General features: G+C 64.2%; 42 protein-coding genes and 1 tRNA gene (1 of these 43 running past the window's edge). 20 read left to right on the forward strand and 23 right to left on the reverse strand.

The features are described 5' to 3' along the window. The 3 genes from GTW58_RS05645 to GTW58_RS05655 all read left to right on the forward strand — a co-directional run. A protein-coding gene (locus tag GTW58_RS05645) for a sugar transferase (protein WP_232817897.1) crosses the window boundary here: on the forward strand, positions 1 to 1,113 show its 3' portion. It extends 657 nt beyond the left edge of the window; the window shows 1,113 of its 1,770 coding nt (coding positions 658-1,770); the start codon falls outside the window, past its left edge; it ends in the stop codon at positions 1,111 to 1,113. 111 nt (positions 1,114 to 1,224) lie between these two features. Beyond that, positions 1,225 to 2,961, forward strand: coding sequence for a GH25 family lysozyme (locus tag GTW58_RS14560; protein ID WP_052209531.1), 1,737 nt, complete (start codon positions 1,225 to 1,227; stop codon positions 2,959 to 2,961). Positions 2,962 to 3,146: 185 nt separating this feature from the next. Then, the gene (locus tag GTW58_RS05655) at positions 3,147 to 4,316 is read left to right on the forward strand and encodes a CAP and S-layer homology domain-containing protein (protein WP_119932062.1); all 1,170 of its coding nucleotides are present in this window, start codon (positions 3,147 to 3,149) and stop codon (positions 4,314 to 4,316) included. Between the two features lie 117 nt (positions 4,317 to 4,433). Here the strand turns inward: GTW58_RS05655 and GTW58_RS05660 are convergent, their stop codons facing one another. The 3 genes from GTW58_RS05660 to GTW58_RS05670 all read right to left on the reverse strand — a co-directional run bounded on the left by GTW58_RS05660 (position 4,434) and on the right by GTW58_RS05670 (position 7,146). After that, entirely contained in the window at positions 4,434 to 5,414 is a 981-nt protein-coding gene (locus GTW58_RS05660; RefSeq protein WP_119932063.1) for a ribose-phosphate diphosphokinase, read from the reverse strand. A gap of 67 nt (positions 5,415 to 5,481) precedes the next feature. Then, a complete protein-coding gene (gene glmU / locus GTW58_RS05665) occupies positions 5,482 to 6,882 on the reverse strand; it encodes a bifunctional UDP-N-acetylglucosamine diphosphorylase/glucosamine-1-phosphate N-acetyltransferase GlmU (protein ID WP_232817906.1) in 1,401 nt (466 codons plus the stop codon). A 192-nt stretch (positions 6,883 to 7,074) separates the two neighbouring features. Next, positions 7,075 to 7,146 (reverse strand) — tRNA-Gln (locus tag GTW58_RS05670). Between the two features lie 225 nt (positions 7,147 to 7,371). Here GTW58_RS05670 and GTW58_RS05675 point away from each other — a divergent pair. Then, complete coding sequence (locus GTW58_RS05675) at positions 7,372 to 9,234, forward strand: ABC-F family ATP-binding cassette domain-containing protein (RefSeq protein ID WP_119932065.1); 1,863 nt, start codon at positions 7,372 to 7,374, stop codon at positions 9,232 to 9,234. A gap of 289 nt (positions 9,235 to 9,523) precedes the next feature. Here the strand turns inward: GTW58_RS05675 and GTW58_RS05680 are convergent, their stop codons facing one another. Both GTW58_RS05680 and pdxH read right to left on the reverse strand, forming a co-directional pair. Continuing rightward, positions 9,524 to 10,984, reverse strand: coding sequence for an APC family permease (locus tag GTW58_RS05680; RefSeq protein ID WP_047688298.1), 1,461 nt, complete (start codon positions 10,982 to 10,984; stop codon positions 9,524 to 9,526). 208 nt (positions 10,985 to 11,192) lie between these two features. Next, positions 11,193 to 11,867 carry a pyridoxamine 5'-phosphate oxidase gene (pdxH, locus tag GTW58_RS05685; RefSeq protein ID WP_157980404.1) on the reverse strand — a complete coding sequence of 225 codons (675 nt, stop codon included), beginning with the start codon at positions 11,865 to 11,867 and terminating at the stop codon, positions 11,193 to 11,195. Between the two features lie 95 nt (positions 11,868 to 11,962). On the opposite strand from pdxH, the gene GTW58_RS05690 reads away from it, so the two are divergent. Further along, positions 11,963 to 13,276, forward strand: a complete 1,314-nt coding sequence (locus GTW58_RS05690; protein ID WP_119932067.1) for a phosphotransferase — start codon at positions 11,963 to 11,965, stop codon at positions 13,274 to 13,276. Positions 13,277 to 13,319: 43 nt separating this feature from the next. Here the strand turns inward: GTW58_RS05690 and GTW58_RS05695 are convergent, their stop codons facing one another. From GTW58_RS05695 to rsmI, 6 genes are all read right to left on the reverse strand, one after another. After that, positions 13,320 to 14,342, reverse strand: coding sequence for a glycosyltransferase (locus tag GTW58_RS05695; protein WP_119932068.1), 1,023 nt, complete (start codon positions 14,340 to 14,342; stop codon positions 13,320 to 13,322). Between the two features lie 278 nt (positions 14,343 to 14,620). Further along, positions 14,621 to 15,646 carry an acyltransferase family protein gene (locus GTW58_RS05705; RefSeq protein WP_119932069.1) on the reverse strand — a complete coding sequence of 342 codons (1,026 nt, stop codon included), beginning with the start codon at positions 15,644 to 15,646 and terminating at the stop codon, positions 14,621 to 14,623. Positions 15,647 to 15,975: 329 nt separating this feature from the next. Further along, the gene (locus GTW58_RS05710) at positions 15,976 to 16,941 is read right to left on the reverse strand and encodes a GHMP family kinase ATP-binding protein (protein ID WP_231559345.1); all 966 of its coding nucleotides are present in this window, start codon (positions 16,939 to 16,941) and stop codon (positions 15,976 to 15,978) included. Beyond that, positions 16,938 to 17,891 carry a 16S rRNA (adenine(1518)-N(6)/adenine(1519)-N(6))-dimethyltransferase RsmA gene (gene rsmA, locus GTW58_RS05715; RefSeq protein ID WP_232817899.1) on the reverse strand — a complete coding sequence of 318 codons (954 nt, stop codon included), beginning with the start codon at positions 17,889 to 17,891 and terminating at the stop codon, positions 16,938 to 16,940. The genes GTW58_RS05710 and rsmA overlap by 4 nt, the downstream gene beginning before the upstream one ends. A gap of 37 nt (positions 17,892 to 17,928) precedes the next feature. Continuing rightward, positions 17,929 to 18,930, reverse strand: coding sequence for a TatD family hydrolase (locus GTW58_RS05720; RefSeq protein ID WP_119932070.1), 1,002 nt, complete (start codon positions 18,928 to 18,930; stop codon positions 17,929 to 17,931). A gap of 13 nt (positions 18,931 to 18,943) precedes the next feature. Then, positions 18,944 to 19,852 (reverse strand): 16S rRNA (cytidine(1402)-2'-O)-methyltransferase, encoded by a 909-nt coding sequence (rsmI, locus tag GTW58_RS05725; RefSeq protein WP_370448252.1) that lies wholly within the window; start codon positions 19,850 to 19,852, stop codon positions 18,944 to 18,946. Between the two features lie 73 nt (positions 19,853 to 19,925). On the opposite strand from rsmI, the gene GTW58_RS05730 reads away from it, so the two are divergent. After that, positions 19,926 to 21,614: a dolichyl-phosphate-mannose--protein mannosyltransferase gene (locus GTW58_RS05730; RefSeq protein ID WP_232817900.1), complete on the forward strand. Its 1,689-nt coding sequence runs from the start codon at positions 19,926 to 19,928 to the stop codon at positions 21,612 to 21,614. A 9-nt stretch (positions 21,615 to 21,623) separates the two neighbouring features. On the opposite strand, the gene GTW58_RS05735 is transcribed toward GTW58_RS05730, so the two are convergent. From GTW58_RS05735 to GTW58_RS14565, 3 genes are all read right to left on the reverse strand, one after another. Further along, a complete protein-coding gene (locus GTW58_RS05735) occupies positions 21,624 to 22,616 on the reverse strand; it encodes a lipoprotein intramolecular transacylase Lit (RefSeq protein WP_232817901.1) in 993 nt (330 codons plus the stop codon). Positions 22,617 to 22,973: 357 nt separating this feature from the next. Further along, on the reverse strand, positions 22,974 to 23,582 hold the full coding sequence (locus GTW58_RS05740) for a DUF3499 family protein (RefSeq protein WP_342453294.1): 609 nt from the start codon (positions 23,580 to 23,582) through the stop codon (positions 22,974 to 22,976). Positions 23,583 to 23,600: 18 nt separating this feature from the next. Next, on the reverse strand, positions 23,601 to 24,068 hold the full coding sequence (locus tag GTW58_RS14565) for a WhiB family transcriptional regulator (protein WP_119932074.1): 468 nt from the start codon (positions 24,066 to 24,068) through the stop codon (positions 23,601 to 23,603). A gap of 376 nt (positions 24,069 to 24,444) precedes the next feature. Here GTW58_RS14565 and GTW58_RS05750 point away from each other — a divergent pair, with 376 nt between their 5' ends. Beyond that, positions 24,445 to 25,200 (forward strand): TIGR03089 family protein, encoded by a 756-nt coding sequence (locus GTW58_RS05750; protein WP_209436381.1) that lies wholly within the window; start codon positions 24,445 to 24,447, stop codon positions 25,198 to 25,200. On the opposite strand, the gene GTW58_RS05755 is transcribed toward GTW58_RS05750, so the two are convergent. Next, positions 25,187 to 25,810, reverse strand: a complete 624-nt coding sequence (locus GTW58_RS05755) for a GtrA family protein (protein WP_081993526.1) — start codon at positions 25,808 to 25,810, stop codon at positions 25,187 to 25,189. The genes GTW58_RS05750 and GTW58_RS05755 overlap by 14 nt on opposite strands. A gap of 184 nt (positions 25,811 to 25,994) precedes the next feature. Between GTW58_RS05755 and GTW58_RS05760 the strand changes: the two genes are divergently transcribed. The 4 genes from GTW58_RS05760 to GTW58_RS05775 all read left to right on the forward strand — a co-directional run bounded on the left by GTW58_RS05760 (position 25,995) and on the right by GTW58_RS05775 (position 30,666). Beyond that, positions 25,995 to 27,170, forward strand: coding sequence for a 5-(carboxyamino)imidazole ribonucleotide synthase (locus tag GTW58_RS05760; RefSeq protein ID WP_119932111.1), 1,176 nt, complete (start codon positions 25,995 to 25,997; stop codon positions 27,168 to 27,170). Positions 27,171 to 27,326: 156 nt separating this feature from the next. After that, positions 27,327 to 27,845 (forward strand): 5-(carboxyamino)imidazole ribonucleotide mutase, encoded by a 519-nt coding sequence (gene purE, locus GTW58_RS05765; RefSeq protein WP_047688285.1) that lies wholly within the window; start codon positions 27,327 to 27,329, stop codon positions 27,843 to 27,845. Positions 27,846 to 27,910: 65 nt separating this feature from the next. Next, positions 27,911 to 29,545, forward strand: coding sequence for an LCP family protein (locus GTW58_RS05770; RefSeq protein WP_232817902.1), 1,635 nt, complete (start codon positions 27,911 to 27,913; stop codon positions 29,543 to 29,545). 89 nt (positions 29,546 to 29,634) lie between these two features. After that, positions 29,635 to 30,666, forward strand: a complete 1,032-nt coding sequence (locus GTW58_RS05775; protein WP_119932077.1) for a lipid II:glycine glycyltransferase FemX — start codon at positions 29,635 to 29,637, stop codon at positions 30,664 to 30,666. Positions 30,667 to 30,741: 75 nt separating this feature from the next. On the opposite strand, the gene GTW58_RS05780 is transcribed toward GTW58_RS05775, so the two are convergent. Together GTW58_RS05780 and glpX are read right to left on the reverse strand one after the other, a co-directional pair. Next, positions 30,742 to 32,913 carry a hypothetical protein gene (locus GTW58_RS05780; protein WP_119932078.1) on the reverse strand — a complete coding sequence of 724 codons (2,172 nt, stop codon included), beginning with the start codon at positions 32,911 to 32,913 and terminating at the stop codon, positions 30,742 to 30,744. A gap of 123 nt (positions 32,914 to 33,036) precedes the next feature. After that, positions 33,037 to 33,984, reverse strand: a complete 948-nt coding sequence (gene glpX, locus GTW58_RS05785) for a class II fructose-bisphosphatase (RefSeq protein WP_081994372.1) — start codon at positions 33,982 to 33,984, stop codon at positions 33,037 to 33,039. A gap of 197 nt (positions 33,985 to 34,181) precedes the next feature. Here glpX and GTW58_RS05790 point away from each other — a divergent pair, with 197 nt between their 5' ends. The 4 genes from GTW58_RS05790 to GTW58_RS05805 all read left to right on the forward strand — a co-directional run bounded on the left by GTW58_RS05790 (position 34,182) and on the right by GTW58_RS05805 (position 39,194). Further along, on the forward strand, positions 34,182 to 34,853 hold the full coding sequence (locus GTW58_RS05790) for a DUF4245 domain-containing protein (RefSeq protein WP_157980405.1): 672 nt from the start codon (positions 34,182 to 34,184) through the stop codon (positions 34,851 to 34,853). 162 nt (positions 34,854 to 35,015) lie between these two features. Further along, complete coding sequence (locus tag GTW58_RS05795; RefSeq protein ID WP_280842280.1) at positions 35,016 to 35,654, forward strand: carbonic anhydrase; 639 nt, start codon at positions 35,016 to 35,018, stop codon at positions 35,652 to 35,654. A 158-nt stretch (positions 35,655 to 35,812) separates the two neighbouring features. Next, the gene (locus GTW58_RS05800) at positions 35,813 to 37,225 is read left to right on the forward strand and encodes a class II fumarate hydratase (RefSeq protein WP_047692291.1); all 1,413 of its coding nucleotides are present in this window, start codon (positions 35,813 to 35,815) and stop codon (positions 37,223 to 37,225) included. Positions 37,226 to 37,448: 223 nt separating this feature from the next. Further along, a complete protein-coding gene (locus GTW58_RS05805) occupies positions 37,449 to 39,194 on the forward strand; it encodes a pyruvate dehydrogenase (protein WP_119932080.1) in 1,746 nt (581 codons plus the stop codon). 169 nt (positions 39,195 to 39,363) lie between these two features. Here GTW58_RS05805 and GTW58_RS05810 read toward each other — a convergent pair whose 3' ends face one another. Next, complete coding sequence (locus GTW58_RS05810; protein WP_119932081.1) at positions 39,364 to 39,855, reverse strand: NUDIX hydrolase; 492 nt, start codon at positions 39,853 to 39,855, stop codon at positions 39,364 to 39,366. Positions 39,856 to 39,904: 49 nt separating this feature from the next. Then, positions 39,905 to 40,420, reverse strand: coding sequence for a prepilin peptidase (locus GTW58_RS05815; protein WP_157980406.1), 516 nt, complete (start codon positions 40,418 to 40,420; stop codon positions 39,905 to 39,907). A gap of 115 nt (positions 40,421 to 40,535) precedes the next feature. On the opposite strand from GTW58_RS05815, the gene GTW58_RS05820 reads away from it, so the two are divergent. Both GTW58_RS05820 and GTW58_RS05825 read left to right on the forward strand, forming a co-directional pair. Next, a complete protein-coding gene (locus tag GTW58_RS05820; protein WP_189587240.1) occupies positions 40,536 to 41,378 on the forward strand; it encodes a hypothetical protein in 843 nt (280 codons plus the stop codon). Positions 41,379 to 41,492: 114 nt separating this feature from the next. Continuing rightward, a complete protein-coding gene (locus tag GTW58_RS05825; protein WP_119932083.1) occupies positions 41,493 to 42,791 on the forward strand; it encodes a glycosyltransferase 87 family protein in 1,299 nt (432 codons plus the stop codon). Here the strand turns inward: GTW58_RS05825 and phoH2 are convergent. Both phoH2 and GTW58_RS05835 read right to left on the reverse strand, forming a co-directional pair. Further along, positions 42,760 to 44,175 carry an RNA 5'-3' helicase PhoH2 gene (phoH2, locus tag GTW58_RS05830; RefSeq protein WP_119932084.1) on the reverse strand — a complete coding sequence of 472 codons (1,416 nt, stop codon included), beginning with the start codon at positions 44,173 to 44,175 and terminating at the stop codon, positions 42,760 to 42,762. The genes GTW58_RS05825 and phoH2 overlap by 32 nt on opposite strands. 156 nt (positions 44,176 to 44,331) lie before the next feature. Then, complete coding sequence (locus tag GTW58_RS05835; protein WP_047692316.1) at positions 44,332 to 45,093, reverse strand: isoprenyl transferase; 762 nt, start codon at positions 45,091 to 45,093, stop codon at positions 44,332 to 44,334. A gap of 155 nt (positions 45,094 to 45,248) precedes the next feature. Between GTW58_RS05835 and trhA the strand changes: the two genes are divergently transcribed. Continuing rightward, positions 45,249 to 46,010, forward strand: coding sequence for a PAQR family membrane homeostasis protein TrhA (gene trhA, locus GTW58_RS05840; protein ID WP_231559518.1), 762 nt, complete (start codon positions 45,249 to 45,251; stop codon positions 46,008 to 46,010). 78 nt (positions 46,011 to 46,088) lie between these two features. Here trhA and GTW58_RS05845 read toward each other — a convergent pair whose 3' ends face one another. Together GTW58_RS05845 and mca are read right to left on the reverse strand one after the other, a co-directional pair. Next, a complete protein-coding gene (locus GTW58_RS05845) occupies positions 46,089 to 46,433 on the reverse strand; it encodes a hypothetical protein (RefSeq protein WP_047692315.1) in 345 nt (114 codons plus the stop codon). A 60-nt stretch (positions 46,434 to 46,493) separates the two neighbouring features. Beyond that, positions 46,494 to 47,441 (reverse strand): mycothiol conjugate amidase Mca, encoded by a 948-nt coding sequence (gene mca, locus GTW58_RS05850; protein WP_047692314.1) that lies wholly within the window; start codon positions 47,439 to 47,441, stop codon positions 46,494 to 46,496. Positions 47,442 to 47,576: 135 nt separating this feature from the next. Between mca and GTW58_RS05855 the strand changes: the two genes are divergently transcribed. Next, a complete protein-coding gene (locus GTW58_RS05855; RefSeq protein WP_052209833.1) occupies positions 47,577 to 48,086 on the forward strand; it encodes a DUF4307 domain-containing protein in 510 nt (169 codons plus the stop codon). Between the two features lie 214 nt (positions 48,087 to 48,300). Further along, a complete protein-coding gene (gene greA, locus GTW58_RS05860) occupies positions 48,301 to 48,807 on the forward strand; it encodes a transcription elongation factor GreA (RefSeq protein ID WP_047692322.1) in 507 nt (168 codons plus the stop codon). The last annotated feature ends 238 nt before the right edge of the window (positions 48,808 to 49,045 follow it).

A 49,045-nucleotide genomic window follows, 5' to 3' on the forward strand; every position in this document is an offset into this window, starting at 1 on the left:
ATCGCCTTGCCCGCAGGCCTGGTGCTGCTCATCCTGGGGCGCTGGTGCCTGCGGACCTACTTGCTCCACGGGCGGCGCCGCCGGCGCTCCGGAATGTCACGCACCATGGTGGTGGGGCGCCAACGCGGCGCGCTGGAAACCGTGCAGTCCCTCCAAGACCACGTCGAGGCCGGCCTGGCACCGGTGGTGGCCTACTACCCCGTCGGCAAGCAGCCCATCCCGGAAAAGTTGGCCACCGTGGACGTGCGCAACGCACTGTCCCAGGGAGAACGCCCCACCGTGGCCGGAATCCTGGAGGCGGCTCACCGCAACCGCGTCCAGGCGCTGGTGCTGACCAACAACTCTCCACTGAGCTCGGCGGAGATTCGCCACCTCAGCTGGTACCTGGCGGATGCGCGCATTCGTCTGATCCTCAACACCGGCCTGACCGATGTGGCAGGTCCGCGCATCCACACCCAGCAGCTGGCCGGGCTGCCCCTGATCCATGTGTCCACTCCGCGGATGTCCTGGTCCCGGCGCCTGCTCAAGCGCGGCATGGACGTGGCGGGTGCGCTGGCAGCTCTGCTGATCCTCTCCCCGGTCATGCTGGTGGTGGCGGCCATGGTCAAGGCCCATGACCGTGGCCCGGTGTTCTTCGGCCAGGAACGTGTGGGCCTGGACGGTAGCCGGTTCAAGATGCTGAAGTTCCGCTCCATGTACACGGATGCCGAGGAACGCAAAGCCGCTCTTCTGGCCGCCAACGAATCCCAAGGGGATGTCCTGTTCAAGATGAAGGACGATCCCCGTGTGACCAAGCCTGGCAAGGTGCTGCGCCGTTACAGCCTGGATGAGCTGCCGCAGTTCGTGAACGTGCTCAAGGGAGAGATGTCCCTGGTGGGTCCCCGTCCGCCGCTTGAATCCGAGGTGGACAAGTACGAGGACTACGTTCACCGCCGCCTTCGTGTGAAGCCGGGCATCACCGGGCTGTGGCAGGTTTCCGGCCGCTCGGATCTGGACTGGGACCAGTCCGTCCGCCTGGACCTCTACTACGTGGAGAACTGGTCCGTTCTGGAGGACGTGCTGATCCTGCTGCGCACCGTCAAGGCGGTCTTTGCACCGTCCGGCGCCTACTGACCAGCCATGACCTTGGCTCTATAACAAAACGGTCACGTTATACTCTCTTCGGTTCGGCCTGCGCTTCCCCTCCCCCATGGGCCGGATGTCCCCCCGACGATAGGCAACAGCGTGAACCTGTCCCGCACCAAGCCGCGCATTCCCCGTGCCGCGGCCACCGCAACACTGTCCCTGACCGCATCTCTGTCACTGATCGTCACCGGTTTGGCGGCGGTCTCCCCCACGTGGGCCGCCGAAAAACCGGTGCCCTCCGTGGTCAATGAACACACCACCCAGGAAGGCACTCCCCAGGGCGAATTGACGCTCACCGACGGGGACGTGGTTTCCTACGACGCCGACGCCGTGGCCTCCTACGATGCCCCGCACCTGCCGGATCAGGCTCCCACCACCGGCGACGACACACCCGGAGCAACCATGGGCATGTATCAGAAGAGCGTGGATGCAGCCGCTCATCTGTCCCCGGACTCTGAGCGATCCATGAAGGAGATCGAGCAGAGCACCGGTGGCGCATCTGAGACGCCCGGATCCTCCGCGCAGCCCGGTGCCACGCGGGAGGATGGCGCGGCGTCGTTCTCCAGCGCCATGAGTCCCGCCGGTGCCATGTCCCTGGTTCAGGTCAACGGCGCCTGGCAGCCTGCCGGGATCCAAGGCATGGACGTCTCCGGTTGGCAGCCTGCTGTGAACTGGAGCAGCGAGTACGCCATGGGTGCCCGGTTCGCCTACATCAAGGCCACGGAAGGCACCAGTTACCGCTCCCCCACCTTCAACAGCCAGTACATCGGCTCCTATCAGGTGGGAATGATCCGCGGCGCTTATCACTTTGCGATTCCCACCAGGACCTCCTCCGGCGCTGCCCAGGCCGATTATTTTGTGAACAACGGTGGTGGCTGGTCCGCTGACGGGCGGACGCTGCCCGGGCTGCTGGACATCGAGTACAACCCGTACCCGGCCTACGGGAACATCTGCTACAACCTGACCCAGGCAGAAATGCGCAGCTGGATCAAGGATTTCTCCGACCGCTACAAGCAGCGCACCGGTCGCGTGCCCGCCATCTACACCACCACGGACTGGTGGATCCAGTGCACCGGCAACACGCAGGTGTTCAACGATCACCCGTTGCACATTGCTCGATGGACCACCTCCCCGGGGCGGATGCCCAACGGGTGGAACACCTACGACATCTGGCAGTACTCGGAGACGGGCCCGTTCTCCGGTGACTCCAATGTGTTCGGTGGTTCCTGGGCCCAGCTGCAGGACCTGGCCACCAACGCCAACTACAAGCCCCTGGGTGGGCGCACGCCGGCAACCGCGGCTGGCCCGTTCAGCGACGTCGCAGCCACCAACCAGTTCGCCCGGGAAATCACCTGGGCCCGCGACCGCGGCCTGCTCAACGGGTGGCCCGATGCAACGTTCCGGCCCACCCAGCCCATTGACCGCGATGCCATGGCTGCTGTTGCCTACCGCATGGCAGGTTCCCCGGCCTACACGCCGCCCGCTCGATCTCCCTACACGGATGTTTCCACCTCCCACCCCTTCTACAAGGAGATCACCTGGGCCCGTTCCCGCGGCCTGCTCACGGGCTGGAACGACGGCTCATTCAGACCCAATGCCAACATCACCCGAGATGCCACGGCAGCACTGCTCTACCGGATGGCCGGTCGCCCGGCCTACACCGCGCCTGCGGCGTCCCGGTTCCGGGATGTGCAGCCCGGGCAACAGTTCTACCGAGAGATCCATTGGCTTGCTGATCGCGGTGTCACCACCGGCTGGGCGGACGGCACCTACCGTCCCGTGACCACCACCAACCGTGACGCCATGGCTGCCTTCCTCTACCGGTATTCCCGATAGGAGCCCTGCCCCACAACCGCTGAGACCCATTCACCCCAACCCGGTGGTGCCTGCCGAAACCCATGGGCAGGCACCACCGCAGTCACACCCCATTCACAACATCTTTCCGGTTGCAGCCCAGGACGCCACAGCGGCCTTCCCCTCCAGGGTTGAGTCCAACCTGTGCCTGAAAGGACCCATGCCTCATGCGTAAAACCCGACATCTTCTGGCCGGAGCCGCTCTGGCCGCGGCTGCCGTCACGGCAGTTCCCATGGCTCTGACCACCCCCGCTCACGCGGCCCAGCAGGACATTGTCAACGCTTCCCAGTCCACCCTGGACGGGCATCGGCAGACCATCCTGAATGAAATCAACAAGTACCGCAGCTCCCGCGGGTTGGCGCCGGTCAAGTACTCACCCACGCTCACCGGGATCTCCCAGGACGAATCCAACCGGGCGGTACGGGAGGAGAACTACAACCACTCCAACAACTTCCTGCGCGATTCCCGATTCCGTGGGGCCACCACCATGCGGGAAATCACCGCCCTGGAATACAGCGTGAACCCGGTGGCCCTGGTGACCTGGTGGAAGAACTCTCCGTCGCACAACGCCGTGCTTCTGGACCCCAAGGTGACCGTGGTGGGCATTGGAGTGACTCTTGCCGACGGCAGCCTGACCAACACCCGCCAGCCCTGGCGAATCGTCTCCGTGGTCAACGGCGGCGGCTACGCCAACGGTGGTCAGCCCTCCGACACCCGCACTTCCGTGACCGGCACCCCGGCACCGGCGGCAGCACCCGCCGCCGCACCGAGCCCCCAGCAGACGGCCGTGACGCCGCAGGCAGTGGCCGGTCCTTTCGCTGACGTGGCCGGCAACCAGCAGCACGCATCAGCGATCAGCTGGGTCAAGTCCAAGGGGCTGCTCACCGGCTGGCCGGATGGCACGTTCCGCCCGCACCAGGCCATCGATCGTGACGCCATGGCGGCCGTGGCCTACCGCATGGCAGGTTCACCCGCCTTCACCGCTCCGGCACAGTCCCCGTACTCGGACGTGGCCGTGAACCACCCTTTCTACAAGGAGATCACCTGGGCCAACTCCCGGGGTCTGCTCACGGGTTGGTCGGATGGAACGTTCCGACCCAACGCTGACATCACGCGAGATGCCACGGCGGCCTTGTTCTACCGCATGGCAGGATCGCCCGCCGTGGGTTCGGCGTCGTCGTTCGCGGATGTGAGCGCAGATCAACCGCACGCCCAGGCCATCACCTGGATGGAAACAACCGGTGTGGCCAAAGGCTGGTCTGACGGCACCTACCGCCCCACCCAGACCACCAACCGAGACGCCACGGCGGCCTTCATCCAGCGCTACTCCAGCTGATTGCTGCCCCGCCAGAAACGTGTGCGGCCCGTGTCCCTTGACGGGGCACGGGCCGCACACGTTGTGGTCAGTCACCGCTGAAGCCGAGGCTCCGGGTTTGCTGCACAGTTCATGCGGTCAGGAGTGACCGTTGAACAAGCTGGTGACCGAACCGTCCTCGAACACTTCCTGGATGGCGCGTGCCAACAGAGGCGCGATGGAGAGCACGTGAAGGTCCTCGAACCGGTGCTCCTCCGACACGGGCAAAGTGTCCGTGACCACCACGGCGCGGGCACCGCAGTTGGACAGACGCTCCACGGCGGGGTCGGAGAACACCGCGTGGGTGGCGGCGATGATGACGTCCTTGGCGCCGTGTTCCCGCAAGACCTTCACAGCTCCCGCGATGGTCCCGGCGGTGTCGATCATGTCGTCGATCAGCACGCAGGTACGGCCCTTGACCTGGCCCACCACTTCCTTGGACTCAGCCTGGTTGGGGCGGGTGATGTCACGGGTCTTGTGCACGAAGGCCAGAGGGGTGTGGCCCAGCAGCTCTGCCCACATCTCAGCCACACGCACACGGCCGGTGTCCGGGGAAACCACGGTGACGGCGTCGTCGCCCACCAGGCTCTGGACGTGCTCGGCCAGGATCGGGATGGCCATCAGGTGATCCACGGGCCCGTCAAAGAAACCCTGGATCTGGGCGGTGTGCAGGTCCACGGACATCAAACGGTCGGCACCAGCGGTCTTGTAGAGATCAGCCATCAGGCGGGCCGAAATCGGCTCACGGCCACGGTGCTTCTTGTCCTGACGGGCGTAGGGGTAGAACGGAGACACCACGGTGATGGACTGGGCGGAGGCCCGCTTGAGAGCATCCAGCATCAGCAGCTGCTCCATCATCCACTGGTTGATGGGGGCCGGGTGGGACTGGATCAGGAAGGCGTCTGCGCCACGAACGGACTCACCAAAGCGAACGTAGGTCTCACCGTTGGCAAAATCGTACGCATCCGTGGGCACCAGTTCCGTGCCCAGCTCAGCGGCCACGTCTTCGGCCAGCTGCAGGTGGGCCCGCCCTGAGAGCAACACCAATCGATTGGCACCTGAGTTGAGGATCCCGGTCATCGTGACTCGCTTTCTGAAGCGTTCCTAATCGGTGGTTACTGCTGGTGGGTCTGATGAAGTTGTGGGTTCAGTCCGTGTGGTGCGTGTCCGCCTGGGTGCCGGCTGCCTGCGCTGCTTCAGCGGCGGCAGTTCCTGGCCGGTTGTCCACCACCCAGTTCTCCACGATCACCTGGCGCCCCTCCGTCAAGGCCAAGGCCCCTGCGGGAACGTCCTTGCGGACCGTGGTGGAAGCCCCTGAATAAGCGCCGTCTCCCACGGTCACCGGTGCCACGTACATGTTGTCCGAACCCATGCGTACGTGGTTTCCAATGGTAGTCGGGTGCTTGTTCACGCCGTCGTAGTTGACGAACACGCTGGCGGCACCAATGTTGGAGTGCTCACCGATGGTGGCATCCCCCACGTAGGACAGGTGCGGGATCTTGGAACCGGTACCGATCTGGGCGTTCTTGGTTTCAACATAGGCACCGATCTTGCCCTTGGCGCCCAGTTCCGTCCCCGGACGCAGGTAGGCGAACGGGCCCACGGAGGCGCCCTCCCCAATGCTTGATTGCAAACCGTGGGTGCGCACCACCGTGGCGCCGGGACCCACGCGAACATCCGTGAGCGTGGTGTCCGGTCCCACGACGGCGTCCTCACCGATCGAGGTCACGCCGTGCAGCTGGGTGTTGGGGTGGATCACGGCATCCCGTGCAATGGCAACATCCGTGCCGATCCACGTGGTGGCAGGGTCCACAATGGTCACGCCGTTGCGCATGTGCATCTCAGCGGTGCGCTGACGCAAGTAGGCGCCGAGCTCGGAGAGCTGGACGCGGTCATTGGCGCCTTCCACCTCCATGTGGTCATCCATGACCAAGGCATCCACGGTGCCACCCTGGGCACGGGCCAACTTGGGCACGTCCGTCAGGTACATCTCCCCCTGGGCGTTGTTGGTGTCCACCTGGGCCAGGGCATCGCGCAGCACGCCTGCGTCAAAGGCAAAGATTCCGGAGTTGATCTCCGTGACGGCACGTTCTTCCTCCGTGGCGTCCTTGAACTCTCGGATGTCCAGGAAGTTCCCGGCGTCGTCGCGCAGGATGCGGCCGTACTTCTCCGGTGCCGGGTGCAGGGCCGTCAACACCGTCACGGCGTTGTCATGGGAATCGTGGTGGGTGACCAGCTTGCGCAGAGTCTCAGCGGTCAACAGCGGGACATCGCCGTAGGTGACCACCACGGTGCCCTCCAGGGGCGCCTTCTCATCCAACTTCTGCAGGCCGGCCAGCACTGCCGAACCGGTCCCGGGAAGATCCGACTGGTCAGCGATCAGGGCTTGAGGGTCAAAATCCAGAACGTGCTGGGCAACACGGTCGCGGTCATGGCGGACCACCACCACCAGACGTTGTGGCTCCAGGGTGCGGGAGGCGGCCAAGGAGTGGCCCACCATGGAACGTCCACCGATGTCATGCATGATCTTGGGCAACTTGGACTTCATGCGAGTGCCCTGACCTGCAGCCAGGACAATCACTGCGGCCGGTTCGGTTGCTGCAAAGGTGGTCTCGGAAGTGCTCACAGTGCCAAAACTCCTGGGATGGACCGGCCCTCGCGGTGTCTGCGGCGTTCACTTGTTGGACGTCACGGGCACAGTGCGTTGATCGAGTGGAGGGCATCGACTGGTGTCGATGAGTTCCGCCTCTAGGATTCGAACCTAGACTCCACGGCTCCAAAGGCCGGGGTGCTGCCGTTACACCAAGGCGGAGCGCCGTGACCTGGAGTCATCCACCCGGATCAACCTTGGATCCACCGGAAGAGCACCTGGATTTCCACGGCGGTGCACCACGTGCACGGTGAGCAACCCTATCATTTGGCCACCACCCCGCTCCCTCCTGCCGCAGGTGTGATCTTGGGTCTCCGGGAGGCCCCCGAAACGGCAGAACTCACCCGCCCGGGCGCAGGAAGACTGCCGAGTCCGTAGGCTGGTGCGGTGGCTCATTTGTTGAACGGCGAAAACCTCTCCCTGTCCTTCCCCACCCGCACCGTGCTGGAGGGCGTGACCGTGGGGATCGACGGCGGTGACCGCATAGGAATTGTGGGCCGCAACGGTGACGGCAAATCCACGCTCATGAAAATCCTTGCAGGGCGCCTACAACCTGACTCCGGACGGGTGACCTCCCGCTCCGGAACCCGCATCGGCATGCTGGACCAGGCCGACGTCCTGGATCCGGCGCTGACGGTCGGGCAGGCCGTCGTCGGGAATCGGGAAGAACACGAGTGGGCCGGGGACGCCAAGGTCCGCGACGTCATTGGCGGGCTGGTGGCCGATCTGGACTGGAACGCGCGCGTGGGTGAACTCTCCGGCGGTCAGCGCCGCCGTACCGCGCTGGCCGGGCTGCTGACCCAGGACTGGGACGTGTTGTTCCTGGACGAACCCACCAACCACCTGGATGTTGAGGGCATCGCCTGGCTGGCCCAGCACCTGAACAACAGGTGGCCGCGCAATCAGGGCGGTTTGCTGGTGGTCACCCACGACCGTTGGTTCCTGGACGAAATCTCCACCTCCACGTGGGAGGTCCACGACCGCATCGTGGAGCCATTCGAAGGCGGATACGCGGCATACGTGCTGCAGCGGGTGGAACGTGACCGGCAGGCCGCTGTGGCCGAGGCCAAGCGTCAGAACCTGATGAAGAAGGAGCTGGCCTGGCTGCGCAGGGGCGCGCCGGCCCGGACCTCCAAGCCCAAGTTCCGCATTGACGCCGCCAATGAGCTCATTGCGGACGTCCCTCCCCCGCGTGACACCGTGGAACTGTCCCGCATGGCGGTCTCCCGCCTGGGCAAGCGGGTGGTGGACCTGGAGGACGTGGGAGTGACCTACGACGGCGCTGCCGCTGGGTTTTCCGCCGACGACGAATCTGTGGCCTCGACCGAACCACGCGAAGTCCTGCGGAAGATCACCTGGCGGATCGGCCCGGGTGAACGCACCGGGATCCTGGGCCGCAACGGGGCCGGCAAGTCCACATTGCTGCACCTTGTCACCGGCGAGTTGGAGCCCACCACCGGGCGAGTGGTGCGTGGCAAGACCGTCAAGGTGGCCGTGTTGACCCAGCAGTTGCGGGAACTGGATGAGGTTGCAGATGACCGCGTTTCTGATGTGATCGGGCGCAAGAAGACCTCCTACGTGGCCGATGGCAAGGAGATGACGCCAGGTCAGCTGCTGGAACGCCTGGGCTTCACCAGCGCCCAGTTGTCCACGCCGGTGCGGGAACTCTCCGGCGGTCAGAAGCGCCGCCTGCAGCTGCTGCTGATCCTGCTGGATGAACCCAACGTGCTGGTCCTGGACGAGCCTACCAACGATCTGGACACGGACATGCTGGCCGCCATGGAAGACCTGCTGGACACCTGGCCCGGCACTTTGTTGGTGGTTTCCCACGACCGTTATCTGTTGGAGCGCATCACGGACCAGCAGTACGCCGTACTCAACGGAGGATTCCGGCATCTGCCAGGCGGTGTGGACGAGTACCTGAAATTGGCTGCCGCAGCCGATACCGGTGCTGCGGCGTCCAACCCGTTGTCAGCTGACGCCTCCTCGCCCACTGAGGCTGCTTCCACTGCCGACGACGGCCCGCGATTGAGTGGGGCGCAAGCCCGTGCCGCTCAGAAGGAAGTCGGGGCCGTGGAACGCCGGATGGAGAAGCTCTCTGGGCTGATCCAGGACAAACATCAGGAGATGGCAGACCACGACCAGTCGGACTTTGAAGGCCTGGGTGCCCTGACGGCCGAGTTGCACGCACTGGAGCGGGAGAACACCGAGCTCGAGGAACGCTGGTTGGAGCTCTCCGAACAATTGTGAGACGCAACCTTATGCATGCGTGGAGACAGGCCTCATATGGCGCTGTCTCCACGCATACATAAGGTTGCGTCGGCCAAGGGGGTAGAAACAGCACCTCCCACCCGGCTGCGACTTGGGGTTGGATGATCACGGAAACATCCGCTCGTTGAAGGAGTCTGCCGTGCGCGGAGTCATCATGGAAAAGCCTGGCGTCATCACGGTGGTGGACCGGGAGGACCCCACCATTGTTGAGCCCAACGATGCGGTCATCTCATCACCCACCGGTGATCTCATATGGGAAGTTCACACCTCAGAAGCGGGAGATCTCCTCCACCTCTTCCTTCTCCGGCGAGCGCAGCAGGTTGGCCACCCAGGCCACCACCCACAGCAGGATGCCGATGGCCAGCAGGGCCCCTGCGATCTCGTACTGCAGCCATTCCGCACGGGAACGTGCCCAGGGCCCCACCAGGAACAGGGAGAACAGGGCGCCCAGGATGGGCAGGACAGTGGGTGTGCGGAAGCCGTCTTCCGGGGTGGGATCACGGCGCAGAATCAGCACGGCCACGTTGACCACGGCAAACACGCACAGCAACAGCAAAGCGGTGGTGCTGCCCAGGGCGGCCACAATCCCGCTTTCAGAGTTCTGGTTGACGTAGGCGATCAACCCCAACGCCAGCAGGGTGCTGAACAGGATGGCCACCCACGGGGAGCGGCGCTTGGGCAGAACATGGCCCAGTGCCTTGGGCAGCACGCCCTGCTTGGCCATGCCGTAGAGCAGGCGGCTTGCCATGAGCATGTTGATCAGTGCGGTGTTGACCACGGCAAACACGGTCAGGAACGGGAAGATCGCATCCACCGGAATACCCGGGGCACCAATGCGCACCACGTCCAGGAGGATGCCGGCGTCGGGGTTCTTGGGGTTGGCGATGTCTCCTGCGGGGACCACCATGATCACCGTGGCCGCCACCAGCATGTAGATGATGGCGCACAGGCCAAGTCCGGTCAGCATGATCTTGGGGAAGATCTTCTGCGGGTTCTTGGTCTCCTCCACCAGGTTCACGGAGTCTTCGAATCCCACCATGGCAAAAAACGCGATGGCGGTTGCCATGGTCACGGCGGTGAAGATGCTGCGGTCCTGCGGGGTTTCAAACACCACCAGGCGGCTGGCATCGCCTTGTCCGTTGGCGATCGCCATGGCACCGATGGCGATGATCACGGCCATGACTGCCAAGGTGACCACGGTGAGGACCACGTTGAACTTCACGCTCTCCCCCACGCCACGCAGGTTGATCAGCGCCAGGATCACCACAATCACCATGGCCGCGAACATGGAGGCGTTGGGACCTGATGGCACACCCTCCCAGAACTGGCCGATCCCGATCAGTAGGTTCTTGCCCACCAGGGTTGAGGAGGTGGCCGCACTGGTGATGCCCGAACAGGCCACGGTGAACGCCACAATGAAGGTGATGAAGTGAATTCCGAAAGCCTTGTGCGCATACAATGCAGCGCCTGCGGCAAACGGATACTTGGTCACCAGTTCCAGGTAGGAAAACGCCGTGAGGGTGGCAATCACAAAGGCCAGCAGGAACGGCAGCCAGGCCACGCCTCCCACCTGACCGGCCACCCGGCCTGTGATGGCAAAAATGCCGGCGCCGATGATGTCGCCCATGATCAGCAGCAACAACAACTTGGGTCCGATGACCCGTTTGAGGTCCCCGCCTTCGTGTCCACCCTCAATGGTGGCAACAGCCGTGGTGTCGAGCTTGGCCATGAACCAACCCCTTTCTGAAATGCCCGGCGTTGAGCCGGTGCGCTGGAGAGTGCCCGCAGACTACTCCCGCGCTGTTTCAGTTCGAACATCCAGCAGCGTGCAGCCGAAATATTTCACCGGCGAGATCACCGTTTACTGCCGAGATGACACGCAACGGGGTGTCATCTCAGCCGTAAACGGTGATGTCACGATCAACAGTAGCCCCAGATCACGGCTGCAGTCGCTGCACGCTCCATCCGTGGTTGGAATCCATGGGCAGCGGCCGATCCGCGCTCCACTGGACACGGTCATGGAGGCGCGCCGGCATCCCCACCCAGAACTCGACCTCAACGGGACGCAACCGGTACCCGCCCCACGTGGTCGGCAACGGCACCTCACCGTCCGGGTGGGCACGTTCAACCTTTTGGAAATTCTGAGCCACCTGTTCCCTCGATTCCACGGGCTGTGACTGATGGGAGGAGCTGGAGCCGATCTGGGACTCGCGGGGGCGTGTTTGCCAGTAGGCAAGGTCCTCATCGCGTGAGGTCTGCTCCACCGGCCCACGGAATCTGACCTGGCGGAACATGGGATGCCACAGCATGGTGATGGATGCCGCCGGTGTTGTTTCCAACTGCTGGCCTTTTGCCGATGCCCGGTTGGTGAAGAACCGCAATCCTTGAGCGTCAAAATCCTTGATCAACAACACTCGGCTGTCCGGCAGGCCAGTCCCGACGTCGAACGTGGCCAACGTGGCCGCCGCCGGTTCCGTCACCCGCGGATCCGCCACCGCGGCTTCCCACCATTGCTCCAGCAACGTCAGCGGTGTGGGTCCGGGCTCTGTGCCACCTGCAGCCTCCAGTCCGGTGCCGGTGTAGACGATCCGTTGGTAGTCGTTGCTGTGCACGGTTGCTCCATGTCCGTCTGACCGGGGTGCCGGGATCGGCGCCCCACCTCCATTGTGCGTCCGGGAAGAGTAGGGGCGGGTGCCATGATGTGGTCATGTCGCCCCAATCGGAACAGGCGGAAGCCCTAGCGGTGCAGTTGATCTCCGGCCCCGGTGCTGACCGTGCGCTGGCCGCTGTCACCCGCGCTGCGCAGTTGTGTGTTCCTGGTGCCTCGGCCTCCGCCCTGCCGACCGGCTCCTGGCGGCTGGTTCAGCTCAACCACCGCCCTGGTGCCGGTGTGACCGGTTGTTTCGCGGTGATGGTGGACCGCCGTCCGTCGTCGTTACCGCGGCACCGGGGGTTGCGTCCGGGTGAGGTCATGGTGTGTCTGTCCACGGCCCCCATGCCCCGTGATGCTCAAGTGACCACCATCCAGTGGAAGGGTTTGAGGTTCTTCGCCTGGTTGTGGCCCCAAGATCCCTGGCTGCCGGGTTTGCACTCCGCCGCTGCCCCCACCGCCGATCTTGTGGGGGACGGCCCCGTTCGCAGTGTTCCCGTGGGCTATCGCCCCACACGCCGGGCCGTGTTCCGGGTGTTCTCCGGGCCGCCAGCACAGGCCAATTCACGGGCCATCACCACACGTCACCACGACGACGACCAGCACCTGGCCTACATCAAAGTTGTCCGCCCGTCCAGGCAAGCCGAGTTGCTACACAGGCACAACCTTCTGACGCTGGCAAACGTTCCTGTGCCCAGGCCCCTGGCAACCAGGGGTGACGGCGCGGTGGCCCTGAGCCACGTGGCCGGGCCCACGGTGGCGCAGGTCTTCTGTGGACGCGATACGGAGATCCCCGATCCCGAACAACTGATGGCTGTTCTGGACAGGTTTCCACCAGAGGTGATGAACCTGTCGGGCCGCCCGTCCTGGGCGGACCGCGTGCTGGACCACGCGCGTTCGGCGATTGGCGCACTACCGGATGAACAACGCCGCGTACATTCCCTGGCCGAACGAGTGCACACCGCATGTGTCTCACCGGCGGATTCAGACCTGGTCCCCACGCACGGCGATTTCCACCCGGGCAACGTGATCCTGGGGCCTCACCCGGTGGATCCGGCCCTTGGGCCCATCACGGGAGTTCTGGATCTGGACAACGTGGGACCAGGGCGGCTCAGTGACGATCTGGCGTGCTATCTGGCACATCTGTGCGCACTGGCCGACGACAACCCTGCCCGGTCACATCTAACGATCCTGCAGCGCCACACCCGGATCTTTGACGAACTGGTGGAACCCGCTGAATTGCGCGCCCGGACTGCAGGTGTGTTGATCTCCTTGATCGGTGTCTCGGCCCGGCGTCACGGCGCTGAGGCCGCCAAAGATCGCCTGCGCCGGGCCGAGACATTGATGCGGGAGTACGAGCGTTTGTCCTGACCACCGATCATGCGCATCGCGCTGCTGGCATCACAGCACATGATCAGGAGAGAGAGACAGAAAACTCCACCAGCTCTGCCGCCCGATCGGCACCGCCAGCTGCCTCCATCTCCCGTTGAACCACACACACTATGTTGTGCAAACCGTCGTCAGCCAGCATGGACCGGACCGTTGCCCCGATCCGGCCGATTGTTGCCTTGCGCTGATGGATGCGCCGGCCCACCCCGGCGCGCGCCACGGTGGCCGCCACCATCGGCTTGTCCTGAGCACCTGGCACCACCAAGACAGGCACACCGTGACCCAGAGCGGCCAAAACCGCCCCATATCCACCGTTGGAAACGAACAGATCGGCGCGCTCAAACATCAGGTCTTGGTCCACCCAGTTCACATATTGCACCGATCCACCACCTGCGCTGGGGGCTGCGGATGGTTTCCCCTCACCACCGTCCTTGAGCCCGCTGACCACAATCCTGCAATCGGAATCTGCCAAAGCCTGGACCACCCGCTGACCCAAAGGAAAATCGTCACGTCCCAACGTGCCCTGACTGACATGGATCAGCGGGGAATTGTTGGCCGGAAGTCCTCCGGAATCCGGATCGGCGTGAGTAGGCCCGAAACTTCTTGCACCCCGGGCCGCATCTCCGATGAAATGAAGGACCTGACCCTGGCCAGATTCCAGACCTTCCAGTGTGGGCACTCCTTGGGCCAACACCAATTGGTTGGACCACGTACCTTCCAGGCCCAGTTGCCGCGTTGGAGGCAGCCCCACCTCCGCCCGGGCTGTGTTGTGGAAATGCCGGAAGGCCCTGTTGACGGTGAGATCTGCTGCCGTGGTGCAAAGGCGCCCCATGCCTAGACCTGTGGGCGATGCCGTAAATGATGCATAGGGAATTCCAGCGAGCTCTGACACCAGACCAGGTCCGATGCACGTCGCATCCGCCACCATCGCATCCACCGGATGGGTGCTGTTCAACACCATGATGTCCTGGGTCTGACCGGCAGCGCTGCCAAAAAAGATGTGCTCAAAACTGCTCAGCATTGCCAGCAGACCATCACCTGAACGCATCTTGGCAACGCCGGGTCAGGATCCTTTTGATCAAAGTCCGGGGCATGGTTGAACGGTAACCAGGTGCCACCGGCAGATTTCACGTGAGTCTGAAATGCGGCACCAGTGTAGAAAGTGACCGAATGACCACGGTTCACCAGCGCGTGGGCCACGCCCAATAACGGGAGAACGTGGCCTGAAAACGGCATGGCGGCTATCAGAATGTGCATCGGTGGTACTCCCTACGCTCGCCGTGACGCACACGATACGCGGCTTTGCTGACCTCACAGGGCCTCACATCACAAGTGGCGTCCTCTGCTGGGGGCCGGTGGGGTCTTGGGTGCAGGCAGGCCCCACATGTACGGCACGTTGGCGGTTGCCCGCTGGATGCCCAGGCACAGCATCACGGCCAGGACTGTGAACACGGGCGGACCAGCCCAGTGGAGCCAGGGCCACACGGCGCTGTCCGTCGGGTTGGCCACCACCCAGGTCAATGCCACCACTGCCAACTGCATCAGCGGCGGGTGGAGCACGTAGACAGCCAGGCTGCGCGGCCCAACACGCCGCGCCCACCGCAGTCCGGGTTTGCCGTCCAGACGGGAGAGCAGGAAAAGCCCCGCGGGGATGGCCAGTAGAGGCGGGAGGACTCCACCGAAGTTCTCCAGGACGGGGATGTCCCGTGTGGGCATCCAGACCAGGATCGCGGCCATGAACGCCAGGCACCAGAGGATGCCCTGCCATGTGGGCACACCTGCCACCCAGGTGCGGATGCCCTGGGACCACCATGCACCCACCAGGAAGAAGACCCAGTTGGTGAAGAGTTCATTGGTCCCCCAGCTGACGTCTGCCACCAGGCCCGGGACGAACACCAGGAAGAGCAGACCGGCCAGGGCCACCACCCATTTGTTGGGGGTGACTCCCAACAAGCCCTGGAGCGCGTAATAGATCGCAAGGGCCAGCAGGAACCAGAGATACGAGTGAAAGGTGACGGTGTGCCAGACGATCTCGGAGAACGTGGCCCCGGCCGTGCGATCGCGGTCCACCGCCCCGATCACCGGGTAAACCACCCAGTAGACGGCGGTCCAGAACAGGAACAACCACGCCATGTTGACGGGGCGCAGCCGCCAGAAGCGCGTGCCATACTTGGTCATGGAGCGGGTGACAAAAAACCCTGCCACCAGCATGAACACGGGCATTCGCCACTGCCCGATCACAATGTTGAGCTGGTTCAAGAGGTTGGCCACCTCCCATCCTTCACCGCCCAGGATCTTGATGCTGTGACCGAACACCACCAAGGTGATGGCCACACCCTTGACGGTGTCCATCCATTCTTCGCGGGCGGGCTTCCCCGGACCCGCCCCGGGGCTCTGCTGATGAGCCAAGGTGCTTCCCCCAATGGTCGCGTTTGGTGCACGGACATGGCTCAGCAACGCTGAATGTTCTGCCTGTCCCCTGTGATGCCGGGGCGCGCACAGATTCCCCAAGAGTGCGCGCGCATCAGACGTTCTGCGTGATCCAACTTAACCGCGACACGGACGGCAAGCGACCTCAGAAGGCTATGACGTTTCCCACTCGCCCAGACCCATGAATATTGCTGTGACTTGCACAAACAAACCTTGACGACGACGCCGGCGCCCCGGCATCGCACGCTGACTCACCCCAACTGCGTGGGTACCGCGTGAGCACCAACATCACGCAATTGTTGTGCCAGACGGGTTGCAGCATCCTGGTCTACGGTCAGGGCGATCATGGTGGGCCCCGATCCGGAGACCATGGGCACAGCACCTGCCAGCCGCAGTTCCTGGAGCCGCGGCCCCAGGTGCGCGGCGAGCTCCACAGCTGGTGCTTGCAGGTCGTTGCGCAGGCATCCGAACACCTGCGCCAACGTGACGGGTTGACCGGCCAGGGCATCCAGCAGGTCCTCGGGCACAGCCAGGGAATCAGGCTCCGGGGTGGTCAACCTCCCCTGGGCTCGCAACTCATCCAGCGTGGCAAACACGGCGGGTGTGGACAGTGCGCCGTCGTCGGCAATCAGGACCGCTGACCAGGGCTCGCCCACGGCAACGGGCACCAGATCCGCCCCCGTCCCGGTGCCGATGGCAGCTCCCCCGGTCATGGCAAAGGGCACGTCTGCGCCCAACCCACGGGCGATCTCCAGGGCGTCACTGACCATGGTCTCCCGCCCGGTCACGGCCGAGACCAGTTCCACGGTGGCCCGGATGGCGGCAGCAGCATCAGCAGATCCACCACCCATGCCACCGGCCACAGGTACGGACTTTTCAATGTGCAGGCGCACCCCACCGGGCAGTCCACCGGCGCCCTCGATCACGGCCTGTGCCGCTCGAACGGCCAGGTTTCCGGCATCCACGGGCACCTGTGCCAGGTCAAAGCTGCCGCAGTGTTGTTGTTGGTCCACCAGGGAGTCGGGAACCACGTCCACCGTGCACATGATCTGCCCGGCGGTCAGGTCAGGGTCATAGGTGGCGGTGACGGCTTCACAAACGTCTGTGGCCACGTAGAGGCTGGCCACATCGTGGTACCCGTCCGCACGAACCGGTCCCACGGCAAAGAACAGGTTGACCTTGCCGGGTGCTTCCATCCGAACCGAGGTGGTGTTCACGCGCGGTACTGCCCTTCCACCGGATACACGTTGTGGTTCACACCTGCCGCTGCGATCGCTGCGAACTGGTGAACGTCCAGCTTTTCCCCGCGTTCGGTGGGCTGGATGCCGGCAGCGATCAGGATTTCTTCTGCCGCAGCCCCCGAACCGGCCCATCCGCTCAGGGCCGCCCGCAGGGTTTTGCGCCGCTGGGCAAAGGCGGCATCCACCACGGTGAACACGGCTTCACGGTCCGCGGCATCTGCCCGGTTCCCGGTGAGACCCTGGGCCGTACCGGCACCGATCTGCGCCACGGGCTCGGATCGCCGGACCAGGCGCACCAGCCCGGAACTGATTCTGGGTGCGGGCCAAAACACCTGGGTTCCGATCACCCCGGCCTTGGACACTTCCGCAATCCACGAGGCTTTCACGGACGGCACCCCGTAGACCTTGGAGCCAGGTCCTGCTGCCAAGCGATCGGCCACCTCGTCCTGGACCATGACCAGACCATGACGAATGGAGGGGAAGCTGCCCATCAGATGCAGCAACACGGGCACGGCCACGTTGTACGGGAGATTGGCCACCAGCGCATCCGGTGTCTGGGGCAAATCGGTGACTGCCAGGGCATCCGATTCAACGACGTCGATCCCCTCCACCCGCTCCGGGCGGAACCTGGCAACGGTTTTGGGCAGCTGGCGGGCCAGTGGAGGATCAATTTCCACCGCCACCACGTGCCGGGCCACATCCAACAGACCCAAGGTCAACGACCCCAGACCGGGGCCCACCTCCAGGACCGTCTCCGCTGCGGGTTCAAGATCGGCAGCCGCCACGATGCGCCGAATGGTGTTGGGGTCGATCACAAAGTTCTGCCCCAGAGTCTTGGTGGGACGGATCCCCAGAAGCTCCGCAAGCTCTCGGATCTCGGCAGGACCCAACAGAGGTGCAGGCGTGGTGCGGGGGGAATCAATCACGGCTGGATTCTACCGGTCCTTAAGATCCACAGCCGCTTCAGTGATCCCCGTAGACGGAACGAACCGTGGCATCCACCTGCGTGCAGAACTGCTCCAGAGGGATCTGCCGATGCTCGGCAATCCACCGGGCGGTCTGCACCACCATGTACGGCGCATTGGGCCGGCCGCGGTAAGGGTGGGGGGTCAAAAACGGTGCGTCTGTCTCCACCATGATCAGCTCCGGGCGGGCCACCCGCAGGGCTTCTTGGAGATCTGTGGAGTTCTTGAAGGTCACGGTGCCTGAAAAGGACATGTACCAGCCGTTGTCATTGCAGATCCGCGCCAGCTCGGCATCCCCGGAGAAACAATGGAACACGGTGCGTTCCGGTGCCCCCTCGTCCTGGAGAATCCGCACAATGTCCTGGTGGGCGTCACGGTCGTGGATCTGCAGCGCCTTGCCCACGGACTTGGCCAGCCGGATGTGCTCCCGGAAGGCGTCATGCTGGTGGTGCCTACGGGTCTTGCGGGTACGGAAGTAGTCCAGCCCGGCCTCCCCGATCGCTCGCACGCGATCATGGGCGGCCAGTGCGGTGATCACCTGAAGCGCATCCTCAAGCTCACCGGCCTCGGCCAGTGCAGGAGTCTCATTGGGGTGCAGTGCCACAGCCGCCAGAACACGGTCATCGGCCTCAGCCGCTTCTACGGCCCACCGGGCGGATTCGACGTCGCACCCCACCTGGATCACCCCGCGCACCCCAAGATCGGCGGCGGTGTCCAGGATGTCGGTCAGCCCGATCCGCACCCGGCCGTCCTGGGTGTCCATGTGGGTGTGGTTGTCCACGATCGGCACGGGCAACGGCGCCGGTGCCTCCGGGAACCGCAGATCTCGGGTGTGCCCGGACTCGGCCTTGTGGTCCCGGCGGTCCGTACCGGCTCCACTGGCAGCATTCTCCGGAATACCGTAGTGCTCCGGACGATAGGCCTGAGGAACCTCACCGGTGGTGGTGACGGGGCGGTCAGACGGGTCTGGCCACAGGGAAGCAGCGCGGTTGGAGGTCATCCCACCAGCCTAGTCAGCTCTCCCGTGCGGCCAACACGGACTCGTAGAGCTCCCGTTTGGACAGACCCTGGGCTGCAGCCACCGCACCTGCGGCGTCCTTGAGTCGAATCCCGTCCGCCACCAGTGCCTCGACTTCCTCCACCAGGTCTTCCGGTTTCTGCGGATCCGGTTCCGGGGCGCCCTGCACCACGACGACGATTTCCCCACGAACTCCCTCACCCTCCACCAGCTCGGCCAGGGAACCGACCGTGCCGCGCAGAACTTCCTCGTGGAGTTTGGTCAGCTCGCGGGCAACCACTGCCGGACGTGCGGAACCGAAGGCTTCCGTCAGGGCCGTCAACATGGCCCCCAACCGGTGCGGTGCCTCGTAGAACACCATGGTCCGGGGTTCGGTGGTCAAGTCCTGTAGTCTGGCTTCACGCTGACCCGATTTGCGGGGCAGGAAACCTTCAAACACGAACCGGTCTGACGGCAGTCCGGAGACCGCCAGCGCTGTGAGCACAGCAGATGGCCCTGGCAGGGCCGTGACTGTGAGTCCTTCCGCCGCCGCGGCAGCAGCCACCCGGTAGCCGGGGTCGGAAACGGTGGGCATCCCGGCATCTGAGACCACCAGGACGGTTCTGCCGGAACGCACCTCCGCCAGCAGGTCTTCCGCTGAGGCTGCCTCGTTGTGTTCGTGGTGGGCCACCAGGCGTGCACTCAAGGTGATTCCCAGGCCGGAGGCCAACTTGCGGGTCCGCCGGGTGTCTTCTGCGGCGATCACTTCCGCGGTGGCCAAGGCCTCACGCAAGCGGGCGCTGGCATCCCCCAGGTTCCCGATCGGTGTCCCGGCCAACACCAGCGCACCGGAGGGCAGCGCAGAGGTGGCCGGTTCCCCAGTGGCTGAGGACTGAGGGCTTCTGATGGGGTCTTGGGAAGTCACGCACCCAACTCTAGGCGGGACATCCACTTCACGGTGGACCCAGAACGCAGGTGGGTCACCTACCATGACGGCCGTGACCTCATCCCCCCAAGCCCCCGAACCCAACGGCCCGGATTCCGCCGCCTCGCTAGCCTCCGGCAGCACCGCCGCGCGTTGCGCCACGGCATCCCGGGCGTGGGCACCGGCCCGGCAGGCACCCCAGGACCGGGTGCAGTTGCGCGAACGCCTCCTGCCCGGTTGGGCACCTGTGGCCGGCTGGATGTGGATCCTTCCCGTGTTGCCGGTGGTGTTGGGCGCCATCTTGCGGTTCTGGCAGCTCAGCCGCCCCCAGGACATTGCTTTTGACGAGACCTATTACGTCAAGGACGGCTGGGCCCTGGTGCTATCCGGCTACGAACAACAGTGGCCGGAAAACGCCGACGACGGCTTCTCCAGCGGAAATGTTCCCAGCCCCACGGGAGAAGCGTCATTCGTGGTGCACCCACCGCTGGGAAAACGGCTGATCGGTCTGGGGATGATGCTCTTTGGCCCCGGGGACGCCTTTGGATGGCGGTTCTTCCCCGCCGTGGCCGGGACCGCCATGATCGCCCTGGTGGTGATCGCAGCGCTGTTGATGTTCCGCTCCCCCGTGGTGGCGGCCGTGGCCGGGACACTGCTGGCCGTGGACGGTCTGCACCTGACGCATTCGCGCTTGGCTCTGCTGGACATTTTCCTGGCGTTGTTCATCCTGCTGGCCTTTGTGTTCCTGCTGCTGGACCGAGTTGACGGCCGCCTGCGGCTGGTCAAACGTCTGACGGACCCCGAACGCCCGCCACAGCCCGATCCATACCTGGCAGGACCGTGGCTGGGCATCCGGTGGTGGCGGATCGCAGCTGGGATTTCCTGCGGGCTGGCCATAGGCGTCAAGTGGAACGCTTTGTACTACGTGGCAGCGCTGGGGCTGATCACCGTGGCCTGGGACCTGGGCGCTCGCCGCGCGGCCGGAGTGCGGATGTGGTTTCCGGCCGGTGTTCTCAAGGACGGCTTGTTCGCCTTCGTCTCCATGATCCCCGTGGCCGCCCTGACCTATCTGGCCACCTGGACCGGTTGGTTGCGGACCTCAGGCGGGTACCACCGCCAGTGGGCCGCCAACAATCCGGGCGAAGGCGTGCAGTGGTTACCAGAGTCCCTGCGCTCGCTGTGGGAGTACCACAAGGCGGCGTACAACTTCCACGTAGGCCTGGATGCAACGCACACCTACATGGCCGGGCCGGCCCAGTGGCCGATCCTGGGCCGCCCAACGTCCTACTTCTACGAATCCCTGCAGAACGGAGAGGGCGGCTGCACGGCCTCCAACTGCTCCCAGGCCATTCTGAACGTGGGCAACCCGGTCATCTGGTGGTCAGCCATTCCGGTGATAATCACGCTGCTGGTGCTGGCCCTGGTGTGGCGCCGTTGGCGATTCGACTGGCGGTTGCTCTCTCCCTTGGCACTGGTGGCCGTGGGCTGGTTGCCGTGGTTCGCCTTCCCCGAGCGCACCCAGTTCTTCTTCTACGCACTGCCGTACGTACCGTTCATGGTGTTGCTGCTGGCTGCAGGGGTGAGCATGCTGATCCCCGGCCCGGAAACCCCACAGGTGCACCGGGTGCTCAGCTGGAGCGTGATCGGTCTGTGGCTGGTGTTGGTCCTAGCGGTGGCCGCCTACTTCTGGCCCATCTGGTCAGCCCAAGTCATCTCCTATGATGCCTGGCACCAACGCATGTGGTTCCCCAGCTGGATCTGACGGAGCCACTCAACACACACGACGCCGCAGCGCCCGGCGCCCCCACAGGATCACGGCCGCGCATCCCGCCACGGTCAGCAGCGCCACGGTGGCCGCGGCGTCAATCCAGAACTGTGTGGGGTAGAGCCGGATCAAGGTGTCCGAGAGACTGAAGGTCCAGGTTCCATCGGCAAAGAACAGGCTGTGGAACGTGGTGAAGAACCATTCCCAGGAGAGCATCCCCACCACAGCCAGCACCGCCAGCGCGGCAATGGTCACCCATGCACCCCGCATTGCGGCCCGGATCAAGCCCGCCGCATCACGTCTGCGGCGCAGCACCACGGCCACCAGCGCCACCAGGACCACGCCCACAGCTGCAGCCAGACCGAGCTGCATGACGTATTTGACGTCCGTCATGTGGGAGATTTCCTCTGGACGGAACCAGGCCAAGCCGTTGGCCGTTCGGACATCGCCCAGGAAACTGGGCGGGGCCCAGTTGAGGATGTAGTCCACACCGTGCGAGCCCAGGCTCATGCGTTGCCCGGGCCCGAATCCATAAGGGTCATCCGGGAAACCCGGGCGGTTGTACTCGATCCACAGAAACACCGGGGAAGCCACCAAGCGCACCGCCACCGCCAGCAGCCCCAGTGGCACGGCCAACCCCACCAGGAATCGAGTGAGCAATCGCAGCCCCGTGGCCGCTTCGGCGTCGTGGTCATCCCGGAAAGCACCGGCCTGATCCGTGGCGCTGCGGGAGCCTGCAGGTTCAGGGTTGTCCTCCCAGGGGCCGACCGCACCACGGTGGGTTGAGGTGGCCGAGGCCGGGTTCCCGTCGGGACCCACAGCACGCATGGAGCCGGTCTCCGTGGGAATGTTGCCCAGCAGGTCCATGGAACCGGTGGGGGTCACGGCTGCGTTCAGCCGCCCCCAGTCCTCACCGGTGTCCTTGCCTGCCGCAGTGCTGCCGGTGCCCTCCCGTGATGACTGGGATCGGCCGGTGGAACGGGGTTGGCGTGGGCTCACGGGGCTACTTCTTTCACAGGCAACCCCGGCGCGCTCACGATGCGTCTGGCGTCTGGGTCAGGGGCAGAAAATTGGGAATCCCGTCAACCACGGGAAACACAGGATGAACGCCCTCACTGTAGGGGCGTTCACTCATCAAATGGTGGTCATCAACGGCCACCAGTTTGGCACGTGTCATGGGGCAACGGATCACGGCACGCAAAGCCGGTGACAGGCTGGAGACTCCGTCGCCACGTCGCATACGGGGAGGTTCGGGGGTTGCAGTCATGGGTGCTGTCTTTCCGTGGCCCGCGGGGGTTGGGGGGGTCTTCACCGGCTCGTCTGCTCAAGAGTTGGACCACTCAGGAGTCGGTCCACTCAAGAATCGGAACGGGGACGACGCCGCAAGTGCGGTATCCGCATCCCCTTGGGCTGAGCGGGGGTGGAGTCACGGATCATCTCACGCTCGGAGTCCTGGTGGAAAAAGATTTCATTGACCAAGGACTCCTCGCCGTCATACGACTCTTGGGCGGAGGGTCCTGATTCTTGGGCCGAGGGCTCTGACTCTTGGCGGGCGGACTCACGGTCCTGCCTCGAGGGTTCAGGGCTCGTGCTGACCGGCGCAGACCGCTGCATGGCGGGCTCAGCCCTCTGCGACCGGGCTTCGGCCACAACCGGGTCAGGCTTGCCCAGCGTGGTTGGCTGGTGAACAGGGGCCAAGGGCGTCACGGAGGCGTGGGAAGCCGCCTGAGTGTCCTGATCGATCCCCGGAACCTCCACCCGCAGGATCTCCCATCCACGCGGAGCAGTCATCCGCTGGGCATGGGTTTCACAGAGGTCGTAGGCGTGGGGTTCGTTGTGCACGGACAAGGGGCCCACCACAGCGGTGGAATCCGCGTAAACGTAGGTCAGGGTGTACAGCGCTTCACGCTTGCACCCCTGACGGGAGCACAGCCGCGCCAGGGGCGCCTCAGATTGTGTGTCCACCACAGGAGAGGATTCGGATCAGCGGCCTGCGCGGCGCAGACGGCGTCGTTCACGCTCGGAGAGGCCACCCCAGATGCCGAACTTCTCATCGTGGGCCATGGCGTAGTCCAGGCATTCCGATTTGACCGGGCAGGCCTCACACACGCGCTTGGCGTCACGCGTGGAACCGCCCTTTTCCGGGAAGAAGGCTTCCGGGTCCGTCTGGGCACACAGCGCATCCGTCTGCCATGCCAACTCGCCTTCATCGCCGTCGATCCCGTAGGCCCCGGCAACCGCCTGCCAGATGGAACCGGGCACGGCCGCTGCATCGGTGACGTGCTCGGGGGCCTCAGCTGTGAGCTGCTGACGCTGGTTGGAATCCGTGTAGCGCTGCGCTGCGTCAGCATCCACCGGATCCAGGAACCAATCCTGCGGAACAGAACGGCTTCCCCGCCGCCGCCGTGCGGCCTGCGCCACCTCTGCGCGGTGATAGGCGGGCTCTCCCATGTCATTCCTTCCGGTCAGTTGGCAAGACGTGGAGTCTTCACTTCTCTTGAGGGGCGGGTACAGGCCCACCGGTTCCGCTCGAGGACGCGCTGACCTAAACTTCTGGGGTCTGCGAATCGGGGGCTCCGAGCACCGGAGTGGGGCCTTCACGGCACCTCGCCACGGCATTAATTACACGCTTGTAAGCACCTGAACGTCAAGCTCGGATCCCAGGTTGGCAACTCCCGCCTGCACCACACAACCGCCGTGACGCGGTAGGCGGCAAGCAAAATCTCCGCACGTCACACGCATCCACACCCTGGATTCAGGGCAGTTCACCGAATCGGAGGCCACTTTGCCCACGATCTCCTCACCCCGCAGTGCTCAGCCACAGTCCGTGCCGGCGCTGCTGCAGTCCATGGCCCAGCAGCCCACCCCCGCTCTGGTGTTCTACGGTCACGACGGCGGACGCGTGGAACTTTCCGGCCGGGTCCTGGAGAACTGGGTGGCCAAGACCGCCAATCTGCTGGTGGATGACCTGGGCCTGATGCCCGCAGACCGGGTGCTGCTGGAGCCCCCCGTGCATTGGCGTACCGCCGTGGTGGTGGCCGGTGTTTGGCGTGTTGGGGCCACGGTGGTGTTGGCGGATTCATCCGAAAACAATGGCGCCGGCGTGGCTTTGGCTGTGACCATGGCACCCGACGCGCAGCGGTCCTCTGCTGAAGGTGACGTGTTCGGCGCGGCCGCAGGCGACCTGATGGTGCTGGCCTACCCCGCGCTGGCCATGGAACTGGACCCCAGTTTGCTGCCGGCCGGTGCCATCGACTTCTGCGCGGAGATCCGCGCCCATGGGGACCACTACGCGGATGCCGGGGCGTCAGCAGCTGACCAGGAACTTGCGGTGGTCGGCCACAGCCAGCACCTCTCACTAGCCGAGCTCATGGCACAAGCACAGGAGCAGGCAGCAGACCTGCGCACGGGGTCAGGCCCGGTGAATGCGGTTCACCTCAACACGGCAACCTGGTCACCTGAGAGTTTCGCCCGCCTGCTGGCGGCGTGGATGACAGGCACCACGGTGGTGATCACGGACCGCCCGGGAACAGACGTGGCGCATCTTCTGTCCACCGAGCGCGTGGGGCTCACCTGGAGCTGAGGTCGTCGTCGTCCGTTCGTGTCTGCGTCGTCGTTGCTGCGGTGTGCGGTGAGGAACTGGAATCAGTGGCTGCTGCAGCAGCCGTTTCCCCCGCCTTGGGCTTGACCACCGGCAGGCGCCCGGTGATGGCAGCCATCTCTGAGGCGGTGGAGGGGGCAAAGCCGGGTTCGTCATCGAGCTTGACCGCGTACACCCAGAATCGGTATGCGAAGTAGCGGAAAATCGTTCCCAGGGCAGTGCCCACGATGGTTCCGGAAATGAACGACGCCGTTGGGCTGGTCAGGTTCAGTACGTAGTAGCTGACCACCACACACAGCAGTTCAATGGCCATGCCGATCGCGTTGGCAATCAGGAATTGCACCAATTCCTTCTTGGTGTCCGACTGCCGTTTGTCCCGGAAGGTCCAGTACCGGTTGGCCACCCAGGAGAACAACGTGGCCACCACCGTGGCAATCGCCTTGGCCTTGACGTGCCCACCCTCCTGGAAGACGGTGTGCATCAGAATCCAGACCACACCGGCATTGACCAGGAATGCCAGGCCACCCACGGTGCCGAACTTCATCAGTTCGGCCACAAACAGGTGCCAGGCAGCTTTGAAACGATTGATCATGTGAAACAGGCTTTCGAATGGGTTTCGCTCAATGCGCCTGTTGTCCTCATGAGTCACGGGGCTGACGGTTTGGCTCAGCCGTGCCAGGGGCAGCGCGTGCGCCCATCATAAGCACCCAGGCGAGTATTACCCTGGTGGGGTGAGCAACGCGACGCAGTCCTCGGAAAACACGGTCAACCGCCGTATCCCGTCCCCCGCTGCCACCACCGGCCCGGTGATCGGCGTGGTGGGCGGCGGTCAGTTGGCTCGCATGATGGGACCGGCCGCCACAGAACTCGGGATCGAGCTGCGCGTGTTGGCTGAAGCGCAGGACAGTTGTGCCATTCCCGCATCCGCCCACCACCAGGTGGGTGATTACACAGACCTGGCCACGCTGATGGACTTTGCCGACGGCGTGGATGCCTTGACCTTTGACCATGAACACGTGCCCAACCAGCATCTGCAGGCCCTGCTGACCGCAGGCGTTGCCGTGGAACCACGCCCGGAAGCTCTGGTGCACGCCCAGGACAAAATCGTCATGCGCCGCGCGGTGGAGAAACTGGGGCTGCCCAATCCGCGGTGGGCGGAGGTCTGCTCCGTTGACGAACTCGTGGACTTTGCCGCTGATCAGTGGCCCGTGGTGCTCAAGACCCCCCGCGGCGGCTACGACGGCAAGGGGGTGCTGCTGGTTCATTCGGAACAGGACGCCCGCGGTGGCACGGCAGCCGAATGGTTCAACGCCCGACGCTTCCCGGCACTGCTGGCAGAAGAAGCCGTGCCGTTCACCCGGGAACTGTCCGCTCTGGTGGCCCGCACACCATCCGGTGAGGTCCGCTCATGGCCGGTGGTGGAATCCATCCAGGTTGACGGGGTGTGTGATGAGGTCCTGGCACCGGCCCCCGGCCTGGATCCCGACCTTGCGCAGGCCGCCGAACAAGCCGCCCGTACCTTGGCCACCGAGTTCAACGTCACCGGTGTGATGGCAGCTGAGCTCTTTGACGTGCCGGGACGCGGATTCCTGGTCAATGAGTTGGCCATGCGCCCGCACAATTCGGGGCACTGGACCATGGACGGCTCCGTGACCGGTCAGTTCGAACAACACCTGCGCGCCGTGCTGGACCTCCCGTTGGGTCAGACCGGGTTCATAGGCGGTGCCACGGTGATGAAAAACATTCTGGGTGGACAGAACCCGGATCTGTTTCAGGGGTTCACCACCGCCATGAGTCGCGTACCCGCTGCCAAGATTCACCTGTACGGGAAAGGCGTTCGGTTCGGCCGCAAGGTGGGCCATGTCAACGTCACCGGTCACAGCCCGCAGGATCTGCCGGAGCTGCAACAGCAGGCCGCTGAGGCGGCTCGAATCATCCGCGACGGCCACTGACCAGAGCACCAGCCCCACCAACTGCATGCAACACCACAGACCCATTACCGGCTGATCCCCAGAGAGCCGGAGTACCGTGACGGTGCATCGACCTCGCCCACGTCAATGGGCAGATCAACCTGCTGCGGCCCCGGCCGGTTACACAAGGAGAACAGAATGGATGACTCACAGCCCGTTGTGGGCGTGGTGATGGGTTCGGACTCCGATTGGTCCGTCATGGAGGCTGCTGTTGAAGTGCTGGCGGAGTTGGAGGTCCCGTGCGAGGTTGACGTGGTTTCCGCCCACCGCATGCCACACGAGATGATTCGTTACGGCGCCAACGCGGCTGAACGCGGATTGCGCGTGATCATCGCAGGCGCCGGAGGTGCTGCCCACCTGCCGGGGATGTTGGCCTCCACCACCGTGCTTCCCGTGATCGGCGTCCCGGTCCCCTTGAAAACCTTGGACGGTTTGGATTCGTTGCTCTCGATCGTGCAAATGCCCGCCGGAGTCCCCGTGGCCACCGTCTCCATCGGCGGCGCCCGCAACGCAGGCCTCCTGGCAGCCCGCATGTTGGCAGCAGGCACTGATCCGGACGCCCTGAAACTGCGCGCAGCCCTCGAGCGTTTCGCACAAGAGCTGAATCAGACGGCACACAGCAAGGGTGCCGCCCTGCGTGAGCGCGTGGCGGACTGACCACCCGCCCTCGCCCTTCTTCAGGCCGGCACTTCCCACTTCCCCGACCCACAGGCGCTCCCCCCGTGACAGCTTCACAAGACTTTCGCTACAACAGGTTCCCCGACGACGACGTCGTGGGGGAACTGGATGCCGATGCTCCCGTGCGCACCACCAGCCGCGTGGGCTCATGGGCGAATGCTCTGGTGAATCCGCGATACGTCTCCGCGGGCGGGCGCAACAAACGCGCGGGCCTGCTGCTTGCCGGGACCCTGTTGGTACCAGGTTCTGCACAGATCGCTGCAGGCAACCGCAAGGTGGGTCGGATTGCTCTGACCGTCACTGTGGTGTGCTGGGCGCTGCTGGTTGTACTGCTGCTCTCCGCTCTTTTCTGGCGAACCCCCTTGATTTTCCTGGTGACCAACGGATTGACCGCGCCTGTGATCTCCCTGGTGCTGGTGGCCCTGGCCATCGGGTGGGGACTGCTGTTCCTGGACACCTTGCGGCTGATCAGACCAGGACTGTTGTCCACCAAGGCCCGGACCGTTGCCATTGTGGCCACCGTCGTGGCGGTCGTGGTGACTTCCGGGGGCCTGGGCTACACCGCTCACCTGGTCAATGTCACCCGAGCCACCGTGGGGCAGATCTTTGGGGGCGGTCTGCCGTTCCGGCCGGTGGACGGGCGCTACAACATTCTGCTCATGGGCGCCGATGCCGGTGAGGATCGATTGGGGCTGAGACCCGATTCCATGACAGTGGTGAGCATTGACGCCAGCTCGGGTCAAACCGTGACCATCTCCCTGCCACGCAATCTCCAGAACGTCCCGTTTGCTGATGGCTCGCCCATGCAAAGTGTCTATCCCAATGGATACGATTGCGGGGACGAATGCCTGCTGAACGCCATCTACACGGATGTCACCCAGAACCACGAGGACGTGTACGGCAACGTGGATGATGCGGGAGCTGAGGCCATGATGGATGCGGCCTCCGGTGTCCTGGGCATTGAGGTTCAGGGCTACGCCATGATCGACATGGCGGGATTCGAGCAGCTGATTGACGCCATGGGTGGCATCACCATTGATGTTGGTGGTGAGGTGCCCATTGGCGGTGGCACCAACGAGATCACCGGCCTGCCCAACCCCATTGACGGCTACATTGAACCGGGTGTGCAACACCTGGACGGCTTCCACGCCCTCTGGTACGCCCGCTCCCGTGAAGGGGCCTCGGACTACGACCGTCAAGCCCGCCAACGCTGCGTTCAGACGGCCATGCTCAAACAGCTGAGTCCGATCAACGTGGTGTCCAAGTTCGAGGAGATGGCGCAGGCCGGTACTCAAGTGGTGGAAACGGACATTCCGCAGTCTTCCATCGGTTCGTTCGTGGATCTGGCCCTGGAAGCCAAGAACTACGACCTGATCGGTTATGCCGCAGGCCCGCCTTACTACGACGCCATGTTCCCCACGTACCCGGATTACGACCAACTGCACTCTGATGTTCAGCAGCTCTTGGACAGTGCTGACGGTTCAGGCCAGCCGCAGGCACAGGCCCTGGCCACAGATGCTCCTGTGTCCACAGGCTCCGGCCTGGGCGCGCGCGGATTGGTCATGGTGCCCACGGAAACAGTCACGGACCCCACTCAGCCAGAGGCCACCACAGAGGCCGGAGCAACGGATGGTCAACCCACCGAGCTCTCCCCCAACGGAACCTGCTCGGTGCCGTAAGCCGTTGCATGGTGCTGAATCCCGCCTACATTCCGGTGGCGTGGTCCTGAGCCAGGAATGGTCACTGCGGCCCCGGTACAGTAGCCCGGGTGACCAACATTCTTCAGAGCAAAGCATGGGCGGACTTCCAGACGGAACTGGGCCACACCGTGGTCAAGGATCAGGGTCCCGGATACTCCTGGCAGGCCACCGTTGAAGGTGGAGCCACCGGCCGATACCTCTACGCCCCGTATGGACCGATTGCCGATTCCCCGCAAGCCTTTGACGCCGCACTGGAATCCCTGAAGCAGGCAGCCAAGGCACACGGTTGCTGGTTTGTCCGTGTGGAGCCGGCCTTCGCTCAGATCCAGGACGGATTGGAAACAGCGGAGGCAGCGCTGCGTCGTCGTGGGTTGCAGTGGGCGCCACGTCAGGTGCAGCCGGGCCACACCCAGATCATTGACCTGACCAGGGATCAGGACGCACTGCTCAAGGACATGAAGTCCACCAACCGGAACCTGCACCGCAACATCCACAAGAAGGGTGTGACCTTCACGGCCACCACGGATCCGGATGCGGTTTCGATTCTGCTGAAGTTCCTGGACCAGACCGCTGAGCGCAAGAACTTCAACCGCCAGCAGGACGACTACCTGCGCACCGCCGCCCAGGTGCTCATGCCGCAAGGTGCCGCCGTGTTGTACGTGGCGCGCTTGGACGGGGAACCGATCGGCGCCTCCCTGGTTTACGACTCTGAAGACACCCGCACCTATGCGCACGCCGCCATGGACCGTGAACACCGCAAACTCTCCGCGGGCAGCCCCTTGGTGGTGCGCATGATTCTGGACGCCAAGGAAAAGGGTCAGAAGCACTTTGACCTCTTCGGCACCGCCCCGGAAGGTGCTGGGCCCGAACACGAATGGTATGGCTTCACCAAGTTCAAGAAGGACCTGGGTGGCGAACCCGTGGAGTTCCCCGGCACCTGGGACCTGCCGGTGTCCACGGCCAAGTACGCCGCCTACACCGGTGTCCGGATGGCTCGGGAGGGTCTTGGGACAGCCAAGTCCAAGGCGCCGGGCCTGCTGGCGACCGTCAAGGACACCGCACGCAAGGTCAGCGGACGTTCAGGCACCGACCAGGCCTGACACTCGCGCTCACGACGACGGGGCCCCGTACCGCGCCTGCGGTACCGGGGCCCCGTTCTCACCACGTGGTGGGCCTCAACGGCCGGCAGCGTCCCGGAAAGCCTGGAGGCTCTCTGCGTAAACCCGCTTGCCAAAGGCCAACGGACCCCGCGAGCGCCGGGAGGTGTCACCTTCCACGTGCTGGTTGGACCGGTCTGCTCCCGGCTGTTGCTCCACGTCGTTGGTAGGTTCCGGATCTGACGACGGGCCGGAGGTCGACGCCGGATCCAGCTGCCTGTCCTGATGGGGGCGTTCTTGGACCGCAGGTGAATCGGCCCGCTCGGTCTCCGGCTCAGGTCGGGGGTCGGGCTGCGTCACCGACTCGGATTCAGGCTCAGCAGCTTCAGGCTCAGCAGCGTCCTGGCCTGTGGACTTGATGGCGTCGTGGGCTGTGGGGTCTGTGGCGTCCTGACCTGACGGTTCAGTTGCCTGGCGGCGCGCAGCGGCCTCCGGGGTTAGTGAATCGTCCGGGCCGCTGGAGCCGTCCGGGCCATCCGAGCCTTCCGGCGTCACGGGATCGATCTCACCCGTGGGGGTCTCATCCTCATGGTCCCGCTGCGCAGAGTCTTGCGCCGCGGCGTTGTCCTGCACGGTCGAGCTGGCTGCGGCTTGACCAGCACGCTTGCGTGCCCTGCGCTGCTTGCGTGCTTCCCGCTTGGAGATCTTGGTGCTGGGCTTGGCCGCCGTGGATTCGGCGTCGGCCTCCTGCTCCCATGTGCCCTGGCGGCCGTCAAGGGTCTGGTGGCCGACAAGGGTCGCGTGGCCGTTCGGGGTCTCATGTTCGCTTGCGGTCGAATTGGTGGTACCGGGCCGATTGGCAGTGCTGGCTTGATCGGCTGTTCTTGCCTGATGGGCGGCGCTGGCCTGACCAACAGTTCTGGCCTCAGCCGTTGTACCAGGCGTGCTGTCGGTGGCAGGGTCGGTATCGGCCACGGTGCGGGGGTTGTCCGCAACCCCCGTGCCGGTGGCAGCACCGGCCCTGACCTGCGGCGACTGGTCCGCCGCAGCCAGCGATGTGTTGTTCTGCTCCGGTTGACCGTTGGAGCCGGAGAGGGATGAACTCGCCTGTCCTCCCCCCAACGCCAGGTGTGACTGGGCGGGAGTGATGCCCGTGGTTTCAATACCAAGGTCCTCGCTGACCTGCTGGCGCACCTCGTCCACGCGCTGTGGCGGTTCCGGCTGTTTCTGCGGCTCAGGTGCTGGTTCCTGCACCTTCTTCTTGCGTCCGAACAAGCCGCGCTTCTTGGGTTCAGCGGGTGCGGGGGCAGCCTCAACCTGCTGTACCGGCACCGATTCCTTGCGCCATGTGCCCAGCACGGTTCGTTCGCGGTCCGCCAGTTCACGCACCACGGTGGGCACGTCCTTGTCCGAGGACTCCCCACCATCCATGCGCTGCACCCCGCGCTTCTGCAGCTCCACGGCACCGGTCAGCAACAGGGCGTCGTCGATCCCCAGATCCCGGGCCTTGCGGGTGAAGCCCACGCGGTAGAGCATGGCCATGTTCACGGTGTGCACAAACCACAGGTAACCCAGAGCCTCGGGCTGCTCGTCCGGGCGTTCCTGAGCCGCCACCAGAAGCAGGGAGTCCTGCCCCAGGTCCTTGAGCAGATGGTTGATCTGCCCGGTTTTCAACCCCACAGCCCGCACACCACCTGAGGTCGCGGTGATTTCACGGACCGCCACATCGGAGACCTTCAACCCCGCCCGGCACCGGTCCAAGGTCGACGGCGAAAGGCGCGAGGACAGCGCCGTGTCAGCCGCGCCCAGGGGAACACGCAATCGTTTGGGGCCTGCAGCATCCGTCTCGACTGAGCCTTGGCGCGCCCAGCCACGCTGCGTCAAGGCCTGGGTGAGGGGCTCAGCGGCGGGGGTGTCCACGCTCAACGTGATGGATTCGGTCTCATACCGGTCATGGGCGTAATCGGCCAATTTCTGCATGAACGCGGGAACCATGGTGGGCTTGTTCACGTGCGCCTGCTGGGCCTCGGCATGGATGCTGCCGTTCTCCTGGCGGACCAACAATTGGGCGTAACCCACCATGCGTTCATCGGCATCTCGAATCAGAACTCGGTCCACCGTGAGTTGTGTGCCTTCAGCCGATTGTTGAACGGCCCCAATACCCCACAGCTGATGGGGATGGCCTCCGGTGACCCGAACCGTGGCATCCCACGTTTTCTGGTTCAGGCTGGAACTGACAGTCAAAGCCACAGCGCGCGTATTCCTTTGAATGGTGAATGGGCCTCACGGCCTGGGGCAGCCGGAGTACACAGAACTCTTGGGGCAACAGTGTATGCGTGCACGTCGGTTGCTCAGACCCCGGCCCCGCCGCCGTCAGTTGCGGGCGTACTTCTCCCACTTGGCGGCAACGTGCTCACCCTCCACCACGCGGACCGTTCCGGAGTGGGAACGCATCACCAAGGACTGGGTGGTGATTTTCTGGCCTTGATAGCGGACACCGCGCAGAAGATCGCCGTCGGTGATTCCCGTGGCCGCAAAAAAGCAGTTGTCCGAGGTGACCAAATCCTCAGTGGTCAACACCTGCTCCACGTTCAAACCTGCAGCAGTGGCCTTTTCTCGTTCGTCGTCGTTCATGGGTGCCAACCGGCCCTGGATCACACCACCCGTGGCCTTGACGGCGCAGGCGGTCACAATGCCCTCAGGGGTCCCGCCGGTGCCCATCATCACGTCAACACCGGTGCCTTCACGGCAGGCCGCAATGGCTCCGGCGACGTCGCCGTCCAGAATCATGCGCGTGCGGGCCCCCGTCTTCCGGATCTCATCCACCAGGTCAGAGTGCCGCGGACGGTCCAAAACACAGACGGTCAGCTGGTTGACGGGCACACCTTTGGCGCGGGCCACCAGGTGCAGGTTCTGCTTGACCGGCAGGCGCAGGTCCACAAAATCAGCTGCCTCCGGCCCCACCACCAGCTTCTCCATGTAGAACACCGCCGACGGGTCAAACATGGAACCGCCATCAGCCACAGCAATCACGGACAGGGCGTTGTTCATGCCCAACGCAGTCAGGCGAGTACCGTCAATCGGGTCCACAGCAATGTCAGATGCCGCACCGGAGCCCTCCCCCACCTGCTCACCGTTGAAGAGCATGGGGGCCTCGTCCTTTTCACCCTCACCGATCACCACGGTCCCGTTGAAATCCACGGTGGACAAAAAGGCGCGCATGGCATCCACGGCCGCACCGTCGGCGCTGTTCTTGTCTCCGGCACCCACCCAGTGACCTGCGGCAATGGCGGCAGCCTCGGTCACGCGGACCAGTTCCATGGCCAGGTTGCGATCGGGAGCGTTGGTGGACTTTGTCTGCTGGGGCACAGCTTTCCTCACCTTCGGTGCGTGTGGGGCGACCTCGTCGTCGACCTCATCCACCAGAGTAACCGCGAGACCGCCGGCCTTGTAGGTGTTGCGGCGGCCCACCACTGCGTGGGACGGGTGAGCTGAACTTTGGGGGCACAATGGAGCCCGTGAGTCAGCAGAATCCCCAGAGCACTGAGCGCCTCGACCCGCAAGCTCAGCCGGTTGAACCAGCCGATCAGCAGTTCACGCCTCAGATCACGGCCAAGCAGGCACAACGTGTCCATGCCCCGGCCCGTGCCATGCTGATTTCCATGGCGGTACTGGTGCTGTTGGCCCTCCCGTTCTTCTTGCTGCAACCACGTCCGGACGGTCAGACCTACCGCCCGGACGTCAATGTGGCGCAGGAAGCTGCCTATGCTTCCGACGTCGCAGCGTTCACGCCCCTGGCCCCAGATCTGGGAGACGGTTACAGCCCCAACTTTGCCCGGTGGCAGGGCAACACCGCTGACGGGGTGGATCGCTGGGAGGCGGGGTGGGTGACGCCGTCGTCACGGTTCGTCGAACTGATCCAGACCGATCAGGCCAACCCCACGTGGGTGGCTGACGTGGTGGATCAGGCCCCGGCTACCGGGTCCCGCGAAGCCCACGGCATCGAGTGGGAGATGCACCAGAAGGAAAACGACCGCGGCCAGGTCACGCGCTCCTGGGTGGGTAAGGTGGAGGACAGCACCGTGGTGCTCACGGGCACGGGGTCGGATGCGGAGTTCGATCACGTGGCGCAGTCCGTGGTCGAGGCTCAACAAACACCGGCCACACCTGCGGCCAGCCCATCCGCATGACATTCTGTAATCCGTATCGCCTAGTGTCAGGAGCCGTCCGTGAGCCAGCAAGATCCCACCGTGCAGGACAGCGACTCCATCCAGAACAGTGCGGCCACCCAGGACAGCAACTCCACTGAGTACGCATCTGACGGCACGCGCATCCCCACTCCGGAAGAACCCCTGGGTTACGGGGCCGAGCGCCCACTGACCCCGCAGCAGGCCTGGGAGAAGTTGCGGGCCGGCAACGCGCGGTTTGTGGAGGGCCACTCCGAGCACCCCAACCAGAATGTCAGTCGGCGTGAATCGCTGACCCAGTCCCAGCACCCGTTCACCACCATTTTTGGTTGCTCTGATTCCCGGCTGGCCGCAGAAATCATCTTTGACCTGGGGCTGGGCGATGCCTTTGTGGTGCGTACGGCCGGCCAGGTGGTGGCTGACGCCGTCCTGGGCACACTGGAATATTCAGTGGAGGTGCTCAAGGTCCCGCTGATCGTGATCCTGGGACACGACTCCTGCGGCGCGGTCACCGCCACCAAGGAAGCCGTGGACAGCGGGAACCTGCCTGCCGGTTTCCAGCGATCCTTGATCGAACGCATCACCCCAGCGGTGTTGGACGGTCACCGCACCGGGCGGGATTCCGTCAACGAGATGGTCATTGAGAACGTCCGGATCGTGGCCGAGCGAATCTTGGACCAGTCGCGTTCCATTGCAGCGGCGGTCTCCCGCGGGGACGTGGCGATCGTGGGCCTCTTCTACCACCTTGGTCACGGCAAGGCCGAGCTGGTCTACGGCCACGGGGCTTGGCTGGAACTGGACTGAGCCTCCCGCCCCTCTCCCCACCCCCTTCCCGCCGAAACCTCCGACAAGTCCCGGCAACGGCTCTAGAGAGGGCTTTTTCGGAGGTCTCGGTGGGCTGGATGACGACGACGGCGGCCTGCGCGTCGTCACGAATGTGGTCCGGGCCATAGACTGGTGTCATGGCTGACAACAACGCTGAATTCCGTATCGAACACGACACCATGGGTGAGGTGAAGGTTCCGGTCAACGCCTTGTACCGGGCCCAGACCCAGCGCGCCGTAGAGAACTTCCCGATTTCCGGCAAGACCCTGGAGCGCCAGCACATCAAGGCCCTGGCCCAGGTCAAGAAGGCCGCAGCTCAGGCCAACCAGGAACTGAACGTGCTCGATGCCGAGCGCTCGCAGGCCATCCAGGACGCCGCTGACCTGGTTGCTTCCGGTGATTACGACGAGCACTTCCCCATTGACGTGTTCCAGACCGGCTCCGGCACCTCCTCCAACATGAACACCAACGAGGTCCTGGCAACGCTGGCCACCCGGTCCTTGGAGTCCACCGGCACCGAGGTCCACCCGAATGACCACGTCAACGCCTCTCAGTCCTCCAACGACGTCTTCCCCACCTCCGTGCACGTGGCTGTCACCGCGGCGTTGTCCCACGAACTGATTCCGGCCATGGAGACTCTGGCAGCGTCGCTGGAGAAGAAGGCCGAGGAGTTCAAGGACGTCGTCAAGTCCGGGCGCACCCACCTGATGGACGCCACACCCGTGACCCTGGGTCAGGAGTTCGGTGGCTACGCCGCGCAGGTGCGCTACAGCATCGAGCGCGTCAACGCATCCCTGCCCCGCGTGGCGGAGGTTCCCCTGGGCGGCACCGCCGTGGGCACGGGCATCAACACCCCCGCCGGCTTCTCCGCACGGGTGATCGAGCTGCTGGCTGCCGAAACCGGGCTGCCCATCACGGAAGCCCGCAACCACTTTGAGGCCCAGGCCAACCGTGACGGTTTGGTGGAGGCATCCGGTCAGCTGCGAACCATTGCTTACTCCTACATGAAGATCAACAACGATCTGCGTTGGATGGGTTCCGGGCCCAACACCGGTCTTGGCGAAATCGCCATCCCGGACCTGCAGCCGGGCTCCTCCATCATGCCCGGCAAGGTCAACCCCGTGATCTGTGAGGCCGCCATCCAGGTGGCTGCCCAGGTGATCGGCAACGACACCACGGTGGCACTGTCCTCCACCAACGGTGCGTTTGAACTGAACGTGGGCATCCCGGTCATGGCTGCCAACCTGCTGGAGTCCATCCGCCTGCTGGCCAACACTTCCACCGTGATGGCGGAGAAGATGATTGACGGTTTGACCGCCAACCAGGAGCGTTGCCGCTTCTTGGCCGAGGCCTCGCCGTCGATCGTCACCCCGCTGAACAAGGCCATCGGGTACGAGGCCGCAGCCAAGATCGCCAAGCACGCCGTGGCCAACAAGGTCACCGTGCGTGAGGCCACCGTGGAGCTGGGTTACGTGGACGGCGAGAACCTGACCGAGGAGCAGTTGGACGCCGCTCTGGATGTCACCACCATGACAGGACCCAACTCCTGAAATCGTCGCTGAGCAGCGAGTTCCACCGGTACTGACCGGCCCAGAAGCGATTCGTGCCGCCCATCAGCTCTGATGGGCGGCACAAATCGCTTCTGAGCAGATGGAGGGCAGTGACCAGAGGAACACCTCATCAAGCGTTTCAGCTGATGATCCGGACCTACCATGACCAGTGAGCTCGTTCTGGCCTGGGATGTTCCCGGGTCAGTGATCACAGGAGGCATCCATGAAACTCGCCGAACAACTCGTGGCCCAGCTGCAGCAAGCAGGTGTCAAGCGTATTTACGGGATCGTGGGCGACAGCCTCAACCCCATTGTGGATGCCGTCCGCCAGACCGGTGGCAGCAAGAAAGGTGGAATCGACTGGATTCACGTGCGCCATGAGGAGGCTGCTGCCTTTGCTGCTGCCGCTGAGGCGCAGTTGACCGGTGAGTTGGCTGTATGTGCGGGATCTTGCGGCCCGGGAAACCTGCACCTGATCAACGGGCTTTACGACGCCCAGCGTTCCGGTGCACCCGTGTTGGCCATCGCCTCACACATTCCGTCCGTTCAAATCGGACAGTCCTTCTTCCAGGAAACCCACCCTGATCGACTCTTCAATGAGTGCTCCGTATACAGCGAGCTGATCTCCACCACAGATCAGGCCCCGCGCGTGGTCCGCTCTGCCATTCAGCACGCCACAAGCCTCAACGGCGTGGCCGTTGTGACACTACCCGGGGACGTGGCCGACCAGGACGCCACCGCCAAGACCCCCCACTGGACACCGGTGATGGCTGCAACCACGGTGCCGAACCCCGAATGCATCCAGGAAATTGCCCAGGTGCTCAACGATGCCAAGAAGGTGGCCATCTTTGCCGGCGACGGCGTGCGCGGCGCGCACGCCGAGGTCATGGCACTGGCTGAAGCACTGGCAGCACCCGTGGGCCACTCCCTGCGCGGCAAGGACGCCATCCAGTACGACAACCCGTTCGACGTCGGCATGACAGGGCTTCTCGGATACGGAGCTGCTGCCGAAGGCCTCCAGGATGCCGACGTCATGATCATGTTGGGCACGGATTTCCCCTACGACCAGTTCCTGCCTGAAACCACCACCATCCAGGTGGACCGCAACCCTGCGGTGCTGGGACGCCGAACCGATGTGCAATATCCCCTGCAGGGGGACGTGTTGCCCACAGTCCAGGCATTGTTGCCTCTGATCAAACCCAAGAAGGATCAGAGTTTCCTCACGAAGACCCTCAAGCGCCACGACAAGCTCATGAATCACGCGGTGGGTGCCTACACCCGCAACGTGAAGCGGCTGCAACCCATTCACCCCGAATACGTTGCGGACGTACTGGACCAGGTGGCTGCAGAAGACGCCGTCTTCACAGCTGACACGGGCATGTGCAATGTATGGTCCGCACGCTACATCCGTCCTCTCGGTACGCGCAGGGTGATCGGTTCCTATTTGCACGGTTCCATGGCCAATGCGCTTCCTCATGCCATTGGCGCGCAGGTTTCCCACCCCGGCCGGCAGGTGATCTCCATGTCCGGGGACGGTGGCCTTTCCATGCTGATGGGCGAGCTCGTCACAGCGGCCATGTACCAACTGCCGGTCAACGTGGTGGTCTTCAACAACTCCACCTTGGGCATGGTCAAGCTGGAAATGCTTGTGGACGGCCTGCCGGACTTCGGCGTGGACGTCCCGGACGCAAATTACGCCAAAGTGGCAGAGGCTCTGGGGTTCCACGCCCAGAGGGTGGTCAAGGCCAAGGATGTGGAAGGCGCGCTCAAGTCCGCCTTGGCGCACAACGGACCGTCACTGGTGGAGGTCATCACAGATCCCAATGCTCTGTCCATGCCGCCCAAGATCACCGGGGATCAGGTGTTCGGCTTTGCCACGGCCATGAGCAAGATCGTGCTCAACCGAGGTGCGGGAGAGGCCGTGTCCATGGCGCGCTCAAACCTGCGAAACGCCAACGCTCTTCGCTGAGCAGCAAGTTCCACCGGTACTGACCGGCCCAGAAGCGATTTGTGCCGCCCATCAGCTCTGATGGGCGGCACAAATCGCTTCTGAGCAGATGGAGGGAGCAATGAGCGGAAGAACTCGCTGTTCGGCGGGTGTCAGGCAGCAGGGCTGGCCGGCAGCTACCCGCCCGCGTTCATGACGAGACGGTTCCGTCCGGGTCCGTGACAAACCTAGTGCGGCCATCGAACTCCACGGCCACGGCGATTCGTTCCAAGAGGTCCTCCCGGATCTCCGGCAAATCGTTCAGAGGGAACCAGCGGACGTCCGTGGATTCGTCGTCGTTGACCACCGGGTCGCCGCTGACCCAGCGGCACCGGAAGGCATGGTCAAGGAAAGTGCACCGGTCGCCGTTGGGGAATTCCATCTCCCGGCCTGCTTTCACCATCGCCAGGCCCTCCACCACACAGGTCACCCCGGTTTCCTCCTGGCATTCACGCACAGCCGTCACCGCAGGATCTTCCCCGGGGTCAACAATGCCCGTGATGGGAGTCCACCGGCCGTTGTCCGAACGGCGGCCCAACAGCACGTGGTCTCCTTTGAGCACCACTGCGGTGGCACCTGGCAACCACAGCAGGGCGTGGCCGATCTTTTCGCGCAGCTCAAGGATGAAGTCAGGGGTGGGCATGGGTGCTCCTGTCTGACGGAGGATCAAGGACCTGGCATCAAGGATGTTGTCACACCAGAACCAGCGCAAGGGCAGCGCCCACCAGCATGGCAGGTCCGAACGGTACCCGGTCCGTGGCCTTGGCCCGCTTGCTGATCAGCAGGAACACGGCGATCACCCCACCCACCACAAAACCAAGAACCACACCCCACAAAACGTTCCACATGGATGCGAAGCCCAAGACCGTGCCCAGCAGGCCGGCCAAGCGGACGTCACCCAGCCCCAGGGCTCCACGGGAGGCTCGATGCAGCAGGAGGTACAACAGCCACATTCCCATTGATCCCAGCACCATGCCCACAATGCGGGTGGGCTCGCCGGAGAGCAGAGCGGCAGCGGTCAACAGGATCCCCGCCCCCACCCATGTGGGTCTGACCACGGCCCCCGGGAGCCGGTGTTCGCGCAGATCCACGTAGAGCAACCAGGCGGAGATCAGAGCCAGGGACGTGAGGGTGAGCAGGACAAAGAACGTGGCCATCAAGCTGCCCACTCCCCCGTCCGATGCATGGAGCATCAAGTAATCACCCATGGGCACCACGGTAGTCCGGGGCGACCCCGCAGCCCACTCCACGTCAGCCTTCAGTGGAAAGGTCACCCAAGTGTTAACCACCCACGCTGGATGTGGAGGTCTTTAGACTGGTCCCATGAGCATCGGACCGTACGGTCGCCCCACTGCAGCCCCGGGAAACGACCCCCAGGAGTTCGCCGCACTGTGCAGATCCTCGCCCTGGCGCTGGAACACCATCCGCTTCACACTGCAGTGGTTGCTCCCGGCCTCCGACCGGGATGCCACCGGAGCCCCCATACGGGACTCCTCCATGGGAGCCAAACAGGACCGCGTGCCATCGCCCATCCGAGCCTGGGTCCGACGCCCCAAGGATCTGCGCGTGGAAACCCTGGACGGGCATCCTCTCTACACGTCCACGGACATCGGCACCTCTCTGCAGGATTTCTACGTGGCTTCCCGTCCGGACTCATGGCTCCTGCCGCCGTCGTTGGTGGCCCCTGTCTACCGCCGCTCCGGTCTGGTGGAACGCCGCCCGGAGGCCGCCTATGGTGACCCCGTGTTCGGAGGTGGCCGCTGGCAGGCAGTGCTGGACCCGGTGGAGATGGTGGGACCCAAGCCTGTGGCCCCGTACCTGGCAGCCCAACAACTGCCCGCGGCCATCAGTGACGTCCGGGTCCTGCATGACGACGCCGGGCGCACCGTCCGTACCGCCACCGTGACACCTCGGATCACCTACCAGCCCGTGGAGCCAGGCCATCCGTTGGTCCCTGCGCCCTCAGAGGTGGTGGTGGATGACCAGACGGGGATCTGTGTGGCCTCCACCGTTTTGGAAGGGCCGCTGAGTGGTGCCGGGCACCGGCTGCGGATCGAGGCCGTGGACGACTACATGCTGGATGACTTGTTCACACCGGTCTCCTTCAACCTCACGGATGTTTCCCACCATGTCCCGTGGCAGGTCACGCAAGCCCCTGACGTATGAGGTCCTGGGCCGTAGCCCATTAAGCTGACCCACGGGTCCCCCAATGATTGGTCATGCAACTGCGGGCGTCCCGATACCCAATTTCCCCTCCTGTGTGATGATCCGAAGGCCCCCATGTCCCGGTCGCATCGATTGGTTTCCCTCTCTCCCCGAATCTCCTGGTCCACCATCTGTGCCTTGCTGGTCAGCTACGTGGTGGTCACCGCCCTGGCATCGACCTATCTGTTGACGGTCAGGGACTCACCGGGCCTGGACATGCGTGTGTACTGGCGAGCAGCCCAGGTGCTGCACGGAGTGAACCCCAACACCCAGGAGCTCTACGCTCCCTCACTGGTTTCCGTGGGCAGTCTGGAGCTTCCATTCACCTATCCACCGCTGTCAGCCCTCATGTTCTACCCCTTGGGCGGCATGACCTTGGAGCAGGCCTGGAGCATCACAGCCGTGTTCGGCGTGGCATTGCTGGGGCTATACGTACTGGTGATCTTGCACCTGGCACCGTTCTCACGCGCCTGGTTCGGATCCACTCCTGTGGTGAGCGTCTTGGCGTTCCTTGGTGTCTACGGCGTGTTGTGGAACCTGTACCCGGTGAGCTTCACCCTGGTGTTCGGGCAGGTCAACATAGCCTTGGCGCTGCTGATCCTGTGGGACCTGGGCAGGCAGCGGGAGCACACGTGGGGCACCGGTGTGCTGACCGGATTTGCCGCCGGGTTCAAGGTCACGCCCGCAGCCATGGGACTGGTCCCCCTGGTGCAGGGCCGGTGGTGCACCATTGCGGGCATGGTCCTGGGGTTGGCAACCACCGTGGTGATCTCTGCGGTGTTCCTCCCGCGCGAGGTCTGGGACTACTTCACCTCCCAGTTGTGGCAGACCAGCCGAGTGGGCGAGGACGCACGAATTTCCAACCTCTCCCTCAATGGTTCCCTGCACATGCTCAACCTCCCGGACGGTTGGGCCAGTCCCCTGTGGGTGGTCCTGGTTCTGACAGTGCTGGTGGGCGGAGCACTGGGAATCCGACGGGTGTCCCGTGCGGGTGACGCCTTCAGCGCCACCGTGATCGGCGCTTTGGTCATGCTGCTGATCTCCCCGATTTCCTGGGAGCACCACTGGGTGTGGGTGGGGCCCCTTCTGCTGGCCCTGATTCCACACAACCCGCGGTCGGCACCGGCATGGGAATGGGCGGTGGTGGTGATCCTGGCTGGGTTGCTGTTGTGGACGTTCACCTCCGCGCCATCCATATTTGCCGCCCACCTCACCGAGCCAGGTGAGGTGCCTGCTGTGGTGTTCAATGGCCCACCGTCACTGGAACGGGTGGCCACCTTCCCGGTCTGGGCCGCCGTGCTTTCAGGAATCTGGCTGTGCCTGCGGCCGTACCGCACAGATCTCACACCTCAGCACGTTCCAGCACTTCCGTGACCAGCGCGGCGATCGGCGAGCGCTCGGAGCGCGTCAACGTGACGTGCCCGAACAAGGCCTGACCCTTGAGCGCTTCCACCACGGCCGTGACACCGTCGTGGCGCCCCACGCGCAGGTTGTCGCGCTGTGCGACGTCGTGAGTCAGGATCACTTTGGAGTTCCGCCCGATTCTGGAGAGCACGGTCAGCAGCACGTTCTTCTCCAGGGATTGGGCCTCGTCCACAATCACCCAGGCGTCATGCAGGGACCGTCCGCGGATGTGGGTCAGCGGCAGCACCTCGATCAAACCGCGTGAGCTCACCTCAGTCATGACGTTTTCGGAGACCACGGAACCCAAGGTGTCGTAGACGGCTTGGCCCCAGGGGTTCATTTTTTCGTCCTCGGTGCCGGGCAGGTAGCCCAGCTCCTGACCGCCCACCGCGTAGAGCGGACGGAACACGATGATCTTGCGGTGTTCCTGACGTTCCAGCACGGCTTCCAGCCCCGCACACAGGGCCAACGCCGATTTGCCGGTGCCGGCCCGCCCTCCCAGGGAGACGATCCCCACCGCCGGGTCCGTCAAGACGTCAATGGCCAGGCGCTGTTCCGCCGAGCGCCCCACCACGCCGAACACTTCACGGTCACCCCGCACCACACGTGTGTTTCCATCGGCCCGGACCCGGGCCAGGGCATTGCCGCGCGGTGAGTGCAGCACCAGTCCACAGTTGGCCGGTAGCCCGGCAGATTGATCGATGGCCACGGACTCTTGGGCGTACAGGGCAGCGACGACGTCGTCGTGGACCTCCAATTCCTCCACTCCCGTGTATTCGGTGTGGCCCCCGGTCACCCACTCCGCGCGGTATTCATCAGCATCCAGGCCCAATGCAGATGCCTTGACGCGCATGGGGAGGTCCTTGGAGACCACGCAGACGTCATGGCCTTCATCCGCCAGGTTCTTGGCCACGGCCAGGATGCGGGAATCATTGTCCTTGAGCCGGAAGCTCAACGGCAGCACGGTCTCGGCCACGTGGTTGAGCTCCACCATCAGACGACCCCCCTCATCCCCCAGCGGCAAAGGGCGGTTCAGGTTGCCGTGTTCCACGCGCAGTTGGTCCAGCAGACGCAATGCCTTGCGGGCAAAATAGCCCAGCTCGGGGTCATGGCGTTTGCCCTCCAACTCGGTGATCACCACCACGGGCAGAACGACGTCGTGTTCGGCAAAACGCAAGACGGCGCGAGGATCGGAGAGGAGCACGGAGGTGTCCACCACGTAGGACTTCACGCCGGCCCGCGGTGCGGTCACCGCAGGCGTTTGTACGGAGGACACCTGGTGGGTGGAGGCCTGCCAGGTGTCACCGTGCTGAGCTGCGGCATCGAGCTTGTGGTCTACGTGATTGCTGGTCATCGCGGCGCCCTTTGTTGGGTGAGGACAACCGGCGTCGGTCACCGGCCGCCTGATCCCACGGTGACATGGCACACGACTGCCCCCAGTGCCTGACACGTGAACGCCCCGTGAATTACAGGGATGTGACTCAGGGCACACGCGCAGACGGGGGTGTGCTCAGCCGCCGAATCGACGTTTGCGGGATGCGTAGTCCCGCAAGGCACGCAGGAAGTCCACGTAGCGGAAATCCGGCCACAGGGCCTCACAGAAGTAGTACTCCGAATAGGCGGACTGCCACATCAGGAACCCGGAGAGCCGCTGCTCACCGGAGGTGCGGATCAAGAGGTCAGGATCCGGTTGGCCGCGGGTGTAAAGGTGTTCCGAAATGTGCTCGGCAGACAAGGAGGACACCAAATCGCGGACATCCTCCCCGCGGTCCAGGGCCTCCGTGAAGATCTCCTTGACGGCATCCACGATCTCTTGGCGTCCGCCGTAGCCCACGGCAATGTTCAGATGGGGGCCCTCGTTGTCCTTGGTGACCACCCGCAGGGTTTCCAGGCGATCCCGCAACGGCTGGGGCAGTAGGTCCAAGGCCCCCACCGGCTGCGCACGGCAAATACCCTCTTCCTGCAGCCGCTGGGTCAGGCCCGTGATGATCTCCAGGAGCGGTCCCAGCTCAGCAGCGGGGCGCTTCAGATTCTCCGTGGAGAGCACGTACAGGGTGACCACGGGGATCTCCAGGTCCCGGCACCATCCCAGGAACTCGATGATCTTCTCCGCACCCGCACGGTGACCGTCCTCCGTGGACCCACCGGACTGTTTGGCCCACCGCCGATTGCCGTCCACCAGCACACCCACATGGTGGGGCAACCGGTCTTGATCCAGGTCAGCGGCAAGACGCTGCTCATAGAGCCGGTAGATGGGTCGAGCTTTGGCCACGCCACCCTCCTGACATCTGTGTGCGGATCAGCCAGTACAAATCTAGCGCCTGCCCCAGAACATCACGTCCCGCAATCCCAGGCGGCACCCAAGTTGGGGACCTAGAATTCTTGATGATCCCCCGGGTCCCACTTACTTTCCTCAAGGAGGTTCCCGTGACCGAACATGCTCGCGCATCTCAGCGCACCACCAAGCGCCCACGACGGGTTGCTCCCGTGATCCCTGACGTGCTGGAAACCGTGGCCCGCTCACCGTTCTTGCACAAGCTCGGTTCAACACTTGCCCACCCACCGGTGCCCCGCAAACCCAGTTGGCGCGGTTGGATCCACGCCGGTTTCACCCCCATTGCCTTTGTGATGGTTCTGGTGGCCATGATCCTGGCCCCCACCGTGGAATTGCGGGTGGCCTGCGCCGTTTTTGGTGTCACCGGGTTGCTTCTGTTCGGCGTCTCCGGGATCTACCACCGCAGCTACTGGTCCCCGCGGGTCACCGCTGTTCTACGCCGCTTGGACCACACCAACATTGCCCTGTTGATTGCCGGCACCTACACGCCGGCCGCCATTGCGTTGATGCCTGACCCCACCATCCTGCTGTCCATCATCTGGGGTTCGGCCATCGGCCTGGTGGCCTTCCGGCTGGTGTGGATGAATGCACCGCGTTGGCTCTACACGCCGTTGTACGTGGTCATGGGCTGTATTGCCGTGGCTTATCTGCCGCAGTTCTGGCCGGTGCAGCCCGTGGCCACCATCATGTTGGCGGTCGGTGGACTTGCTTACATTGCAGGTGCGGTCACCTACGCGCTCAAGTGGCCCATCCTGGCCCCGCGCACTTTTGGCTTCCATGAGGTCTTCCACACCTGGACCGTGGTGGGATTCATCTGCCACTACATTGCGATCATGTTCGCCATGCTGGGGTGACCAGGCGCTCAAGGGTTCGGGCATGGAAAAGGGCAGATCCACTCAACGGACCTGCCCTTTTCCATGCCCAAATCAGGGCTACACCCCGGAACCGGGTTCCGACCCGCCGGAGTTGGGCTTCTGCCCGGAACCGTCTGAGGTGGTGGCGGGCGCAGGCGTCGTCGTCGTGGCGGTCTGCTGCGCGCCCTCACCGGCAGGTGAACCCTGCCTCTCCTGGGCCTCCTGCTCAGCGGCGTAGGCCAGGCGGTACCGCAAGCGGCGCTGCCGACGCATGAAGTCCAGGATCAAGGCAGTCAGTGCCACCACCACAAAAAACGTGGCGAAAAACCCGATCACACCTGGGCTGACCTGTTCAGGCTCCAAACCCGGCATGAGCTGGTTGGGGTCAGCGGGCGGGGTGGTCTCCAGGAACACGGACAACATGGTGAGTCACTCGGCTTTCGGAACTTTGGGGATGGACATCGGCTGCTCCAAGCGAGTGGCTCAGATCTGCCAGTCCGGTTGTGGAGCGTAATCGGGCACGGGGGCAATCTGGTCCACGATGCCCTCGAACAGGCAGGTCTCCGGGGCCACGGCCTCAACCCGGGAATCAGCCAGAACGTAGTCCTCCCACGGCCAGGCAGCCGCCTGGAACTCGGGGGAAACGGCAAAGAACATGGAGTCAGGGGCCACCTGGGTTGCGTGGCAGCGCAGGGCGTCCTCGCGGACGGTGAAGGACTCCGGGCAGAAGACCTTGGTGGTGGTGGGGTGTTTGCCCAAGGCAGCCGTGTTGCCCTCGGCATCCTGTGCCTCCAACATGCGCGCGATCCGCTCCGCAAACGGAGATTCCAGGCCGCGTTCCAGCATGGCATCGTGCAGGGCCACAAATCGTTCCGGACTGAAGGCTTTGTCGTAGTAGATCTTCAGCGGTTCCCAGGCCTCACCCAGATCCGGATAGGCCTCTGGATCTCCCGCGGTCTTCCAGGCGTGCATGGCCACGTTGTGGGTCTGGATGTGGTCCGGGTGCGGGTACCCGCCGTTTTCGTCATACGTCAGGATCACGTGCGGCTTGAAATCACGCACCAACTTGACCAGTGGGGCCGCGGCGATCTCCACCGGCTGCAGGGCAAAGCAGCCCCACGGCAGTGGCGGCAGAGGATCCCCTTCCGGAAGACCGGAGTCCGTGAAGCCCATCCACCGGTGCTGGATGTCCAGGATGTCAGCAGCCTCAGCCATTTCGGAGCGCCGGTAGCCGGCCAGATCACGCTCTGCGTGCGGAACACCTTCCATGGCCTGGTTCAGGATGTCCCCGCGTTCCCCGCCGGTGTTGGTGGCCACCATGACCTCAACCCCCAAACGACGGTAGTGGGCCATGGTCCCGGCACCCTTGGATGATTCATCGTCAGGGTGCGCGTGGACAGCCAACAGGCGCAGGTCAGCATACGTCGGCAAGGAACATCTCCTTCATGGTCCGCCGAACGCGGACGGGTGGTGACGGGTGGGCCGGTGCGCAGTTGGCACCAGCAGGCACTGCCGACCATTCTACGCGCCGCACACCCGGCCCCTCACGGCACCTAGACTGGATCCATGCCCACCGACCCCACCACCAACACGGAACCCACCGTGCCCGCGGGCACCCCGTCACGGAACGCGGCGGGGGGGTCGTCGTCCATGGACGTCGGCCGGGATGCCGAACGTCGGTTGCAACAGCGGTACGCGCGCCCGGCGCGCCGCAAGCCCACCAAACGATCACTGTTGTGGGTTCTGGTGGCAGGCACGCTGGTGGCCAGTGCTTTTGTGATCTGGATTTTGGTGGCCGGTTCCAATCGCCCCGCCACCAAGGACGTCGGCTTCGAGCTGGCCTCCGCATCCCAGATCACAGCCGATTTTGAGGTCACCAAGAACCCCGACGACGTCGTCCGCTGTGGTGTGGAAGCACTGAACCAGAACTACGCCGTGGTGGGCTACACGGAAACCACCATCGGCCACGTGGACCCGGACCTGGTGGTGGGACGAACCAGTGCGCACCGGGTGGAAATCCGGACCACCAACCAGGCGAATTCCGCTCAAGTCACCCAGTGTTGGGTGATCGACTGAGGCCTGGATCCACGGTTCACGGCAGGGCTGCTTGAGACGGCGTGAACCGTAGCAGTGCTGGTGATCACGCCATATCCGTTAGACTATTGTGTCTGAGAACACGGCCGTGGCTGCCGGTGTGCACCCTCCCGGAGCAAGACCGCCCGGGCGTCACGCCCCTGCGGCCGTGCCTGATGACCAACGGAAACACCTGAAGACCAGAGAGAAGGCAACTGTGCCTGAGACCCCCGAAACCCAGGGCGCGTGGCTGACCCATGAGGCCTACGACCGCCTCAAGAAGGAACTCGACCACATCTCCGGGCCCTACCGCCAGGAAATCGTGGACCGCATTGAGGCCGCCCGTGAGGAAGGTGACCTCAAGGAGAACGGTGGTTACCACGCCGCCCGTGAGGAGCAGGGGAAGAACGAGGGCCGCATTGCCCACCTGACTGCTCTGCTGGACAACGCAGTGGTTGGCGAAAAGGCCGCCGACGACGGCGTTGCCGAATCTGGCATGGTGGTCACCGCCAAGGTGGCCGGCAACGAGATGACCTTCCTGCTGGGTTCCCGTGAGGTTGCCGAGGACCTGGTGGGCGACTCCGACATGGAAGTTTTCTCCGACCACTCCCCCATCGGTTCCGCCGTCAAGGGTCACAAGTCCGGGGACACCGTGAGCTACCAGGCCCCCAACGGCAAGGAAATCTCCGTGGAGATCCTCACGGTCAAGCCTTTCGAGGCCTGATCGGACGTATCGCTCGGCCACCGGAGTCGGGTCACATCACTCACTGAGTTCGACGACGGTCGGGCCCTCCCTGGACTGCATTGCTTGGCGTCCTGCGGAGGGCCCGACCGTCGTCGTTGTCGAGACAGCAGTGTCCGGCCCCTGCGCCCGGGCGCGGGGGGGGGGGGGGGGCGGCCTCGCCGCTGTTCCCTTGGCTGCTGTTGCCGGGGGCGCGCCCCCCCCCCCCCCGGCGGGGCGC

This window comes from Kocuria subflava (assembly GCF_012163155.1).
GTDB classification, from domain to species: domain Bacteria; phylum Actinomycetota; class Actinomycetes; order Actinomycetales; family Micrococcaceae; genus Kocuria; species Kocuria subflava.

Bases quoted from the DNA above. Each gene is read 5' to 3' on its own strand.
- GTW58_RS05655 (WP_119932062.1), top strand. From the start codon at position 3,147: ATGCGTAAAACCCGACATCTTCTGGCCGGAGCCGCTCTGGCCGCGGCT.
- GTW58_RS05660 (WP_119932063.1), bottom strand. From the start codon at position 5,414: ATGACCGGGATCCTCAACTCAGGTGCCAATCGATTGGTGTTGCTCTCA.
- glmU (WP_232817906.1), bottom strand. From the start codon at position 6,882: ATGAAGTCCAAGTTGCCCAAGATCATGCATGACATCGGTGGACGTTCC.
- GTW58_RS05680 (WP_047688298.1), bottom strand. From the start codon at position 10,984: ATGGCCAAGCTCGACACCACGGCTGTTGCCACCATTGAGGGTGGACAC.
- GTW58_RS05690 (WP_119932067.1), top strand. From the start codon at position 11,963: ATGTCGCCCCAATCGGAACAGGCGGAAGCCCTAGCGGTGCAGTTGATC.
- GTW58_RS05695 (WP_119932068.1), bottom strand. From the start codon at position 14,342: ATGCGTTCAGGTGATGGTCTGCTGGCAATGCTGAGCAGTTTTGAGCAC.
- GTW58_RS05705 (WP_119932069.1), bottom strand. From the start codon at position 15,646: ATGGACACCGTCAAGGGTGTGGCCATCACCTTGGTGGTGTTCGGTCAC.
- GTW58_RS05720 (WP_119932070.1), bottom strand. From the start codon at position 18,930: ATGACCTCCAACCGCGCTGCTTCCCTGTGGCCAGACCCGTCTGACCGC.
- GTW58_RS14565 (WP_119932074.1), bottom strand. From the start codon at position 24,068: ATGGGAGAGCCCGCCTATCACCGCGCAGAGGTGGCGCAGGCCGCACGG.
- GTW58_RS05755 (WP_081993526.1), bottom strand. From the start codon at position 25,810: ATGATCAATCGTTTCAAAGCTGCCTGGCACCTGTTTGTGGCCGAACTG.
- purE (WP_047688285.1), top strand. From the start codon at position 27,327: ATGGATGACTCACAGCCCGTTGTGGGCGTGGTGATGGGTTCGGACTCC.
- glpX (WP_081994372.1), bottom strand. From the start codon at position 33,984: ATGGAACTGGTCCGCGTGACCGAGGCTGCCGCCATTGCCGCAGGTCAC.
- GTW58_RS05800 (WP_047692291.1), top strand. From the start codon at position 35,813: ATGGCTGACAACAACGCTGAATTCCGTATCGAACACGACACCATGGGT.
- GTW58_RS05805 (WP_119932080.1), top strand. From the start codon at position 37,449: ATGAAACTCGCCGAACAACTCGTGGCCCAGCTGCAGCAAGCAGGTGTC.
- GTW58_RS05810 (WP_119932081.1), bottom strand. From the start codon at position 39,855: ATGCCCACCCCTGACTTCATCCTTGAGCTGCGCGAAAAGATCGGCCAC.
- GTW58_RS05815 (WP_157980406.1), bottom strand. From the start codon at position 40,420: ATGGGTGATTACTTGATGCTCCATGCATCGGACGGGGGAGTGGGCAGC.
- GTW58_RS05820 (WP_189587240.1), top strand. From the start codon at position 40,536: ATGAGCATCGGACCGTACGGTCGCCCCACTGCAGCCCCGGGAAACGAC.
- GTW58_RS05825 (WP_119932083.1), top strand. From the start codon at position 41,493: ATGTCCCGGTCGCATCGATTGGTTTCCCTCTCTCCCCGAATCTCCTGG.
- phoH2 (WP_119932084.1), bottom strand. From the start codon at position 44,175: ATGACCAGCAATCACGTAGACCACAAGCTCGATGCCGCAGCTCAGCAC.
- GTW58_RS05845 (WP_047692315.1), bottom strand. From the start codon at position 46,433: ATGTTGTCCGTGTTCCTGGAGACCACCCCGCCCGCTGACCCCAACCAG.
- GTW58_RS05855 (WP_052209833.1), top strand. From the start codon at position 47,577: ATGCCCACCGACCCCACCACCAACACGGAACCCACCGTGCCCGCGGGC.